The organism is Streptomyces sp. NPDC054866, from assembly GCF_053610745.1.
Genome location: NZ_JBSGZA010000002.1, coordinates 559,455 through 615,523, shown reverse-complemented (window position 1 = coordinate 615,523; position 56,069 = coordinate 559,455). Strand labels below are relative to the sequence as shown.

Here is a 56,069-nt window from a genome sequence, read left to right as displayed (position 1 = left end):
CGCGTACCGGCGCGGCCGTTGCGACCGTCCGCCCAGCATCGGAGTGCGCTGCCTTGGAAGCCTGCTCATGCGTTGCGTTCACCTTCCCCTTCCCGGGCCCGAACCCTACCGGGGCGAAGAAGAACGCGAGCGTCGGGATCAGGTACAGCAGCCACACCGTGACCTGGACAACCGTCGGATCGGGCTGGAAGTTGAAGATGCCCTTCAGGAGCGTGCCGTACCAGCTGTCCGGCGGGATCGTCGCGCTGATGTCGAACGCCTTGTTACGAAGGCCGCCGAGGAACTCCGCCTCTTGCAGGTCATGCACGCCGTACGCGAGCACGCCCGCCGCCACGACCACCAGCATGGCGCCGGTCCAGGTGAAGAACTTCGCCAGGTTGATGCGGACCGTGCCCTTGTAGAACAGCCAGCCGAGCGCGATCGCGGTGACAAGACCCAGGAGCACGCCGATCAGCGGACCGGGCGTCCCGTCGTTCGAAGCCCGCACCGAGGCCCACACGAACAGCGCGGTCTCCAGGCCCTCCCGGCCCACGGCGAGGAACGCGGTGGCGACCAGCGCGCCCGTGCCCATCTGCAGCGCCGCGTCCAGCCTGCCGTGCAGCTCGGCCTTCAGATGGCGGGCCGTACGCCGCATCCAGAAGACCATCCACGTCACCAGGGCGACGGCGACGATCGACAGCGAACCGCCCAGCGCCTCCTGCGCCTTGAACGTCAGCTCCTGCGAACCGAAGGTGAGCACGCAGCCGAAACCGAACGCGAGGCCGCACGCGACGCCGATGCCGATCCAGATGGGCTTGAGGGCGTCGCGCCGCTCCGTCTTCACCAGATAGGCGATGAGGATGCAGACGACGAGGCTGGCCTCAAGTCCCTCGCGCAGGCCGATCAGGTAATTACCGAACATGTCTGTCAGATCCCCTCAGCTGAACAGTGCCCGGCCCCACCAGTCGTCCTTGTCGCGGACGCCCGGCAGGATCGCGAAGACCGCTGAACCCACGTGCTGGATGTACTCGTTGAGAACGTCGGCGCGCGCCAGGCTGCGCTGCACCGGAATGAAGCCCGTACGGACGTCCCGCTGGTAGGCGAGGAAGAAGAGCCCCGCGTCCAGACGGCCCAGGCCGTCGGTGCCGTCCGTGAAGGAGTAGCCGCGGCGCAGGATCGTCGCGCCGTCGTTGGTGTCCGGGTGCGCGAGCCGGACGTGCGAGTCGGGCTTCATCGCCTTCAGGAACGGCTCGTCGTGCTCCTTGGCCTTGCCGACCGGAGCGCCCTCGCCCTTGTCGCGCCCGAAGATGTCCTCCTGCTCACCGAGCGGAGTCCGGTCCCAGGTCTCGACGTTCATACGGATGCGACGCGCGACGAGATACGAACCGCCCACCATCCAGTCCGGCCCGTCCTTCTCACCCACCCACACATGCTTGGCGAGCGCGGAGTCGTCCTCGCCCGACACATTGCGGGTCCCGTCCTTGAACCCGAAGAGGTTACGAGGCGTCTGCGCCCCCGGCGTGGTCGACGAGGTCTTCCCGAAGCCGAGCTGCGACCAGCGCACGGCGACCTTGCCGAAGCCGATGCGGGCGAGGTTGCGGATGGCGTGCACGGCGACCTGCGGGTCGTCCGCGCAGGCCTGCACGCAGAGGTCGCCGCCGCCGCGAGACTTGTCGAGATTGTCGCCGGGGAACTTGGGCAGATCGACGAGGGCTTCGGGCCGGTCGTCCTTGAGCCCGAACTTCTCGAAGAGGCTGGGCCCGAAGCCGATGGTGAGGGTGAGCCGCGACGGCTTGAGGCCGAGCGCCTCGCCGGTGTCGTCCGGCGGCGCCTCCACGAGCCCGCCGAAGGCACCCTCACCGACCTCGTGCCCCGCGGTCATCCGCGCGGCGGCCTTCGTCCAGTCCTTCAGGAGCTGCACGAACTGCTCGCGGTCGTCCGTCTTCACGTCGAACGCGGCGAAGTGCAGACGGTCCTGGACGGGTGTCGCGATGCCCGCCTGGTGCTTGCCGAGGAAGGCGACAGCGCCGCCCGCCGACGAGGCGGGCACGGCCTCTTCCCCTTCCCCGGACCGGGCCACCGCGACCGCGCCCCCGGTGACGGCGGCGCCGAGCGCGAGCCCGGCACCACCCCAGCCGAGGAGCGAACGCCGGGAAGGGGAACCGGAGCTGACCTCTTCCGGAGCGGTGTCGTTCGTGGTCTCAGTCATCGTTCAGGTTCCCCCTTGCCGCTACTTGGTCTTCGCGACGGCGGCGGCGAGCTTCGACAGCGGCTCCGCGAGCGCGTTGACGCCGTCCGACAGCTCCTTGCGGTCCGCCTGGCCGACCTTGTCGTACGACGTGAACGTGTACGAGTCCTTGCCGCCGCCCTTGCGGTACTTGCCGAGCAGCTTGTCCAGGGCCGCGAACTGCTTGTCGAGTTCCTTGGTGAGCGCGGGGTCGTTCTCGGACGCGACGGCCTTCAGCAGCCCGTACGCCTTGTCCGCGCCCTCGACGTTCGCCTTGAAGTCGACGAGGTCGGTGTGCGAGTAGCGCTCCTCCTCGCCGGTGACCTTGCCGGTGGCGACCTCGTCGAGGAGTTCCTTGGCGCCGTTGGCCATGGAGGTCGGGGTGATCTCGGCCTTGCCGACGCGGTTCTGCCAGTCCTTGAGGTCCTTGTCCAGCTGAGTGGCGAGCTCCTTGTCACGCTCGCCGAGCTTCTTGTCCTTCCACAGGGAGCGCTCCAGGCGGTGCCAGCCCGTCCAGTCCTTCTCCAGGTCCTGACCGTCCTCAAGGCCGTCCTCGCGCAGGTCGACCTTCGGGTCGATGTCACCGAAGGACTCGGCGACGGGCTCGGTGCGCTCCCAGCCGATGCGGGAGTTGGCGTACGCCTTCTTGGCGCCCTCGATGTCGCCCTTGCGGACGGCGTCGGTGAAGAGCTTCACCTTGGGGAGCGTCGCGTCGGCCTGCTCCTGCGCGTAGGCGCGGTAGTCGGCGACGGCCTTGTCCAGGCGCGGGTCGCGCTTGACGGCCTTGCCGCCGCTGACGGTGACCTTCTGGCGGATGCCGTCGCCCTTCATGCCGGGCTTGCAGGCGATCTGGTACGAACCGGACTTCACCTCGGCGGTGAGCTTCTGCTTCGTGCCGGGGCCGATGTTCTCGCGCTCGCTGACGATGCGGTCGTCGGGGAAGAGGAGGTAGACCTCGGTGACCTTGGAGCCCTTGTTCTCGATGGCAAGTTCGACGTGCCCGGCGGTGAGCTTGGTTTTGGAGACCTCGCACTTGTCGTCGGTGGCGGTCACCTCGACGGTGTTGCCGCCGCTCTTGGCGTCGCTCTTCTCGGTGCAGCCCGTGACGGCGGTGAGAGCTGCCGCTGCCGCGATGGCGGTGGCGGTGGTGAGGCGGGCGGGGTGCATGGGGGCTCCAAGAGGGGTCACGGACGATTCCGGCACGCTGGTGAGGCGGACCTAACTTAACTGACCCTTACCTGGTCGATACCCAGCTGTTCCGTGATTCAGCTCTCACCTTCTCTGCTGCTCACGAGGGCATCACGGTGAGGTGATAAGGGGCTCATGGGATCGCAAAGTCCGGGTCAAGGGGCGGGTTCTTTTCCCCAACCCCGCCCCTTCCCGAAAACCCGCTCTGGCGCGGGGGCCTTGGTGGGCCTCATCACCGGCTTCGCCGAGTTCGTCCTCAAACGCCGGACGGGCTGGAAGTTTCCGGCCGGGCTGGATAGTTCAGCCCGGCCGGCGTTTGAGGCCATCTTTTCGGGGGTCCAGGGGGCGGAGCCCCATGGTTTCGGGAAGGGGTGGGATTGGGGAATGCCCCGCAGGGACCGCCCCGCCTCAGCCCCGCACCGGCGCCACCAGCGGAGCCCCCGTCCGCGGATGCGGGAAGACCTCGACCGGCTGCCGGTAGACCTCGGAGAGCAACTCGCCGGTGAAGACCCCGCCCGGAGCCCCCTCCGCGGCGAGCCCCCCATCCCGCAACACCGCCACCCGATCCGCATACGCCGCCGCAAGCCCCAGGTCATGCAGCACCACTACCACCGCATCCCCCGCCCCCGCCCGCTCCCGGCAGATCCGCAGCACCAGCTCCTGGTGGCGCAGATCGAGCGCCGCGGTCGGCTCGTCGAGCAGCAGCAAGGGCGCCCGCTGAGCCAGCACCCGCGCCAGCGCGACCCGCGCCCGCTCACCCCCGCTCAGCGCCGAGAAGGAACGCGCGGCGAACTCACCGACCTCCGTCGCGGCCATCGCCTCCCGCACGACACGGTCGTCGTCCTCCTCCAGCGCCGTCCCAGCCCAGGGCGCACGCCCCATCCGTACGACGTCCTCGACCGCGAACGGGAAGGAGAGCGCCGCGGACTGCGGCAACACCGCCCGCCGCAGGGCGAGTTCACGGGCGGTCCATTCCGCGACAGGGCGGCCACAGACGCGTACGACCCCTTCGTGCGCCGGGAGATCCGCCGCCAGCGCGGCCAACAGGGTCGACTTTCCGGCCCCGTTCGGCCCGACAAGGGCAAGGACCTCACCCGCCCGCGCGGTGAGGGACACCCCCGCAAGCACCTCGCGCCCACCCAGCCGCACCCGCAGCCCCGCCGCCTCGGCGAGCACGTCGCCGGGAGCGAAGTCCCCCGGCAGGGAGCCCCGCCCGCCCCCGGAGGAGAACAGCCGCCGCGCAATCCGCCCAATCATGCCCAACCCCCTTGCCTACGCCGAGTCCTGCGCAGCAGCCAGAAGAAGAACGGGCTCCCGAAGAGCGCGGTGAGCACCCCCAGCGGCAGCTCCGCCGGAGCCGCCACCGTCCGCGCCGCGAGATCCGCGCCGACAAGCACGACCGCCCCGCCCAGCGCACTGCCCGGCACGAGGAAGCGGTGGCCGGGACCCGCCGCCATCCGCAGCAGATGCGGGACGAGCAGGCCGACGAACGTGATGATCCCGGCGACGGCCACGGCGGCGGCGGTCAGCAGCGCCACCACGAGGACCAGCACGAGCCGCAGCCGCTCGACGTCCACGCCCAGATGCCGCGCGGGCCGCTCGCCGAGCGCGAGCAGGTCCAACTTCCGTGCGTACAACGGCGCCACGGCAAGACCGGCCACCGCGCACGGCAGCACGGCGAGCACCTTCGGCCATGTCGCCCCCGCGAGCGAGCCGAGCTGCCAGAACGTGATCTGGGTGATCTGCGCGTTGTCCGCGAAGAAGATGCAGAGCCCGATCAGCGCCCCCGCGAACGCGTTCACGGCGATCCCGGTGAGGATGAGCGTGACGACCTCCGTACGCCCGCCGTCGCGCGAAAGGGCGTACACCAGAAGGACGGTGGCGAGCCCCGCGACGAACGCGCAGACCGTCACGGTCCAGTTGCCGAAGAAGCTGAGGCCGAGCGCGATCGACGCCACCGCGCCGACGGCCGCGCCCGCGGAGATCCCGATGACGCCGGGTTCGGCGAGCGGATTGCCGAACACCCCCTGCATGAGCGCCCCCGCGCAGCCGAGCGACCCGCCGACGAGCAGCGCGAGCGTCACGCGCGGCAGCCGCACGTTCCACAGGACGCTCTCACCGACGCGGTCGAGCGCGCTCCCGCCGAGCCCGATGCGGTGCCGCACGGAACTGAGGACGTCACCGAGCGGGATGTCGTACGCGCCGATGCCCGCGGAGAGGAGACAGAGGAGTACGAGGGCGGCGGTGAGACCGATGGTCAGGGTGGCGGCCGTGCCCCGCCGCCTTCGGTGGGCCGTGGGCTCCTCCGTGCCGGGACCGGCGTCCGCCGCCTTGGTCAGGACGGTCACTTCTGAGCGCCCCCGTACAACTGCTCCACCAGGGACTTCAGGACCTGGTCCGTGCGCGGCCCGTAGTTCAGGAGCACTCCGTCGTCGATCGAGACGACGCGGCGGTCGAGCCCGGCCGGGGTCTCGGCGACCCCCGGGATCTTGAGAAGACCGTCCACGCCGTCCACGGATTCGAGCCCCTTGGACATGACCAGGATCGCGTCGGGCGCCGCCTTGGCGAGGGCCTCGCTGGTGATCGCCGTGAAGTCCTTCTTCAGTCCCGATGCCTTGCCCGCGTCGACCGCGCCCGCCGCCTCCAGGAGCGAACCGGCGCCGGACTCGCGGCCGCCGAGCAGATAGACGGACGCGGAGCCGCGCAGATAGAGGAAGGCGACGCGAGGCTTCTCGGCGCGGGCGGACGCAGGGATGGCCTTCCGTACCTTCGCGATCCGTTCCTGCGTACGGGACTTGAGCTCGTCGCCGGACTTCTCGACCCCCAGTGCCTTGGCCACCGCGTCGATCCGGGGGCCGACGTCGTCGAGGCCCTTCGCCGGGTCGAACACGACCAGCGGGATGCCCGCGTCACGTATTTGGCCGATGGCTTCGGCGGGCCCGGTCGTGGTGTCCGCGAGGACGACCGTCGGCTTCAGGGAGAGGACGCTCTCCGCCGAGACGTCGTGCGCACGTGTCACCACCGGCAGTTTCTTCGCCTGCTCGAAGGTGGCGGTGATGTCGCGGGCCACGACGTTCTCGCCGAGGCCGAGCGTGAAGACGATCTCGTTCAGGCTGCCGGTGAGCGGCACGATCCGGCTGGTGTCCTCGACGGTGACCTTCTTGCCGTCGGCCGATGTGACGGTGGCGGGGAGCGCGGGGGAGGGGCGGGACTTCAGCGGTTCGACCCGGTCGGGCGCGGAGGCTGCCGCCTTCGTCTTCGGCGATGTCTCGCCACCGCCGTCCGACGATGATCCACAGCCCGTGAGGGCCAGGGCGAGGACGGCGGTCCACGCGCCGGCGATACGGAGTGAGCGCGGCCTACGCACCGAAGTCCACCGTCCTGTCGTGCTGTTGAGGGTCTGCTGTCGAAGGCGCTGTGAGGTACCTGGTGCCCGGGTGGCCGGGATGGGGGTTCCAGCCCGAGTGATCGTAGTTTAGGTTAGCCTTACCTCATTAGCCACACCCGGAGGGGTCCCATGTCGTCGTCAAGACAGGCGCGAGCCATCGCCCGCGCCGGAGCCGTGGCCGTGCTCACCGCACTCGTCGGAGCACTGCTCCCCACGGCCGCCGCGCACGCCGATGACCGCACGGTCCAGGGCGGACGGCTCGACTGGGGCATCAAATCCTCCTTCCAGAGCTACGTCACCGGGCCCATCGCCCAGGGGAGTTCGACCCTCCAGGGCGGCGCCGCCACGGTCGGCGGCAGCCAGTTCCGCTTCCACTCGGCGAAGGGCTCGTATGACCCGGCCAGCGGGGCCTTCAGCGCCGGGTTCTCCGGAGGGGTGCACTTCCTCGGGCACAAGAAGGGCGGCTCGTACGAGCTCGACCTCACCATCAGCCGCCCCACGGTCAAGATCTCCGGCGGCTCCGGCACGCTCTACGCCGACATGGTCAGCAAGGAGAAGGGCACGGGCAAGGTCACGTCCACCGCCCAGGTGCCCCTTGCGACCCTCGGCATGTCCGGCATCAACATGAAGGGCGGATCGGGACCGATCGCGCTCAACAACCTCCCCGCGACGCTCACTTCCCAGGGAGCGAAGGCCTTCGCCGGGTACTACACGGCGGGCACCGAGCTCGACCGGGTGAGCCTGTCCACGGACCTCGCGGCGAAGTCCGGCTCCGACAAGCCGTCGAAGAAGCCCGCGCCGAAGCCCTCGAACTCAGGGAAGAAGGCGGAGGCGAAGAACGGCCGGATCGAGGACGCCGCCGTCGACTGGGGCGTGCGCCGCACCTTCCGCGAGTACGTCACAGGATCCATCGCCAAGGGTGAATGGAAACTGTCCGCCGGGGCCCAGGACGGCGGCGCGCTCTTCCGCTTCCCCCAGGGCGAGGGGACGTACGACAAGAAGAAGCAGACCCTCGACGCGGACTTCGCGGGCGCGGTGCGCTTCACCGGCGAACACGGCCTCGACCTCGCCCTGAGCAAGGTCGCCGTCGAGGTGAAGGACGGCAAGGGCACGCTCTCGGCGGACGTGCACAGCAAGGGCGACAAGGGCGTCACGCTGAAGAATGCGCCGCTGGTCACCTTCGCGGCCGAGGAGCTGAAGCCGAAGGACGGGCTCGTCTCCCTCACCGAAGTGCCGTCGAAGCTCACCGCCGACGGTGCCAAGGCGTTCGGCGGCATGTACAAGGCGGGCTCCGAGATGGACCCCCTCTCGCTCGCCGTCGCCCTCGACGCCGACGCGAAGCTGCCCGCGCTGCCGGACCTCGGCTCGTCCGCGAGCCCGACGCCGCGGGCGAAGAAGCCCGCCGAGCCGAAGACCGAGAACGCCGCCGACTCGTCCGACTCCTCGTCGCCCGCCGTGCCGATCGGCGTCGGGGCGGGCGTGGCGGTGCTGCTCGCAGCGGCGGTCACGTTCGGAGTCGTACGCAAACGGCGCGGCGCGGACAAGACCTGACGCCGCAGCACAGCACTACTGCACTGCACTCCACAGCACTGCACAGCACTTCACTTCGCCTCAGTTCAAGGAGACCACTGACCATGGCAGCCATTCGCCGCCCGATAGCCCTCGCCGCAGCAGCCGCCACCGCTGTGGCGCTCGGCGCCACCGTCCTGGCGGCCGTCCCCGCGTCCGCGGCCGAAGTGCCGCTGAAGGACTACCGGCTGACGTGGGGCGTCAAGGAGAGCTACCGCAGCTATGTGACCGGCATGGCGGCGGGGAAGATCACCGTCGCCGGCGGCGCCGAACAGGCCGCCGGGAACGGGCCGTTGAGCTTCGTCGACGGAGCGGGGACCTACGACTCCGAGAAGCACACCGTCGACCTGGCCTTCAAGGGCAGCGTGAACTTCACCTCCGAGCTGCACCGCTTCGACGTCAAGCTCACGGACGTCCGCTTCGACAGCGCCAAGGCGAAGATCACGGCCGACGTCACCAGAGAAGGAGGTACGCCCAAGGACGACGTGCCCCTCGCCGACGTCACCGTCACACGCACCATGGCCGACATGAAGACCAAGCTGACGAAGGAGGCGGACGAGGCGCTCGGCGGCGGTGGCCGGTACACGGGCGCGGAGGGCGACCCGCTGACCGTCGCGCCGAAGGCGCCTCCGACGGGCACCCCGACCCCGACGCCCACGCCGACACCCACGGGCAAGCCGACCTCGACGCCGAAGCCGACGGCCACCCCCACACCGACCGGCTCGACGACGGCCTCGCCCACTCCCGCCCCCACGTCGTCCACCTCGAAGCCCGCGCCTTCGGAGGAGTCGGGGAACGCGGGGGAGGCGGGGGAGGTTCACGACGGCTCGCTCGCCTGGGGTGTGAAGGAGAGCTTCCGCCGCTACATCGAGTCCGGCGGCGACGCCACGCTCTCCGGCGGCGCGGAGAAGAACGACAACGGCTACGACTTCCCGTACGCCAAGGGCGACGTGGACAGCGACGCGAAGAAGCTGAACGCGTCCTTCGGCGGCGCCGTCCGCTTCCAGTACAAGGCGCACGGCATCGACATGAAGTTCAGCGACATCAAGGTGGCGGCGGACGGCGCCAAGGGCACGCTGACCGTGGACGTCACCACGCCCAAGGGCACCAACAACGACGTGAAGTTCGCGACGCTCGACCTCTCCAAGGCGTCGTACGCGGCGAAGGACGACGTCGTCGTGCTCGACAAGGTGCCGGCGGCGTTCACCGCGGCGGGCGCGAAGCAGTTCGAGAGCGAGGACGCGCCGTCCGGCTACAAGGAGGGCGACGCGATCGACCCCGTGACGGTGGCGCTCTCGGTCGCCGAGGGCGCGGAGCTGCCGGGTGGCAGTGGCGGCTCTGGTTCCACCGGCGGTAGCACCGGAGGTGGAACCGGCGGGGCTTCGTCCGACCTCGGCGGAGGCGGCTCGGTCGGCGGGGGCACGGGCGGCTCCATGGCGTCCACGGGTGCGTCGGTGCCGACGGGCGCGCTGCTCGGAACGGCGGGCGCGATCGTTGCCGCGGGTGCGGGGGCGGTCTTCGTGGCTCGGCGCCGCACTTCCTGAGGATGCTTGAATGCCCGGGTGACAGAACTACTTGACGGACCGGACGTATTGGACGTCCTGCGAGTCTTCTGCGGGCCCGACGGCCGGTACGGCAATGAGCTGGGTGTCGTGCGGGACGGGGCCCGCGTGCCCGGGCGGGACGAGCGGCAGGCGGTTGCCGCGAAGCTCGGCTTCAGCGAGACGGTGTTCGTCGATGACCCCGAGCGCGGGGTCATCGACATCTACACCCCTACGCTGCGGCTGCCCTTCGCCGGGCACCCCTGCGTAGGTACGTCCTGGCTCCTCGACGTCCCTGAACTGGTTACGCCCGCGGGGGTCGTGGAGGCCCGCCAGGATGGGGAGTTCAGCTGGATCGCTGCGCGGGCGGAGTGGGCGCCGGGGCGGACGCTGCGTGCTTACGGCACCCCGGCCGAGGTGGACGCCCTCGCGGTGCCCCCGCCGGGGGAGTGGGTGTACGCGTGGGCGTGGGAGGACGAGGCGGCGGGGCGGGTCCGTGCGCGGGGCTTTCCTGGGCGGGATGACGGCATCCGGGAGGACGAGGCCACGGGGGCGGCGGCGCTTCTCCTGACGGAGCGTCTTGGCCGTGCGCTCAACATCACGCAGGGGCGCGGCTCACAGATCCTTACGGCGCCGGCGCCGGGTGGGGTGATTGAGGTGGGGGGACGGGTTCGGCTGGGTGGGGGTTGAGGTTTTGCCTCCGGCGGTTCTGTTCCCCGATCCCGCCCCTTCCCGAAACTGGGGCTCCGCCCCAGACCCCGGTCCTCAAACGCCGGACGGGCTGGATTTCCAGCCCGTCCGGCGTTTGAGGACGAACTCGGCGGAGCCGGTGATCGACGGTGCGCCTAAGCGGAGAGCGGGAACTCCTCCCCCAGCTCACGGAAAACCCGCGTATTCAAAGCGAAAGCGCGCTTGCACTCGTCCACGATCCGCTGCCGCTCCAGCTCATCGGGAACGACCTCCCCCAGCCCGTCCAGCAGCTCCCGATAGCCCCGCTTGAAAGCAGCGGGGTTGGCGATGCCTTCGAAGACGTAGAAACGGACCCCGTCGCCCTTCCGGGCGAACCCCCACGTCTGCTCCGCCTTGCCGCGGATGATCTGGCCGCCGGAGAGATCGCCGAGGTAGCGGGTGTAGTGGTGGGCCACATAACCGCCGGGCCACTCCCGCGCGCACTCCGCGACCCGCGCCGCGTACGCCGTCGTGGCGGGCAGCGGGGTGGCGGAAGACTTCCAGCCCGCGCCCCGCAGATGCGCGAGGTCCCGCTCCAGTTCCGCCACGCGCAGCAGCTCGGGCTGTATGAACGGTCCCGCGACCGGATCGCCCTTCAGGGCCTCCGCGCCCTCCTCCAGGGCGCGGTACACGAACCACAGCTGTTCCGTGTAGCGCGCGTACGCGTCGACGCCGAGCCTGCCGCCGAGCAGGTCGCTCATGAACGTCGAGGTCTCCGCCTCCGTGTGCTGCTCGTGCGACGCGGTGCGGATGACCGTCGAGAACGGTTCCATGAGGGACCTCCGAAGCCGAAGAAAGCGAGGAACGCCGAAGAAGCGCAGGAACCAGTGACGAACCGGTGACCTCCACCGATCATCCAAGTTAGGCTTACCTAAGTCAACTGGTTCCCGACGTCCTGTCGGTAAAACGCTACCCGCTCAGAGCTCAGGGAAGCGTAAGGATCTCCGCCCCGCTGTCCGTCACCACGAGCGTGTGCTCGAACTGCGCGGTCCGCTTGCGGTCCTTCGTCACCACGGTCCAGCCGTCCTCCCACATGTCGTACTCGTACGTGCCGAGGGTCAGCATCGGCTCGATCGTGAACGTCATGCCGGGCTGAATCACCGTCGTCGCGTGCGGGCTGTCGTAGTGCGGGACGATCAGGCCGGAGTGGAAGGACGTGTTGATGCCGTGGCCGGTGAAGTCGCGCACGACGCCGTAGCCGAAGCGCTTGGCGTACGACTCGATGACGCGGCCGATGATGTTGATCTGGCGGCCGGGCTTGACCGCCTTGATGGCGCGGTCGAGTGACTCCCGGGTCCGCTCCACGAGCAGGGTGGACTCCTCGTCGACGTCCCCGACCAGGTACGTGGCGTTGTTGTCGCCGTGCACCCCGCCGATGTACGCGGTCACGTCGAGGTTGATGATGTCGCCGTCGTTGAGGACGGTGGAGTCCGGGATGCCGTGGCAGATGACCTCGTTGACGGAGGTGCACAGCGACTTCTTGAAGCCGCGGTAGCCGAGCGTGGAGGGGTAGGCGCCGTGGTCGCACATGTACTCGTGGGCGACGCGGTCCAGCTCGTCGGTGGTCACCCCGGGCGCGATGTGCTTGGCGGCCTCGGCCATCGCGCGGGCGGCGATACGGCCCGCGGTGCGCATCAGCTCGATGGTCTCGGGGGTCTGCACCTCGGGCCCCGTGTACGGGGTGGGCGCGGGTTTCCCCACGTACTCCGGGCGCCTGATGTTTCCCGGAACGGGGCGGATGGGAGAGAGCTCCCCTGGTACGAGCAGTGACTGGCCAGACATGCAAGCGAGTCTAACCAGCGGTGGTGGGGCAGCATGGCGGGAGAGAGAGGAGCAGACCATGCCACTGTTCAAGAAGCGGACCGTCGGTAAACCGGGCGAGTGGTTCTACTGCCTGGAGCACAAGAAGGTCGAGGAGGGCCCCGACTGCCCGGGCAAGGACCGCTTCGGGCCGTACGCCTCCCGCGAGGAGGCCCAGCGGGCGATGGAGACCGCCGCCGAGCGGAACCTGGAGTGGGAGACCGACCCGAAGTGGCATGACAAGGAGGCCCGGGGCGAGGGGGGCAACGCCTGAGCCCGCCGCCGGGACGGTCCGTCAGCCCCGTCAAGCCGCTGCGGACACCTCCCGGCGCCGGACCGCGTCCTCGTCCGTGCTCGCGTCGTAACTGAGCAGCTTCGGCAGTACCGCCGTCAGAACGGCGACCGAGGCCACGCAGGCGATGCCGCCCGACCAGATGGCGCTGCGCGTGCCCGTCCAGCCGGCCGCCGCCCCCGCAGCTCGTCCGGGATGGTCTGGTTCCAGATGGTGGAGCGGCCGAGCCCGCTGACCATGTCGCCCGCGCCCGCGAGCGCCAGGCACACAAGAACCAGCCAGACGTTGCCGAACCACCCGGCCGCCGTGATTGAGCAGCAGCGAGCCGACCGCCCCGGCCGCGTACGCCCCCACTGCCTTAAGGGCGTGGGGGGACCCCCGGGCCCAGCGACCACTCCGCGTCAAGATCCTCCGCGAGGCCCCGCAAGGACGGCTCGTCCGCGTCGTGCGCGGGAGGCGCGGGGGCGATGCGGGTGCACAGGGCCACGGAGACGACGAAGGAGACCGGCAGCGGTCTCTGGCGGGGGCGCCTTCTGCTGGGAACTGGACCGCCGCTGCGCGGCGAATGTCTCCCTCCCACCCACCCGTTTGCCCTGCGGGGTAATCGGGTGGGTGGGCGGGAAAGATCCGCCGCGCAGCGGCGGCTCAGTTCCCAGCAGAAGGCGCCCCCGCCAGAGACCTCACCACCGCGCAGGCGGCGGCGCCGTCAGCTGGTCGGCCAGGCGGGACAAACGGTCGCGGAGCCGTCGGCGACCCCGCGCCGCCGGGAGCGAGTTCTCGCCCGCCGCCGCGCTCACCAGGTGCTGGACCATGTCCAGGTCGATGTCGGGCGACTCCGGCACCGGCAGGGCCTCGTGAGCCATGGCCCGCAGATCACCGTGCCCCGGACCCAGGGACAGTACCGTCGCGCCCGCCGCGCGGGCGTCGTGGACCCGCTCGAGCAGGTCCGCCCCCGGCGGCGGAGCAGGCGTGTCCGGCGCCACCACCAGCAGAGTCTCTCCCCGCCTCGCCGCCTCGATCCGGCCGAGCCCGGTCGAAAGGTGCGCGGGATCGCCGTCCCGCACCCGGTGGCGTACGAGCGTCGGTGTCAGTTCCGGCGTCCCGGACCACGCCGCCTCGTCCACGAGATGCGCGGCCAGATGCCACGGCTCGTACTCCTGGGTGCCCACCAGCAGGAGCCCCCCGCCGTGCGGCACGACGGAGGAACGCAGCGTCCCCGCGAAGCGGCGCGTGGCGCCCACCCACTCGGTTCCCGCGAGCACTTCGCGCAGCAGCGCGACCCGTACGGCGTCCATGGGGTCGCATCCTGCCTCAACGGACGAGTCGTCAGGCGGAGTTCACCGGGAATTCGTCCGGGGTGGGGACTGACCGGGGATGGCTGATGAGACATCTGTTCCCTTCCGGGCCGGACGCGAGGGCTACGCGAGCTTCCGGATCCCCGCTGTCGTGCGCACCAACTCCGCCACCCTGCTGGCCTTCTGCGAGGGGAGGGTCGGCTCGCAGGAGGACTTCGGCAACATCGACGTCGTACTGAAGCGGTCCAGCGACGGCGGCCGCACCTGGGGCCCGCTCCAGGTCGTCGTCCAGAACGGCGCCGACCTCGCGGGCAACCCCGCCCCCGTCGTCCTCACCACCGGACGGATCCTCCTCGTCCACGTCCGCAACGCCGCCGCCGCGACCGAGGACGCCATCCGCCGCGGCAAGGTGTCCGCCGCGAACGGGCGGCGGATCTGGGTGCGGCACAGCGACGACGACGGGCTGACCTGGTCGGCCGGCCGGGAGATCACCTCGCAGGTGAAGAAGGCGAGTTGGCGGTGGTACGCCACCACCCCCGGGCACGCCGTGCAGACCGCCTCGGGCCGGGTCGTCGTACCCGCCAACCACTCCCTGCCGCCCACCGGGACGGACAACGGCACCGAGGGCAAGTACAACGGCGGCCACTGCCTGCTCAGCGACGACCTCGGCCAGACCTGGCGCATCGGCTACGTCGACGACAACACCAACGGCTACGTGAACGTGAACGAGACCACCGCGGCCGAACTCCCCGACGGGCGGCTCTACTTCAACACTCGCAACGACTCCCCGGCCCCCGGCACCCGCGCCGACGCCCACTCCCTCGACGGCGGCCGGAGTCTCGTCAAGCCCTTCCGCCCGCAGGCCGGGCTCGTCGGCCCCGTCGTCGAGTGCAGCGTGCTCCAGCTGCGTACGCCGGACGTGCTGCTGTTCTCCGGGCCCGCCGACCCCGGCTTCCGTGCCCTGATGACGGTGCGCCGCAGCCGCGACGGAGGCACCACGTGGCAGGACGCGTACACCGTGGACGGGCTGCCCGCCGCGTACTCCGACCTCGTACGCGTCGACGACGAGACCGTCGGACTCCTCTACGAGACGGGAGACTTCAGCGCGTACGAGACCATCACGTTCCGGCGGATACCGGTGGCCGCGCTGGCCTGACTCGGGCGCGGGACGGGCGGTGAGTAAGGTCGGCCGCATGACCTCTAACGACAGTGTGCAGAAGGCTCCCGCCAAGGATCCCTGGGAGCTGCCCGACGTCTCCGGGCTCGTCGTCGGCGTGCTCGGCGGCACCGGTGACCAGGGCCGCGGCCTCGCCTACCGCCTGGCCCGCGCCGGCCAGAAGGTGATCATCGGCTCCCGCGCGGCCGAGCGCGCGCAGACCGCGGCCGACGAGCTCGGCCTCGGCGTCGAGGGCGCCGAGAACGCGGAGTGCGCGCGGCGCAGCGACATCGTGATCGTCGCCGTGCCGTGGGACGGGCACGGCAAGACCCTGGAAGCGCTGCGCGAGGAACTGAGCGGCAAGCTCGTCATCGACTGCGTGAACCCGCTCGGCTTCGACAAGAAGGGCGCCTACGCCCTGAAGCCCGAGGAGGGCAGCGCCGCCGAGCAGGCCGCCGCCCTGCTTCCGGACTCCCGGGTCACGGCCGCCTTCCACCACCTGTCGGCGGTCCTGCTCCAGGACCCGGCCGTCGAGGAGATCGACACCGACGTGATGGTCCTCGGCGAGGTCCGCGCCGACACGGACCTCGTCCAGGCGCTCGCCGCGCGGATCCCCGGTATGCGGGGCGTCTTCGCGGGGCGGCTTCGGGGCGCGCACCAGGTCGAGTCCCTCGTGGCCAACCTGATCTCCGTGAACCGGCGCTACAAGGCGCACGCGGGACTGCGCGTGACCGACGTCTAGGACGTAGCGGGCATGGGGGACACTGGGTGCGGGCGCCGTTTCGTACGGCGGCCCGCCCAGCATCCGGACCGACCTACGAACCACCCGGACCGACCCCCGACAGGAGCCGACCCCCATGCCCCGCCTCGCTCTCTACGCCCTCACGGTCTGCGCCCTCGCCGTCGTCGCGGCCGTGGTCTCCTTCGTCCAGGGCTACTGGATCGGCGTCATCTGGGTGCTGCTGGCCGGGCTCTCCTCGAACATGGCGTGGTACTACCTGCGTCGCGCGAAGACCGAGCGGGACGCCGGGCGCACCGCTACGGGCTGAGCGTGCAGTACTGGCTCGTGTCGCCGTCCCAGAAGCGGTAGAAGTCCCGGCCGCAGTACGTCTCCAGATCGGTGACGCCGAGGCCGCGCAGGATCGCGTCGATCGCGTCGAAGAAGGCGCCGTTGACCTCGGGGATCCACAGGATGCCGAAGACGGCGATCAGGCCGAACGGCGCGAACGGCTCCACCTGGCGGCGGATCTTGTGCGACAGCCAGGGCTCGATGACGCCGTACCCGTCCAGGCCCGGGATGGGCAGCGAGTTCAGGATCGCGGCCGTCACCTGGAGCAGGGCGAGGAACGCGAGCGCGAACCGGAACGTGTCCGGGACGCCGGAGAGCGCGTCCAGCCAGAAGGGCGCGGTGCACACGACGGCGAACGCCACGTTCGTGAGCGGTCCCGCGGCCGAGATCAGACTGTGCTTCCACTTGCCCCTGATGCGGCCCCGCTCGATGAAGACCGCGCCGCCGGGCAGGCCGATGCCGCCCATGATCACGAAGAGCACCGGAAGCACGATGCTGAGCAGCGCGTGCGTGTACTTCAGCGGATTGAGGGTCAGATAGCCCTTCGCTCCGACGGAGATGTCGCCGCTGTGCAGGGCGGTGCGCGCGTGCGCGTACTCGTGCAGACAGAGCGAGACGATCCAGGCCGCCGTCACGAAGAGGAAGACCGCCAGCCCCGGATTGTCCGCGAATCCGGTCCATGCGGCCCAGCCGGAGACCGCGGTGACGGCGGCGATCCCGAGGAAGACGGGGCTGACACGCCGGTCGCTGCGTCGGGTGGGAGCGGTGGTCATGGGGCGGGGCTCCTGGAGGTGGCGGGCCGGTTGTCGTACGGGACCGTACCCCGGCGTACGGAGAAAACGTCTCGCACTCCGTGGGGAGTTCCGGGGAGGGTGGGGGCATGGCGCTGTGGAACGTGATGTACGAGGACTGGCAGATGGAGTGCTGCGGGACACCGTTCTCCGTGGGGGACGAGGTGGCGTGGCAGTTGGAGGGTGGGCCACCGCTGTACTCCGTGGAGCGGCACGGCGAGGAAGGGCCGGACACCGTGGGGCGGGTGCGGTCGATCCAGATGGTGACGTGGGGCTTCGCGCGGCCGGCCGGCACGGACACCTTCGAGCCGGTGGAGGGCGAGGAGTGGCTCCGCCCGGTGGAGAGCTGCCCGAAGTGGTTCGTGGACCTGGCGGAAGGGAGCCGGGAGCAGGGGTACTTCCGGCGGGAGGTGGGGGTGCTGGTTTCGCTCGACGTACCGGATGATGCCGAGTGACCGGCGTCTTTCCTGATCCGCGGACCGGGAGGACAGCGGCCTGCCCAGCGATCGAAGCCGGGACCGGCGGTGTGTCACACCGGAACGCAGCCCGATGACGCCGAAGAGCGCCCCCGGCACCGGACGGTGATCGAGGTGCGCCTGCCCAGGGCAGCGCCCTGCACCGCTCCTCACCGCCACCAGAGACAATGGACCCCGTGCGCTACCGCATTCTCGGCACCACCCAGGCAGTCCACGCCGACGGCACCCCCATCGCCGTCGGCGGCCCAAGGCTGCGCGCCCTCCTGACGATCCTCGCCCTCCGCGTCCCCCGGACCGTCCCGGCCCAGGCGCTCGTCGACGAGGTGTGGCACGGCGATCCGCCCGCCGACGCGACCGGCGCGCTACAGGCCCTGGTGGGCCGCCTGCGCCGGGCCATCGGCTCCGGGGCGATCACCTCCACCGACGGCGGCTACCGGCTGTGCGCCGCGCCGGACGACATCGACCTCTACCGCTTCGACCGCCTCGCGGCCGAGGGTACGGACGCGCTCGGCGACGGCGACGCAGCCAAGGCGGCGGGGATCCTGGACGACGCGCTGGCCCTCTGGCAGGGCCCCGCGCTCGCCGACCTGCCGGACCGCACGGCGGAGGCGGCCCGGTGGGAGTCCCGCCGCCTCGAAGCCCACCGCGCCAGGCTGGCCGCGTCCCTCGCGCTCGGCCGGGCCGAGCAGGTGCTGCCCGAGCTCGCCGCCCTGTGCGAAAGCCACCCCCTCGACGAGCCGCTCCAGGCCCTGCGGCTGCGGGCGCTGCGCGACGCGGGCCGCCCGGCGCAGGCACTCGACGAGTACGACGGAGTACGCCGCCTCATCGCGGACCGCATCGGCGCCGACCCCGGACCCGAACTCCGCGCCCTCCACGAGGAGTTGCTGCACGCCGACGCCCCGAAGGCGCCTCCCGCGAGGACCCGCGCGGCGGAGAGACCGCAGGGCAACCTGCGGGCCAGGCTCACCTCCTTCGTCGGCCGCGAGGGCGACATCGAGGCCATCCGGGGCGACCTGGCGCGGGCCCGCCTCGTCACGCTGCTCGGGCCCGGCGGCGCCGGCAAGACGCGGCTCTCGCAGGAGGCCGCCGAGGCCCACGCCGATGGCGTGCCCGACGGCGTATGGCTGGCCGAACTCGCGCCGGTCGAGGACCCGGACGCGGTGCCCGAGGCGGTCCTCACCGCGCTCGGCGCCCGCGAGACGGTGCTGCGCGGCGCGGGCGCCGAAGAGCTGCGGGCGGTCTCGGAATGGCACGGCGACGACCCCGTCGTCCGGCTCACCGAGCACTGCGCGCCACGCCGCATGCTCCTGATCCTCGACAACTGCGAGCACGTCATCGACGCCGCGGCCCGCCTCGCGGACCGGCTGCTCGCGCACTGCCCCGGCCTCACGGTCCTCGCCACGAGCCGTGAACCCCTGGGCGTACCGGGGGAGTTGCTGCGCCCCGTGGAGCCGTTGCCGGAGCCGATCGCGCTGCGCCTGCTCGCGGACCGCGGCGCGGCGGCCCGGCCGGACTTCCGCGTCGAGGACGACCGGGCCGCGGCAGCGGAGATCTGCCGCCGCCTCGACGGCCTTCCGCTGGCCATCGAACTGGCCGCGGCCCGCCTGCGCATGCTCACCCCCCGGCAGATCGCCGACCGCCTCGACGACCGCTTCCGCCTCCTGACGAACGGCGCCCGCACGGTCCTGCCACGCCAGCAGACCCTGCGCGCGGTCGTCGACTGGTCCTGGGACCTCCTCGACACCCCCGAACGCACCGTCCTGCGCCGCCTCTCCGTCTTCGCGGGCGGCTGCGACCTGGCCGCCGCCGAAGCGGTGTGCGGGGCGCCCGCCGAGTCGCCCGACGTCGCCGACGTGCTCGGCTCCCTCGTCGACAAGTCCCTTGTCGTCGCCGCCCCTTCGCCGCAGGGCGTCATGCGCTACCGACAGCTCGAGACCGTCGGCGAGTACGCGAGGGAGCGGCTCGACGAGGCCGGTGACCGCGCCGCCGCCGAGCGGGCCCACCTGGTGTACTTCCGTGAGCTGGCCCGGCTGACCGAACCACGGCTGCGGGGCGGCGGACAGCGGGAGGCCGTCGAACGGCTCGAGGTCGAGTACGAGAATCTGCGCACCGCCCTGCGGCACGCCGTCGCCGCAGGGGAGGAGCAGGAGGCGCTCTGCCTCGTCCTCTCGCTCTCCTGGTTCTGGACGATCCGTGACCTGCGCATCGAGATCCGCAACTGGTCGCGCGATGTCGTCGCCCTCGGCCCCGACCCGTTCGCGCGCCCCGTCACCCCGGTGGAACCGCTCTACGAACGCTGCACGGACAACCCGCCGCCCATGCGCCCCGAGGTGCTGGCGGAGGCGCGGCGCGGTGTCCACCTCATCCAGCTCTCCTGCATGGACATGAACCTGGAGGCCTGGCAGACACCCGAGGCCGCCGAGAAACTCGCGGGCATCAGGGAGGCCTACCGGCCGGGTCTTCCGCAGACCTGCTGGTCGCCAGGGAGTTTGTGGTTCTTCGCTGTGCTGCTCGACGGGGACATCGACAAGCTGCACGTCATCATCGACGCGACCATCGCCACCTGCCGCGAGCGGGGATACGACTGGGAGCTCGCCGCGTCCTTGCAGCAGCGCGCCAACATCCTCGCCAACCGCGCCGACTGGGCGGGCGACGCCCGCCGTGACGCCGACGAGTCCCTGGAGATCTTCACCCGGCTCGGCGATGTGTGGGGCATGGCCGAGGCGCTCTCCTCGCGCGGCGAGGCCCATGAGCGGCGCGGCCGGTTCACCCTGGCCGCCGAGGACTTCGGCGCCGCCATCGAGCACGCGGAGCGGCTCGGCGCCCCCGCGCAGGTGAGCGTGCTCACGGCGCGGCTCGGCTCGGTGCTCGCCGAGGCGGGCGAACTTGCCCGGGGCGAGGAACTGCTCTGGTCGGTCCTGGAGCGCGACGGCAAGGCCGCCGCGAACTCCAGCGAGTCGCTGCCCGCCGCCCGCTTCTTCCTCGTCGACCTGCTGGCCCGCACCGGCCGCACCGCCGAGGCGCGCGAACAACTCCGGCTGCTCCGGGAGGAGTTCAAGGCCGTCGACTTCGTCATCTTCGAGGGCTTCATGCTGGGCGCGGAGGCCTGGATCAACGCCGTGGAGGGGCGTCACGCGGAGGCTCTCGCCACGTCGCGCGCCGCGCTCGACAAATCCCTCGACCCGCTCAGCAAGATGATGGCCCCGCAGATGACCTCCATCCACCTCACCACCGCCGCCCGCGCCCTGGCCGCCCTCGACGGCGGCCGGTACGCCCACGACGCGGCGCGGCTGATCGCCGCCGCCGACCGTGAGCTGCCGCCCGGCCACTTCGCGCCCGCCGCCGAGCGTGAGATCCACACGGCCGCCGAGGAGTCGGCACGCGGGGCACTGGGCGATGCCGCGTACGAGGCCGCGTACGCGGAAGGCGGCAGCCTCTCCGTGGAGGAGGCCGCCGCCCTCTGCGACACGTACATCGGCTGACGCGTCCGCGCTCAGCTCTTCGTGCGGAACTTGTGGATCGCGATCGGCGCCATCACCAGGGTGAGCACCGCCGACCAGCCGACCGTCACCCAGACGTCGTGTGCGGCCGGGCCGCCCACCATCAGGCCGCGCGCGGAGTCCGCGAGCGCCGACAGCGGGTTGTAGTCGGTGAAGCCCTGCAGCCAGCCCGGCATGGACTGGGTGGGTGCGAAGATCGACGAGCCGAACTGCAGCGGCATCAGGACCAGGAAGCCCATCGCCTGTACGGACTGGGCGCTCTTCATCGTGACGCCGAGTACGAGGAAGATCCACATGATCGACGAGCCGAAGAGCGCGGTGAGGCCGACGGCGGCGAGCAGTCCGCCCCAGTTCGTGATGTCGAAGCCCACCAGGACACCGACGATCATCATGATCGTCGTCGCGATGAGCATCCGCATCAGCTCCACCACGATCTTGGCGAAGAGCACCGAGCCCTGGCCGATCGGCAGGGTGCGGAAGCGGTCCATGATGCCGTTCTGGAAGTCCTGGTTGAAGCCCGTGCCGACGGCCATGGCGATGTTCATGCTCATCATCGCCATCATGCCCGGCACCACGTACTGCACGTAGGCGTCCTGACCGCCGCCGAGCGCCTGCCCGATGGAGCCGCCGAAGACGTACACGAACAGGAGCGTGAAGACGATCGGCATCAGGACCGCGTCGAACATCGACTCCGGGTCCTGCCGGATCCACAGCAGATTGCGGCGGACCAGGGCGCTGGTGTGGCGCACGTGGTCGCGAAGACCGATACGGGCGTCGGCCTCTCCCTGGTGGAGGGGCGGCGTGAGTGTGGTGGCGCTCATACGGCAACCTCCTCGAGTTCGGGGCGGGCGTCCTGCGGGGCGCTGGCCTTGTGGCCGGTGATGGAGAGGAACACCTCGTCCAGGCTGGGCAGTTCGGTGGCTATCGAGCCGATCGTGATGCCGCGCGCGGTGACCGCGCCGACCACGGCGGTGAGCTGCTCGTCGCTGAGGATCGGCACGAGGACCGTGCCGGACTCGACGTCCACGGTGGAGGTGGCGAGGCCGGTCAGGCCCATGTCGTCGAGCGCGCCGGCCAGCGGGCGCAGCTCCAGCGGGTCGGCCGGGCGGATGCGCAGGGTGCGGCCGCCGACCTTCGCCTTCAGCTCGTCGATGCCGCCGTTGGCGATGACCTTGCCGCGGTCGATGACGGTCAGCTCGGATGCGAGCTGCTCGGCCTCCTCCATGTACTGCGTGGTGAGCAGCACGGTGACGCCGTCGGTGACCATCCGCTTGACCTCGGCCCACACCTCGTTGCGGGTGCGGGGGTCGAGGCCGGTGGTCGGCTCGTCCAGGTAGAGGACCGAGGGGCTGCCGATCATCGACGCCGCGAGGTCGAGGCGGCGGCGCATGCCGCCGGAGTACGTCTTGGCGGGGCGGTTCGCCGCCTCGGTGAGGGAGAACCGCTCCAGCAGGGCGTCGGCCCTCGACCTGGCCTCCTTGCGGGAGAGGTCGAGGAGCCGCCCGATCATGTAGAGGTTCTCGCGCCCGGAGAGCTTCTCGTCCACGGAGGCGTACTGGCCGGTGAGGCCTATGACCCGGCGGAGCTGGCGGGGCTGCTTCACGACGTCGTACCCGGCCACGAAGGCGGAGCCCGAGTCCGGGACGACGAGGGTGGAGAGGCAGCGTACGAGGGTGGTCTTGCCGGCGCCGTTCGGGCCGAGCACGCCGAGGACGGTGCCTTCGCGTACGTCGAGGTCCACGCCGTCCAGTGCTTTGGTCTCGCCGTAGTGCTTGACCAGTCCCCTCACGGTGACGGCGCTTCCGGCGCCGCCGGGGGTGTTGTTGATTCGCGTCATGCCGGAAGAATGACACCCCCCACCGACAAACCACCGACATCCCACCTACACCTGGCCGGGGGGCCTGCAGCGGATTCCTGTCCCGCCGCTCCGCGGCGGATCTCCCGGGTGGGGGCTTGTCCGATCGCTCCCGCCGAGGTCGCCTCTGTCCCGCCGCTTCGCGCCGGATCTTCCCCACCCACCCACCCGATTGCCCCGGGGTCGCCCCGTGCCGGGTGGGGGTTTATCCGATCGCTCTCGCCGCGGCCGCTTCTGTCCCGCCGCTTCGCGACGGATCTTCCCCACCCACCCACCCGATTACCCCGGGGCAATCGGGTGGGTGGGCGGGAAACATCGCCGCGAAGCGGCGGACGAAAAGACCCGCACCCGTGCCCTCGGTAAAACGCCCCCCGGCGAGGAAAAAGCGGACAGCCCGTCGACGGGGGAAGTTCGACGGGCTGCCGGTGGTGCCGCTATGGCTCATAAGGCGGTGAGGAACCGCCCAGCGGTACTAGTGGACCGCATGCTCCCCGGAGGGAAACGCGCCGCCCACCACATCCTCCGCGAACGCCTTGGCCGCGCCACTCATCACGCCCCGCAGATCCGCGTACTGCTTCACGAAGCGCGGCATCTTGCCGCCGGTCAGGCCCAGCATGTCCGTCCAGACCAGGACCTGCGCGTCGCACGCCGCGCCCGCTCCGATCCCGACCGTCGGGATGTGCAGGGAGCGGGTGACCTCGGCCGCCAGCTCCGCGGGAACCAGTTCGAGGACCACCGCGAACGCGCCCGCGTCCTGCGCGGCCTTGGCATCGCTCAGAAGCCGGTGCGCCGCCTCGTCGCCGCGGCCCTGGACGCGGTAGCCCATGGTGTTCACGGACTGCGGCGTGAGGCCGAGGTGGGACATGACGGGGATGCCGGAGGAGACGAGCAGCTCGGTCTGGGGGAGCGAGCGCTCGCCGCCCTCCAGCTTCACCGCGCCGACCCCGGCCTCCTTCACCAGGCGCGTCGCCGAGCGAAGGGCCTGGACCGGGCCTTCCTGGTACGACCCGAAGGGCAGGTCGCCGACGATCAGGGCACGCGACGTGCCCCGTACGACGGCCGCGGAGAGCATGGTCATCTCGTCGAGGGTGACGGGCACGGTCGTCTCGTACCCGAGGTGGCAGTTGCCCGCCGAGTCGCCGACCAGCATCACGGGGATGCCGGCCTCGTCGAAGACGGACGCGGTCATGGCGTCGTACGCGGTGAGCATGGGCCACTTCTCGCCCCGCTCCTTGGCGGCGGCGATGTCCCGCACGGTGATGCGGCGGGTGCTCTTGCCTCCGTACAGCGCCTTGCTGCTGTCGGTGGACTGGCTCGCGGGCCCCGCAGGCTGGTTCTGGGCAGCCGAAAGTTGCGTCATCGCAACGGCTCCTTCTCTCATCTCGAGGCGCCCTGACGGCGTCCCCGGATCACTTCCATGGTGGCACCGCGCGCCGCCCGTCGGCTAGTGGGCCCCTCGGTAAAGTCTTTACAATACGAGACGGTGTCGTATCGAAATGCCTTTAGTGTGGGAGCCATGTCTACTCCCGCCGTCTCCACCCCACGCATTCCGGAAGCCGTCCACCGGCGCCGGTGGGCGATCCTCGGCGTCCTGATGCTGAGCCTGCTGATCGTGGTGCTCGACAACTCGATCCTGAACGTCGCCATCAAGACCATCTCGACCCCGGAGCCCACGGGCCTCGGCGCCACCCAGGGCGACCTGGAGTGGGCCATCAACTCCTACACCCTGGTCTTCGCCGGGCTGCTCTTCACGGCGGGCCTGCTCGGCGACCGGCTGGGCCGCAAGAAGATACTGATCGCGGGCCTCGCCGTCTTCGGCATCGGCTCCGCGCTCGCCGCCGAGTCCGGCTCACCCGTCCAACTCATCCTGTTCCGCGCGGTGATGGGCCTCGGCGCCGCCTTCGTGATGCCCGCCACCCTCGCCGTCCTGATGAACGTCTTCGAGCGCGACGAACAGCCCAAGGCCATCGGCATCTGGGCGGGCGGCGTCGGCCTCGCCATCGCGATCGGGCCCATCACCGGCGGCGTACTCCTCGACCACTTCTGGTGGGGCTCGGTCTTCCTGGTGAACGTGCCGATCGTGATCGTCGCGATCGGCCTGATGATCTGGCTCGTGCCCGAATCCCGCGACCCGAAGCCGGGCCGGATCGACCTGGTGGGCGTGGCCCTGTCCGTCGTCGGCCTCGTCCTGCTCGTCTACGGCATCATCAAGGGCGGCCAGCTGGCCGACTTCACCGACCCCGCCGTCATCGGGACCGTCGTCGCGGGCCTCGCCGTACTCGTCGGCTTCGTGCTGTACGAGAAGCGCAGCGACCATCCGTCCATCGACATCTCGTACTTCAAGAACCGCGTCTTCTCGGCGGCCATCAGCTCCCTCGCGCTCGTCTTCTTCGCGCTGATGGGCGTGACGTTCTTCGCGGTCTTCTACACGCAGAGCGTGCGCGGCTACTCACCGCTGCAGACCGGCCTGTTGATGCTGCCGCTCGCCGCGGCGCAGCTCATCTTCGCGCCGCGGGCCCGTCTCGTCGTGGACCGTTTCGGCGTCCGCGCCGTGTGCACGGGCGGGCTGCTGCTCCTGGCCGCGATGCTCGCCGCGTTCACGACGCTCGAAGCCGATACGCCGATCTGGATCCTGGAGGTCATCTTCTTCCTGATGGGCACCGGCATGGCGCACATCATGACGCCCGCCAGTGTCGTCATCATGCAGGCGCTGCCCCGCGAGAAGGCGGGCTCCGCATCCGCCCTGAGCAACACCTTCCGGCAGGTCGGCGGCGCCCTGGGCATCGCGGTGCTCGGCTCCGTCCTCTCCGCGGCCTACCGCAGCGGCGTCGAGGACAAGCTCACGCTCCTGCCCGCCGACGCGCGGCACGCGGCGGGCGAGTCCATCGAGGCCACCCTCGGCGTCGCGGCCAAGCTCGGCCCGCGCGGTGAACCGCTGGTGACCGCGGCCCACGACTCCTTCCTGCACGCCATGCACATCACGGCACTCTGCGGCGCGGGCGTCGCCCTGATCGGCGTCGTGGTCGTCGCCTTGTTCCTGCCGGGCCGCGCGCCCCAGGAGCCGGAGGCGGAGCGCCCGGAGGCCGACCCCGTGGGCGCGGGGCGCTGACCGGGGCAGGGGAGAATCGCCACGGCAGAGCGCCGGACGACGAGAGACGGAGTTGATGTGGCCAGCATCACCAAAGGCGTCCGGGGGCGCCCCCGCAGCGAGGCCGTGGAGCGGTCGATCGTCGAGGGTGTCCTGAAGATGATCGAGGACGGTGTGCCCCTCACCGATCTCTCCATCGAGCGGATCGCCCGCACGGCGGGCGTGGGCAAGGCCACCATCTACCGCCGCTGGAGCGGCAAGGAGGAACTCTTCGTCGACGTCATGCGCAGCCTGGACGAGCCGCCGCCCGAGCTGGCCGGGGAATCCATGCGCGGCGACCTCACCACCCTCCTCGACCACGTGCGCAGACGCGGCGTGAACCTGCGGTCGTCCGCGCTGCTGCACAACGTCTTCGCGCAGGCGAAGAGCCTGCCGAAGCTGTGGGACGCCTACCAGCAGACCGTCATCGAGCCGCAGCGCCGCGTCATGCTCGACGTGCTGCGCCGGGGCGTCGAGAACGGCGAACTGCGCGCCGACGTCGACCTGCTGCTGGCCAACGACCTCATCGTCGGACCCATGCTCGCGCGCACCGTCCTGCGCTCCGACGCGCCGCTCGACGACGACCTCGCCGAGCGGATCGTGGACACCGTGCTCGCGGGGCTGCGGCCCCCGCTGCGGCCCACGGGGTGAATGTGCGCGTTTCGTCACAGCGGCCCGTTGTGCGGGGAGATGCGGAACCCGCCGCGCCGCCCCGCTCGTCCTCGTCCCGTACGGCCGTCACGGACGGCGGGGAGACACCGGATCATCGCCTAGGGTTTCAGGGGCGAGGACGGTTGCACGGCACCAGTGAGGCGACGAGCGTATGGCGCAGGCGTATGTGACGGAGACGGGCAGCGGCGGCTCGGAACCTGACCGCCAGGGGTCTCGGTTCCGGCGCCTGGTCGACGGATGGCGGGGCGACCGGGGCATCTGGAGGCGCGGGCTCGTCACGGCCGGTGTCGCGGTGCTGCTCGCCCTGGTGATGCTCTTCCACGCGCAGATCCCGAACGGTGTCGGCAACCTCGGCAGCCTCATCGAGACGTTCCTGCCCTGGCTCGGCGTCCTGATCCCGGTGCTGCTCGTCGTCGGCTTCGTCCGCAAGTCCGCCACGGCGCTGGTCGCCGTGCTGCTGCCCTCGGTCATCTGGGTCAGCTCCTTCGGCGGCCTGATCACCGGCAAGTCCGGCACCGGCGGCGATCTGACGGTCGCCACCCACAACGTGAACGCGGAGAACGCCGACCCGGCGGGCACCGCCCGTGACGTCGCCGCTTCCGGCGCCGAGGTCGTGGCCCTGGAGGAGCTCACGGCGGACGCCGTCCCGACGTACGAGAAGGCCCTGGCCGGCACGTACAAGTACCACTCGGTGCAGGGCACGGTCGGCTTGTGGAGCAAGTACCCCCTGACCGGCACCAAGCCCGTCGACATCAAGCTGGGCTGGACGCGCGCGATGCGCACCACGGTCAACAGCCCCAAGGGCGAGGTCGCCGTCTACGTCGCCCACCTGCCGTCGGTGCGGGTCAAGCTGGACGCCGGCTTCACCGCCAACCAGCGTGACGCGAGCGCGGACGCGCTGGGCGAGGCGATCGCCGACGAGCAGGTCTCCAAGGTCGTGCTGCTCGGGGACCTGAACGGCACGATGAACGACCGGGCCCTGAACGCGGTCACCTCACAGATGCGCTCCACGCAGGGCGCGGCGGGCGACGGCTTCGGCTTCAGCTGGCCCGCTTCGTTCCCGATGGCGCGGATCGACCAGATCATGGTGAAGGGCGTCGAGCCGCTGTCGTCGTGGACGCTCCCGGAGACGGGCAGCGATCACCTGCCGATCGCGGCGCGCGTCGAGCTGTAGCCCCCGGGCAGCGTCCCGGACATCTGCTTTCAACCTTGCGGAATACTGAGCCCGAGAGACTTTGTTCCGTACGTAAACTTACGGAACACCCCTCCCTCATGCGCTCCCCCGGAAGGTTCTTCATGCCCCTGGCCCTGCTCGCCCTCGCCGTGGGCGCCTTCGGCATCGGCACGACCGAGTTCGTGATGATGGGCCTGCTGCCCAACGTCGCGGACGACCTGCACATATCCATCCCCACCGCGGGACACCTGGTCTCGGCGTACGCCCTGGGCGTCGTCATCGGCGCCCCACTGCTCGCCGCGGTCACCGCGCGCATGCCGCGCCGCCGCGTCCTCATCGGCCTGATGGTGCTCTTCGTCGCGGGCAACGCGCTCTCGGCCGCGGCCCCCGACTACCACTGGCTGATGGCGGCCCGCTTCCTGAGCGGCCTCCCGCACGGCGCGTTCTTCGGCGTCGGCGCGGTCGTCGCCACCGGACTGGTCGCACCCGAGCGCAAGGCGCGCTCCGTCTCGCTCATGTTCCTCGGCCTGACCGTCGCCAACATCGTGGGCGTGCCCGTCGCCACGGCGATGGGACAGCAGCTCGGCTGGCGCGCGACGTTCCTCGCGGTCAGCGCGATCGGCATCGCGGCGATCGCCGCGCTCGCCTTCCTCGTCCCCGCCGACCACGGCCACGGGGAGAGCGGCGGTCTGCGCGGGGAGCTCCGGGCCCTGCGCAGCGTTCCGGTCTGGCTCGCGCTCGGCACGACCGTGGCGGGCTTCGGGGCGCTGTTCTCCGCGTACAGCTATGTGACACCGATGCTGACCGACGCCGCGGGCTACGCCGAATCCAGCGTTACGTTGCTGCTCGCGCTGTTCGGTGTCGGTGCCACGGCGGGCAACCTTCTCGGCGGTCGTCTCGCCGACCACTCCCTGCGGGGCACACTCTTCGGCGGACTCACGGCCCTCGTCGTGGTCCTCGCCCTGTTCCCGGTCCTGATGGGGACGGCGTGGAGCGCGGCGCTCGCGGTGACGCTGCTCGGCATGGCCGCGTTCACGACGGGGTCGCCCCTGCAGCTGATGGTCATGGAGAAGGCGTCGGCGGCGCCGTCCCTTGCCTCCTCCGCCAACCAGGCCGCGTTCAACCTCGCCAACGCGGGAGGCGCGTGGGTCGGCGGTCTCGCGCTCGCCGCGGGCTTCGGGGTCACGTCTCCGGCGGTGGTGGGCGCGGGTCTTGCCGTGCTCGGCCTCGGGGTGGCGGGGGTGGCGTATCTGGTGGACCTGCGGTCGCCCGCGGTTGGCAGTGAGCGGCTCGTGGCTTCGGGCGAGCCGCTTCGAGAGACGTCTCACGCCGGGTAATCAGGTGGGTGGGCGGGAAAGATCCGCCGCGAAGCGGCAGTACAGGATCAGCCCGCCCACCCCGGGGGTCAGACAGACTCCCGCCACCGATTGGTGATCGGAAGGCGACGGTCCTTGCCGAACCCCTTCGCGGAGATCTTCGTGCCCGGCGGGTACTGCCGCCGCTTGTACTCGGCGGTGTCGACCATCCGCAGCGTCTTCACGACAAGCTCCCGGTCGTACCCGGCGGCGACGATCGCGTCCGCGCCCTGGTCGCGGTCGACGTAGAGCGCCAGGATCCCGTCGAGCACCGGATAGTCCGGCAGCGAGTCCGTGTCCACCTGGTCGGGACGCAGCTCCGCGCTCGGCGGCTTGCTGATGGAGTTCTCGGGGATCGGCGGCGTCTGGCCGCGGTCGAGCGCCGCGCGGTTGCGCCACTCGGCGAGCCGGAAGATCAGGGACTTGTAGACGTCCTTGATCGGCCCGTACGCCCCGACCGAGTCGCCGTAGAGCGTCGAATACCCCACCGCGAGCTCGGACTTGTTGCCCGGCGCGAGGACGATGTGGCCCTCCTGGTTGGAGATGGCCATCAGCATCGTGCCGCGCAGCCGCGACTGGAGGTTCTCCTCGGCGAGCCCCGTGAGGCCAAGGGAGCCCATGTACGCGTCGAACATCGGGGCGATCGGCACGGTACGGAAGTTCAGCCCCGTACGCCGGGCCAGCTCCTCCGCGTCACTGATGGAGTGGTCCGAGGAGTAGCGCGACGGCATGGCGACGCCGTACACGTTCTGCGCACCGAGCGCATCGCAGGCGATCGCGGCCGTGATGGCGGAGTCGATGCCTCCGGAGAGGCCGATCAGGACGCTGCTGAATCCGTTCTTCGCGGCGTACGCACGCAGCCCCACGACCAGCGCCGAGTACACCTCTTCGTCGTCGTCGAGCCGCTCGGCGTACCCGCCGGTGAGTTCCGGCTCGTACGCGGCCAGGGGCTCCTCGGAGACGGTGACGTGCTCGATGCGCAGCCCGTCGTCCACGATGCCTGACGGCGGCTGGGGGGCGGCGGCCGGCAGATCCAGGTCGAGGACCACGCAGCCCTCGGCGAACTGCGGGGCCCGCGCGATGACTTCGCCGTCCCGGTCCACGACGACCGAGTCACCGTCGAAGACGATCTCGTCCTGGCCGCCGATCATGGCGAGGTAGGCGGTGGTGCAGCCGGCCTCCTGCGCCCGCTTGCGTACGAGCTCAAGCCGTACGTCGTCCTTGTTCTGCTCGTACGGCGAGGCGTTGATGGAGAGCAGAAGGCCCGCGCCCGCGGTGCGCGTGGCGGGGACGCGGCCGCCGTCCTGCCAGAGGTCCTCGCAGATGGCGAGCGCGACGTCGACGCCGTGCACGCGCAGGATCGGCAGGGTCTCGCCCGGCACGAAGTAGCGGAACTCGTCGAAGACGCCGTAGTTCGGCAGGTGGTGCTTGGAGTACGTCAGGACGGCCTCGCCGCGGTGCAGCACGGCGGCGGCGTCACGCGGGGCGCCCGCGGGCTGGCCGTACTTCGGCTTGGCCTCCTCCGTGCGGTCGAGATAGCCGACGACGACCGGCAGCTCGCCGTACCCCTCGTCGTTCAGCCGCACGGCCAGCGCGCGCAGCGCCTCCCGCGAGGCGTCGACGAAGGACGACCGCAGAGCGAGGTCCTCGACGGGATAGCCGGTCAGCGCCATCTCGGGGAACGCGACGAGGTGCGCTCCCTGCTCGGCGGAGTGCCGGGTCCAATGGACGATCGCCTCGACGTTCCCGGCGAGATCGCCGACGGTCGAGTCGATCTGATTCAGGGCGAGGCGTAGTTGAGGCACGGAGCACAGTGTAATCGTCAGAGCGACGCGATGCCCTGCGGGGAGGGTGTGGGGCGCCCCACTGGGACGCCCCACACCCGCCTGGGGCCGCCGGTCAGCCGCGACGGCTGGGGGCGGTCAGCTGCGGTAGCCGAGGACCGTCATCATTCCTGCCTCCGAGTGGTACACGTTGTGGCAGTGGATCATCCACAGGCCCGGGTTGTCGGCTTCGAAGTCCACCGTCAGGGTGCCGTTCGGCAAGATGATCGCGGTGTCCTTGCGGGGGCCGTTCGGTGTGTTCGCCAGGGTGAACGTGTGGCCGTGCAGATGGATCGGGTGCCACATCGTCGTCGAGTTGGCGAAGACCAGGCGGACCCGTTCGCCCGCGCGGACCGGGTGGCGGCGGTCGGGGGAGTACGACTTCTTGTCGAAGGCCCAGTCGTACTTCGCCATTCCGCCGGTCAGCCGGAGCCTGATCGTGCGGTCCGGCTTACGGGACGGGAGCGCCACCGAGCGTGCCGCCCGCAGCTTGTCCGCCGTCAGGAGGCGCCCCTTCAGCTCCCGGGGGCGGGTCGAGGGAGCGGGGGCCGCGCCGCCGCCCGTGCGGAGGACTGCCAGGGCTGCCGCCTTCTTGCCCTCGGCCGCCGCCGTCAGTGGGAACGCGCCGTCCTTGGCGGTGACCAGGACGTCATAGCGCTCGCCCATGCCGAGCAGCAGCGCGTCCGTCTTCGCGTGCTCCACCGGGAAGCCGTCCGTGTGCGTCACCGTCATCTCGTGGCCGCCGAGCGCCACCCGGAAGGCCGTGTCGCCGCCCGCGTTGATGATGCGCAGGCGGATGCGGTCGCCGGGGCGGGCCTTGAAGGAGGAAGGGGCGTCCGGTGTACGGCCGTTGATCAAGTAGTGCGGGTAGGCGACGTCGCCCGCGTCGCCGCCCAGCAGGTCGCTCTTGGCGCCCATCATCATGCGGGAGGGGCCGGAGGAGCCCGGGGTGGGCTTCGGCTTGGGGGACGCGTCGGTGCGCAGCGACATGTTCGACATGGAGTGGCCGCTGTGGTCCATGCCGCCGCTCATGTCATGGCCGCTCATGCCTTTGCCGAGCTCCGCGAGCACGGCGTCCGGTGTCGAGCCGTCCACGCCGTCGACCCAGTCGTCCAGGACGACGACCCACTCCTTGTCGTACTTCAAGGGCTCCTTGGGGTCCTCGACGATCAGTGGCGCGTACAGACCGCGGTCCTGCTGTGTGCCCGAGTGGGGATGGAACCAGTACGTCCCCGGGTGCGGCACCGCGAAGCGGTACGTGAAGTCGGCGCCCGGCCTGATGCTCTTCTGGGTGAGGCCGGGGACGCCGTCCATGTCGTTGCGCAGGGCCAGGCCGTGCCAGTGCAGGGACGTGGCCTGGGGGAGGTGGTTGGCGAGCGTGAGGGCGAGGGTGTCGCCCGCGGTGACGCGGACTTCCTTGCCGGGCAGCCGGTCGCCGTACGCCCAGGTGTTGACCGTGCGGCCGCCGAGGTCGAGCTTGGCCTTCATGGCCATGAGCTTCACCTCACGGACCGTGCCGCCACCGGCTCGCTTCTTCTCCGCGGCGGCGACTTCCTCGCCTGCGGGATCGACATAGCCCTCGGGCTTGCCCTTGGGCGCGGAGCCGCTGCCGTGTCCGGCGTGGCCGGAGTCCGACCCGGAGCCGGAGCCGGAACAGGCCGTCAGGATTCCCGAACCGGCGACGGCGGTCGCGGCGCCGAGCAGGGCGCGGCGTGAAGGGGTGCGCAGGGGTTGATTGCGCATGGCTTAGTACACCTCGTCGTAGTGGTGCGTGCAGATGGGCGCATCTGCTGCTTCTGGTACACCGCTCGACGCCCGGAGGTTCCCATCAAGGGCCCACCAGGACGCGGGCAGCGTGAAGCAGCCGGTGCGTCGGCCTAGATGCGCAGCACTGAGAGGTGGGAGAGGAGTATGCGAGGCGGCGGCGGATTGGGCCGCAGCCCGTCGAGCAGCCGGGCGAGCGCACGGGCGGGGACGGCGAAGCCGCCGGGCCGCAGCAGGCCCGCCTTCAGCAGCAGTACGAGGGTGAGTGCGGCGAGGACGGCCAGGCAGACGGACAGCGGGTCCATCCCGTCCATGCCGACGCCTTCGCCCACGGCTGTCACCACGCGCGCGTGGCCGGTGACTTCGGGCATCTCCGGCGGCTCCGCGTCGCCCGCGCTCATCTCATGCCGGGCGGCGGCCTGTTCGGGCCCGCTCGGGTGGCTCGGCACGTAGCTCGACGAGTGGGCCGTAGCGGGGCCGGAGGAGTGACCCGTCGCGGGGCCCGAGGAGTGGCCTGCCGCGGGGCTCGCCGAGTGACCCGCCGAGTGACCCGTCGCGGGGCTCGACGAGTGGCTGGTCGGATGGCCCAGCGTATGCATCGTCACGATGCCGAAGAGCAGCGCCGCGAGCAGCAGGAGCTGCCTGCCGCCGTTCGCTGATCTCTTCAGGGCCGCCATGGGCGAAACCTTACCCCCGGCGGGTATTCCGCGACATGCGGGCCCCCGGTACTCCGCTGATCATGAGCTCATGACGAATACGCACAAACCGGTGCAGACCACACCATCTGTCGGAGGCCTGCGTCCCTCGCCGGGGAACACGCGTGCTGCCGCCGACTAGCGCCACCCTCCCAGCCGTGCCCACCGCCGCGCCCACCGCACCGACGGAGCCCCGCCCCGCCCGCGCCATCGCCGTCTCGGCGCTCCTGGCACTCGGCGCTGTCGCCTACAGCACGTGGATCCTCGAAGCCTTCCTCGGCACGGGACTCTCGCCGCTGAGTTCGTACGTCAGTGAACTCGCCGCCCAGGACCAGCCGCACGGCACGCTGTTCCGCACGGCCGACCTGACCGCCGGGCTGCTGGTCCTCGCGGGCGCGGTGGGCGCGCTGCTGTGGCTGTCGCGACGGTGGAGCACGGTCGTGGGGTGGGCGGGGCTCGCCCTGTTCGGGGCGGCCACCGCGGTGGACTCCCGGCTGCCGCTGAGCTGCGCGCCGACCGCCGACGCGGCCTGCGTGGCCAGGGAGGGCGCGGGGCTCGTGCCCGCGGCGCACGAGGCGCACGCGGTGAGCAGCAGTGTCGCGGTGACGGGAGCGCTGGTGGGGATGGTGACGCTGACGCTCGCGGCGCGGAGGCGCGGATTCCCGCCCTCCATCGCGGGCTCCCTGGCCCTCCTCCTCGTAATCCTCGAACTGGCCGCCACCGCCTGGACGTTGGCCGCTGTCACCGCCTTCGACGCGGGGCACGGCACGTGGGGTCTCGGGGTGGGGCAGCGGCTCCAGGTGCTGCTGATCGCGGTCTGGCTCGGGCTGCTCGCGCGCGCGGTGGTGCGGCGCGCGTGAGTTTCGTACGGATCGGGGGAGTGCCGCACCACGTGCGAGTGACGGGGAGCGGGCCGGTGTGCGTGCTGAGCGCGGGGCTCGGGCTCGCGTGGTTCGACTGGGACGCGGTGGTGGAGCGCATCGCCCCCTGGCGGACCGTCGTCTGCTTCGACCGGCCGGGGGCGGGCCTGAGCGGGCACGCGCGCGTGGCGCCCACGCTTGCGGGCGAGGCCGAGCGGATCGCGCGCGTCCTGGACGCCCTTGGCCTCGGCGGGCGCCCCGCCACGGTGGTCGGGCACTCGCTCGCGGGCTTCCACTGCGAGGCGTTCGCCCGCCTTTTCCCCGCGCGTACGGCGGGCCTCGTCCTGGCCGACTCCAGCGTCGAGGAGAACCCCAGGGTGCGGGTGCCGCGCGGGGTGCGGGTGGGGACGGCGCGGGTGTGCGGGGCGGTGCTGAGCGGGGCGGGGGTGCCGAGGGCTGTGGGGCCTGTCCTGCGGAGGGTGGCGGTGCGGGGTGACGGGGCGTCGGCGGGGGCGGTGAGGCAGGTCTACGGGGCGAGTCGTGTGCTGCGGGGTTCGCTCCTGGAGTACGCGACGTACGGCGACGTGGCGACCGAACTCACCGCTCTCCGCCGGGAGTTCCCCCTCCCGGGGCGGCTTCCGGTCACGGTGCTTGCCGCGTATGGGGGAGGCGCGGCGGGGTGGCTCGCCCGGCAGCGGACCCTAGCCACCACGCTGGACGCGACCTTCCGCGTAGCGGAACCATCGGGCCACTTGGTGATGCGGGACGCCCCGGGGGGCGTGGCGGGGGCGGTGCTTGATACGGGGTTCGCCGGCGGGGCGCCCGGCGGTATCCCCTGATCCGCCGCTGCGCGGCGAATCTTTCCCGCCCACCCACCCGATGACCCGGCGGTGCCGTGGTGCAGGTAGATCACGTGGGTGGGTGGCTTGGGTTTTCCGGCGTGTAGCGGCGGTTTGAGGTGGGCGCAAGGCTGCGGGAAGCCACCGCGCATCGCTTTGGGGCAGCCGGGCAGCCGGGCAGCCGGGCGGCCACGCGGTGGAGCGGCCATGAAGCAGAGCGCCTGCGCCCGCCTCGCGGCGAGGCAATTGGGCGGCCAGGGGGACGAAACGCCTCCCCGACTCGCCGCGGGGCAATCGGGCGGGTGGGTGGGAGACACCCGCCGCGGAGCGGCGGTTCAGGGGATACCGCCGGGTCACCCCGAAAGCGCCCCCCCGAAGCCCTCGGCCCGCGAGGGATACCGCAGGGCCACTAAGAAGTGGCCCCCCGGCTCCCCCGGAGCCCCCGCACACTCTCCCGGATCACGATGTGCGTCCCCAGCAGATGCCTCTCCTGGCCCGCCCGGGGTGCCCCCGCCAGAGCGAGGCGGACCGCCGTCCGGCCCATCTCCTCCGCGGGGATGTGCACCGTCGTCAGGCCGGGGGTGATGTCCGCCGCCACGGGGTCGTCGTTGTAGCCGACCACCGAGATGTCCTCCGGCACCCGCAGCCCGTGCTCCCGCAGCGCGATCACCGTGGCCGCCGCCACCCTGTCGTCGCCCGCGAACACCGCCGTGAAGTCCGGCCTGCCGTCTGCCTTCTTGAGAAGGTCCATGATCGCCTCGTACCCGTGGTTCTGCCCGAAGCCGATGCCGTGCAGGATCGCCTGCTCGCGCGGCACCCCGTGGTCGGCCAGCGCCCGCAGGTAACCGGCGACACGGTCCTCGCCCGTCGTGTGGCCGGGTTGGTAGCCGATCAGGGCTATCTTGCGGTGGCCCGCGCCCAGCAGGTGGCTCGTGATCGCGTACGCGCCCGCCTCGTTGTCGTACTCGACGACCAGCGCGGGGACATCCGGCGCCGGCGCGGGACGCCCGCACAGCACAAGCCGGGAGCCCGCCGCGGCGAGGGCCTCCGCGTACCGCGCCATCCGCTCGCGGTACTCGTCGTCCTCGATGACACCGCCCACCAACACCACGGCTTCGGCGGCCTGTTCGCGCATCATCTGCACCAGGGCGAGCTCGCGGGCCGGATCACTGCCCGTCGACGAGACCAGGGTCAGCCTGCCCCGCTGGGCGGCCTCCATCTCCACGCCCTGTGCGACGTTCGCGTAGAAGGAGCTCACCACGTCGAACATGAGCACCGCGATCGTCTTGCGGCCCGCGCCCGCCAACGCGCGCGCGTGCGCGTTGGCGACGTAGTCGAGGTCCTTGACGGCCCTCAGGACCTTCGCCCGCGACGCCGTCGACGTCGGGTAGTTGCCCGCGAGCACCCGCGAGACGGTCGCGACCGAGACGCCCGCCCGCGCCGCCACATCGCGGATGGTGACCCGCTCACCCACTGTGTCTCCCTCAAGTAGCAGAATCCGGGGCGGCGTTGCCCCACATGGCAGCCCGCGCTCCACGGCAGCCCGCCCCGGACCATCATCCCGCGCCCCCCGCCGGATCAGTGCGCGGCTTCGTACTCCTTCGCGAACTCCTCGCGCGCCTTCTCGCCGCCCTGCGTCTGCCACTTCTTGTAGACGGCGTCCCAGTCGGACAGCTTCTTGCGGCCCGAGACGATCGCCGTGACACCGTCCTCGATGACCTGCTGCATGGACGCGCCCTGCCGGTTGTACGTGTCCGACATCAGCCCCCAGTGGTCGTCACGGACGAGGTTCGGCACGACCGCCTTCTCCCACGTGTGCAGCCGCTTGGTGAGATCGGCGAACCCCGGGAAGTACAGCGGCTGCGGCGCGTCCATGAGGTACGCGAAGGGGAGGTTCGTCCGGTTCTCCACCAGGCCGAGCGAGGTGGGGATCGGGTCGCCGCTCTTGTCGTACTCGAAGTGCGTGCCCTCGACGCCCGAGTGCATCAGCTCGTACTCCTTGGAGCCGAACGGCGACGCCAGCCAGTCCAGGACCCGCAGCATCAGCTTGACGCGGTCCTTGGAGGCCTTCTTGATGACGGTGTAGCCGAAACAGCCGCGGTTCTGCTGGTAGACGGGCGTCACGCCGTCGACCACGTACGGCACGGCGGCGTCCAGCGTGAACTCGTCCTTGATGCCCTGCGCGTTGGAGATGGCCGCGCCCCAGCCGTCCGTCATCGAGCGGACCGTGCCGTTGTAGAACTGCGTCTTGAGGTCGACCTGGGAGATCGAGGTGGCGTCGGAGTTGTACGAGCCCGCCTTGCGCATCTTGGACATGTACTCCAGGGCGGCCCTGAACTCGTCGGTCCCGTACATGTCGGTGACCTTGCCGTTCTTGATCTGCCACTGGTTCGGCGCCCCGTGCCACATCGCGTGGTAGAGGTAACCGAAGAAGCCGACCGACGACGCGCCGAGCGCGGACTTCTTGTTCCGCGAGGCCTCCCTGGCCATCGTCTGGAAGTCGGCCGCCGCCATGCCCGGCTTGTAGCCCGCCTTGTCGAAGGCCTCGCGGTTGATGAACATCGCGCCCTGCACCTTGGCGCGCTCGACGGGGAGGCCGTAGATGCGGCCGGCGACGCGGCCCATGCCCTCCCAGGCGTACGTGGGGATGTTGGCGAGGTTCGGGTAGTCCTTGACCGCGTCCCCGGACAGGTGCTCCGAGAGGTCCGCGCACCGCGACTTCACGAACTGCGACTCGCGCGGCAGGACGTAGCCGCCACCGAAGTTGATCATGTCGGGCAGGTCGTCGCCGGACATCAGGGTGGACATCTTGGAGCGGAAGTCCGCGTCGGGCACCACGGAGAACTCGACCTCGACACCGAGGGCCTCGTTCATCGCCTGCCAGTACTTGTTCGATCCGACCGGCTTCGGCGGGGTGCCGTAGGTGATGGTCATGACCTTGATCTTCTGCTTGCCGGTGCCCGGCTTCTCGGCCGTCGCGGCGACCAGCTTCTCCGGGTACTTGGTGAACCCGGGCTGTACGCCATCGGTGCTGGGCGCGAGGTCGGGTGTCGGGCCCTTGGCCGGCGTGTACGTCGGCCAGGGCGCCGCCTTCTTGTTGGCGTTGCTGACCGAACCGCCGCCGCCCGAGCCGGTGGAGCAGGCGGTGAGCAGGGAGGGGGCCGCGACCGCGGCGCCGCCGACGGCTATGGAGCGCAGCAGCGTACGGCGCGACATCGAGGAACCGGACACAGTGTCAACCTTTCGAAAGATACGGGGGAGTTGGCTCAGCTCTTGATGGCGCCCGTGAGCACGCCCTTGGTGAAGTACTTCTGAAGGAAGGGGTAGACGATCAGGATCGGCACGGTGGCGATCACCAGGACGGCCATCTGCATCGTCTGCGGGGCCGAGACGTTCGCCGCGTCGCTCAGGCCGGTGTCCGCGATCTGCGAGCCGCCCATCACGTACGTACGCAGGACCTGCTGGAGCGGCCAGTGGTCGGACTCCAGGTAGATCGAGGCATGGAACCAGGCGTTCCAGTAGCTCACCGCATAGAAGAGGCCGACCACCGCGAGGGCCGCCTTGGAGAGCGGAAGGACGACCCGCCACAGGATCTGCCAGTCGTTCGCGCCGTCGAGCCGCGCCGCCTCGTACAGCTCCTCGGGTACGCCCTGGAAGAAGCCGCGCAGGACGACCAGATTGAAGACGTTGATGAGGACCGGGACGATCAGGGCGCTGTAACTCTCCAGCATCCCCATGCCCTTGACCAGCAGGAACGCGGGGATCATGCCGGGCGGGAAGAGGAACGTGAACAGGATGATCAGCAGGATCGGCTTCCCGCCGTACACCTTGGGGCGGCTCAGTGCGTACGCGAGGAACGTGGTGCACGCGAGCGAGGCGAGGGTGCCGATGACGGTGATGCCGGCGCTGACGCCGAGCGCCTTGGTGACGATGCCGCCCGCGAAGACCTGCTCGTAGGCGCGCAGGGTCGGGTGCGTCGGCCACAGGACCCAGCCGCCGTTGGCGATGACCTCGCGGTTGGAGGCGAACGACGTCGAGACGATGACCAGGAACGGCACGAAGACCATGACCAGGATGGTGACGATGGCGAGGGCCTTGGCCACCTGGGTGACGGGCTTCGGCTTCTCCATCCAGGAGGGGCGCGGGGGGCGTACGGGGCGTGCGCGACGCGCGGGCCGTCCGGGGCGTATCGCGGCGGTTTTCGTGCTCACTTGTAGACCCCCTGCTCGCCGAGGCGATGGGCGGCCTTGTTGGCCGCGTAGACGAGAATCGCGCCGACCACGCCCTTGAACAGGCCCGCCGCCGCGGCGTATCCGGTGTCGCCGCCGACGATGCCCTGCCAGAAGACGAAGGTGTCGAGCACCTCACCGGCCTCGGGTCCCACCGACTGCCGTTGCAGCAGCATCTGTTCGAAGCCGACGGAGAGGATGTCGCCGAGCCGCATGATCAGGAGCAGGATGACGACCGGCCGGATCGATGGCAGCGTCACGTGCCAGAAGCGGCGCCAGGGGCCGGCCCCGTCGATGGCGGCGGCCTCGTACTGCTGCTCGTCCACCTGCATCAGCGCGGCGAGGAAGATGATCGTGCCCCAGCCCGCGTCCTTCCAGACGACCTGCGCGACGACGAGCGCCGGGTAGGCGTCCGGGTTGCCGATGATGTCGACGGAGTGCAGACCCGCCTGCCCCAGCACGGAGTTGAGAAGCCCGGTGTCGGCGAGCACCTGCTGGAACAGGGCGACGACGATGACCCACGACAGGAAGTGCGGAAGATAGACCACCGACTGCACGAAGCGCCGCGTCAGGTCCGAGGTCAGGCTGTGCAGGAGCAGGGCGAGGCCGAGCGGGACCGGGAAGAAGAAGACCAGCTGGAGCACCGCGAGGAAGAGCGTGTTCCAGGTCGCGTGCCAGAAGTCCGGGTCGCCGAACATCCGGTCGAAGTTCTCGAAGCCGACCCAGGGGCTGGCCCAGAGGCCGTCGAAGGGGACGTACTCCTTGAAGGCGACGGCGTTCCCGATGAACGCGCCGTAGTGGAACACCAGGAAGTACGCGACTCCCGGGACCATGAGCAGCAACAGGACTCGCGAGGAGCGAAACCGTTTCCATCGCTCATCACGCTTGGGTTTGTTGCCATTTGGCCGATTGCTGCGCTTGCCGGGCGGCTTCACCGCCTCGGTTTCCGTCCGGTCCTTCGTCACCGCTGACACGGCAGCCCCTCCGTTGTCGGAACAAGGTGACCGGAATCTAAAGCGGTTACTAACCCCGGTCAACCCCCTTGACCCCGCGATCTCTTGACCGCCGTCCCGACTTCGGCCTAGCCTCCAGGCGCTGTTGGGTAACCGGTTACTACGAGGGATGGTCACGCGTGGCAGACCAGGCAGAGTTGAAAGGCCGACTGAACGCGGTGCTCGCCATGAGCGCGGATGTGGCGGACCGGGTGTTCGCCCCCGACATCCGCGAACGGCTCGCCCGCAGCGTGGAGTTGGCGCCCGCCCTGCTCGCCGGGTCGCTCACCGGGACCGAGGCGCTCGCGGTGCTCGCCGACGCGGAGATCCTGGTCACCGGCTGGAACTGCCCGCCCATCACGGCAGATGTCCTCGCGGGCGCCCCTCGGCTCCGGGCCCTCGTGCACGCCGCCGGATCCGTGAAACCCGTGGTGACGGACGCGCTGTGGGACCGGGGCGTGGTGGTCTCATCGGCGGCCGACGCCAACGCGGGGCCCGTCGTCGCCTACACGCTCGCCGCGATCACCTTCGCGGCGAAGGGCGCGCTGCCGACCGCGGCGGGCTACGCCGCCGGGTGGCCGTCGTTCACCGAGCGGGCGGGCGCCGATGCCCGCACCGTCGGCATCATCGGCGCGTCCCGAATCGGGCGGGGTGTGATCGCGGCGCTGCGCGCGTCCGACGTGGGCTGGCGCGTACTGCTGACCGACCCCTACGTCACGGGGGAGGAGGCCGCCGGGCTCGGCGTGGAGCTGGTCGACCTCTCGGAGCTGTGCCGGCGCAGCTCGATCGTCAGCGTCCACGCGCCCCAACTGCCCGAGACACGGGGCATGGTGAGCGAGGAGATGCTCAAGCTGATCCCCGACGGGGGCACCGTCATCAACACGGCGCGGGGCTCACTTGTCGACACGGAGGCGCTGGCCAGGGAGTGCGGGGCGGGGCGCCTGGACGCGTTCCTGGACGTGACGGACCCGGAGCCGCTGCCGGCCGGTCACCCCCTGCTGGTGCTTTCGAACGTGCTCGTCACCCCGCATGTCGCGGGGGCGCAGGGGAGTGAGGTGCGGAGGCTGGGGGAGTACGCGGTGGGGGAGGTGGAGAGGTTCGTGCGGGGGGAGGAGCTGCGGGGGCGGTTGCTTAGGGAGGAGTTGCTGCGGGTGGCGTAGGCGGATTCTTTCCCCAACCCCACCCCTTCCCGAAAACCCGCTCGGCGCGGGGGCCTTGCTCGCCGTCCATCACCGGCTCCGCCGAGTTCGTCCTCAAACGCCGGACGGGCTGAGAACCACGCGGCCGGGACCATAGCGTGCAAGCCCCCTGCGGCCGACCGCCGCCAGGTCACGGCTTTGCTCCCCGAGCCTTCAGCAAGTCCGCCATCAGTTCCATCTCCGACTCCTGCGACTCCACCATCCCCCGCGCGAGCCGCACCTCCGCCCCCACCTCGCACCGGTCCACACACCCCTGGGCCATATGGACCCCGCCCTTGTGGTGCTTGGTCATCAGCTGCAGGTACCGCACCTCAGCAGCCCGCCCACTCAGCTTCCCGAGCTCCTTGAGCTCGGCGTTCGTCGCCATCCCCGGCATCAGCGCGCCGTCCTTGCCCGGCGGCATGTCCCCCATCCCCATCCACTCCATCGGCCCCCGCTCGGGCACCTTCGGCAGCTCCCACAGGTCGAGCCAGCCCAGCAGCATGCCCCGCTGGTTCGCCTGCGTCTGGGCGATGTCGTACGCGAGGCGACGGATCTCCCCGTCCTTCGTGCGGTCACGCACGATGTACGACATCTCCACGGCCTGCTGGTGATGCGTCGCCATGTCCCGGGCGAAGCCCGCGTCGGCCGACTCCGTGGCGGGGGACGACGTGCCGGACGAGCCGTCCGACGAGGCGACCGCGACGGTGATCCCGCCGCCGGCCACCGCCACCGCCGCGAGGGCCCCGACCACCCAGCAGGTGCGCCGCCTCACTGGGACTTGCCACCCGTGCAGGCGGCCCCCGGCTCAGGAGTCTGCTTGCCCTGCACGTACGTGGAGAAGAAGGAGGCGACCTTCGGGTCGGACGCGCCGGTCACCGTGCGCTGGTGGCCCCAGGCCGTCAGCATGACCGGGTCCTTCTGGTCCTTGACGGGACTCATCAGCGAGTACGGCGTCTGCTTGACCTTCTGCTCCAGCTTCTTCAGGTCCGCGGCCTTCGCCTTGTCGTTGTACGTCACCCAGACGGCCCCGTGCTCCAGGGAGTGCACGGCGTGGCGCTCCGGGAGCTCGTCCTTGTAGACGTCGCCGTTGCAGTTCATCCACGCCTGGTCGTGGTCGCCGCCCACCGGCGGGGTCATCGAGTAGCTGACGTCCTTGGTGACGTGCGTACGGCCCAGCTTCTTCGCGTCCCAGACCTTCTCGCCGTCCGCGGTCGTCTTGAACTTCGGCGCGGAGTCCCCGTCGGCGACCGTGCCGGAGTCGTCGTCGGCCTTCTGGAAGAGGACGACACCGCCCACGGCGAGCGCGGCGACCACCACCGCGCTGAGAGTGATCGTGATGACGCGGCCACGGCGGTCGCGTGCGCGCTCTGCCCGGCGCATCTCCTCTATCCGGGCCTTGCGGGAAGCGGCGCTCGTGTTCTTGGCGGAACCCATGATGTGTCCTTCGGCGATACGGCGATACGACGGAAAGGGCGGGACGCGCTGGCGGAACATGGTGGTGCGGTTCGCTGATCGTAATGGGCGAGCGTCGCGGGCTGTAGGGGCAGTCTGAGCCGCCCGCTGTTACGGGCGCGCCGATCAGCAGGCACTATGGGCACAGGGCGGCACATGGCCCGCAACGCGCCCGAAACGGTGTGGTGGGATGCTCATGTGCCCCGATGCGTCCCCAGACGAGGAGACTGCTCGAACACGGCGCGGACGCAGGCGGCCTGACCAGCAATGATGGGTGGAAGCGGAAGATGGACAAGCAGCAGGAATTCGTGCTCCGGACACTGGAGGAGCGCGACATCCGGTTCGTACGCCTGTGGTTCACGGATGTCCTCGGCTTCCTGAAATCGGTCGCGGTGGCTCCCGCCGAGCTGGAGCAGGCCTTCGACGAGGGCATCGGTTTCGACGGCTCGGCGATCGAGGGATTCGCCCGGGTGTACGAGTCGGACATGATCGCCAAGCCGGACCCGTCGACGTTCCAGGTCCTGCCCTGGCGCGCGGAGGCCCCCGGCACCGCCCGCATGTTCTGCGACATCCTCATGCCGGACGGCTCCCCGTCCTTCGCCGACCCGCGCTACGTCCTGAAGCGGGCCCTGGCGAAGACCTCCGACCTCGGGTTCACCTTCTACACCCACCCCGAGATCGAGTTCTTCCTCCTGAAGGACAAGCCGCTGGACGGCTCGCGGCCCACCCCCGCCGACAACTCCGGCTACTTCGACCACACCCCGCAGAACGTCGGCATGGACTTCCGCCGCCAGGCCATCACGATGCTCGAATCCATGGGCATCTCGGTCGAGTTCAGCCACCACGAGGGCGCGCCCGGCCAGCAGGAGATCGACCTCCGTTACGCGGACGCGCTCTCCACGGCCGACAACATCATGACGTTCCGCCTGGTCATGAAGCAGGTCGCGCTGGAGCAGGGGGTCAACGCGACCTTCATGCCGAAGCCCTTCTCCGAGCACCCGGGCTCGGGCATGCACACGCACCTCTCCCTCTTCGAGGGCGACCGCAACGCCTTCTACGAGTCCGGCTCCGAGTACCAGCTCTCCAAGGTCGGCCGCTCCTTCATCGCGGGCCTCCTGAAGCACGCCGCCGAGATCTCCGCGGTCACCAACCAGTGGGTGAACTCCTACAAGCGCATCTGGGGCGGCTCGGAGCGCACGGCGGGCGCGGGCGGCGAAGCCCCCTCGTACATCTGCTGGGGCCACAACAACCGCTCGGCGCTGATCCGCGTCCCGATGTACAAGCCCGGCAAGACCGGCTCGGCACGGGTGGAGGTCCGCTCGATCGACTCGGGCGCGAACCCGTACCTGACGTACGCGGTGCTGCTCGCCGCGGGCCTCAAGGGCATCGAGGAGGGCTACGAGCTCCCGCCGGGCGCCGACGACGACGTGTGGGCCCTGAGCGACGCCGAACGCCGCGCGATGGGCATCGAGCCGCTGCCGCAGAACCTGGGCGAGGCGATTGCTCTGATGGAGCGGTCGGAACTGGTCGCGGAGACGCTCGGCGAGCACGTGTACGACTTCTTCCTCCGGAACAAGAAGCAGGAGTGGGAGGAGTACAGGTCAGAGGTGACGGCCTTTGAGCTGAGGAAGAACCTGCCGGTGCTGTAGCAGCGCCCCGTAAGGGGCGCGGGGAACTGCGCGAGCAACCACAGAAAAGCCGCAGTCGCGTCTGCGCGGTATTCGCCAGACGCGACTGCGGCTTTTCGCGCGCTGAGCGCGCAGTTCCTCGCGCCCCTTACGGGGCGCTGACAATCGCATCCCGCAGAGGCGTCGACGCCCGCACCCGGTACTCCTGGATGGCCCAGCCGTTGCCGTCCGGGTCCTTGAAGTACATGAACGTGCCGCCGTCCTGCGGCGCGTGAGCCACCGGCTCGCTGATGTCCAACCCGCGCGCCGTCAGCTCGGCATGCGCCGCCTTCGCGTCGGCGACGCACAGCTGGAGGCCCTGGTAGGAACCGGGAGCGGGGGTCGAGCCGGCCATGGTCTCCCAGAGGGTGTCTGCGAGGGCGATGGAACAGCCGGACCCCGGCGGGGTCAGCTGGACGATGCGCATGCCCGGCATGACCTCCTGGTCGATGTCCACGTGGAAGCCGAGCTTGTCGCGGTAGAACTCCTTGGCCCGGTCGATGTCGCTGACGGGGAGCGGGATCACCTCGAGTGTGTATTCCATGCGCCGAGTACATCAGGGCGCGATGGCCCTGTCAGCGCGACGGCCGCACCCCGTTTCACCGCTCCGAAAGCGGACTCGGAGCCTCCTGCACCGACCAGCCGTTGCCGTCCGGATCCTTGAAGAAACAGAAGCCGTTCCACGTCCCGCCCGTCCCCTCGGCCCAGCCGTCCGGGCCCACGTGCAGGACCGGCGTGACGTCCACGCCGCGCTCCGCGAGCTCGGCCCGCGCGGCCACGATGTCCGTGACGCACAGCTGCAGGCCGTGCAGCGAGCCCGGCGTCATCTCCGAGACGCCGGGAGCGGGCGGCATGCCGGTCATCATGGCGAACGAGCAGCGCGAGCCGGGCGGGGTGAACTGCATGACGCGCACGCCCGGGGCGATCGCGCTGTCCAGGTCCGCCTTGAAGCCGCACTTGTGCTCGTAGAAGTCCTTGGCGCGGTCCATGTCGGCGACAGGGACCATCACCACTTCGAGTGTCCAGTCCATCAGGTGGTCTCCTTGGGTGGCTGCGTACGTTTCTTCTCGTGCGTCACGTGAAGCGCCAGCGCGTCTGGCTGAACGGCTCCCCCTTGCCGAAGCCGAACGCGGTGCGAGGGGCCACCTCGAAGACGTACGCGTGGCCGGCCCCGTGGTGGAAGCAGCCGTCCCGCACCTCGTAGTGCCAGAAGCTGCCGTACTTCTCCTCCCATGCCGCCGCGAGGCGCCGCAGCCTGTCCTCGTCGGTGATCCGGACCGCGGAGCCCTCGACGACCAGATCGTGGCCCTTGTCCCAGAGGTTGACGCCCGTGGTCAGCACGACCTCGGGGTTGGCCGCCACGTTCCGCGCCTTGCGTTCATCGGGGCCCGTGCAGAAGTGCAGCGCCCCGTCCAGCCAGACCGCGGGCAGCGGTGTGACGTGCGGGCGCCCGTCGGGGCGTACGGACGAGATCCAGAAGAGCTCGGCGGCCTTCAGCTGCCGCACGGCGTCGGCCCACGGGGTCGCCACCGCTCCCGTGCTGCTGTACCGGGAATCCAGTTCCGTACGAGGTTCCTTGCTCGGCATGGTCCGCCTCCTGAACGCCGACACCAATGCTCCCGTTCAAGGATGGACTCCGCACGCGGGCAGAACTCATCGGTCAGGCCGTAGGCTCGGGCCAGGAATGATCGAACGGAGGCGCGAGGATGACGGTGCCGCAAGGGCGCAGAAGCAGTACGTTCACGCGGCTGCTGCGGCACGGCTTCACCGATCCGTCCGCCGCCGAGCGGCTGCTCGGCGCTCCCGAGCTGTCCGCGGTGCGCACCGATCCGGTGCTCCTCGACGCCCTCGGCGCCGCCGCCGACCCGGACCTGGCGCTCCTGGGCCTCGTACGCCTGGTCGAGGGGCAGCCCGACGACACCAGCCGCCGGGAGCTGCTCGACACCCTGGTCAGCGCCAAGCCGCTGCGTGACCGGCTGCTTGGTGTGCTCGGCGCGTCCGAGGCCCTCGCCGACCACCTGGCCCGGCATCCCCGCGACTGGCGCGCCCTGGTCACGTACGAACTCGCCGACCTGCACCCCGGCGTCGAGGAGTTCGAGCGCGGCCTCGCCGACGCCACCGACCCCATCTCGCTGCGCGTCTCCTACCGCCGCTGCCTCCTTGCCATAGCGGCCCGTGACGTCTGCGGCACGACGGACCTGGCCGAGGCGGCCGCCGAGCTCGCGGACCTGGCGACGGCGACCCTGCGCGCCGCGCTCACCATGGCCGAGCAGGCGGCCCCCGCGGACGCCGCGCAGTGCAGGCTCGCCGTCATCGCGATGGGCAAGTGCGGTGGCCACGAGCTGAATTACGTGTCGGACGTCGACGTCATCTTCGTCGGCGAGGCCGTCGAGAGCACGGACGGCGCCGAGGAGGGCAAGGCGCTGCAGGCCGCCACCCGGCTCGCCTCGCACATGATGCGGATCTGCTCGGAGACCACGGTCGAGGGGACGATCTGGCCGGTCGACGCCAACCTCCGCCCCGAGGGCCGCAACGGCCCCCTCGTGCGCACCCTCAGCAGCCACCTCGCCTACTACCAGCGCTGGGCCAAGACCTGGGAGTTCCAGGCGCTGCTCAAGGCCCGTCCGGTGGCCGGTGACCTGGAGCTCGGCAAGGAGTACGTCGACACCCTCGCGCCCCTCGTCTGGCACGCGGCCGAGCGCGACAACTTCGTGCCCGACGTGCAGAAGATGCGCCGCCGGGTCGTGGAGAACATCCCGGCGGGTGAGGTCGAACGCGAGCTGAAGCTGGGCCCCGGCGGTCTGCGGGACGTCGAATTCGCCGTACAGCTTCTGCAGTTGGTGCACGGCCGCGGCGACACCTCGATCCGCAGCGGCTCGACCCTCGCGGCCCTGGAGGCGCTCGCGGCCGGCGGCTATGTGGGACGCGTGGACGCGGTCCAGCTCGACGACGCCTACCGCTTCCTGCGCTCCCTGGAGCACCGCATCCAGCTCTTCAAGCTGCGGCGCACCCACCTGATCCCCGAGGACGACGCGGACCTGCGGCGCATCGGCCGCTCCCTGGGCATGCGCACGGAGCCGATCACCGAGCTGAACCGCGCGTGGAAGCGGCACACCTCGGTCGTGCGCCGCCTGCACGAGAAGCTCTTCTACCGCCCGCTCCTGGACGCCGTGGCCCAACTCGCCCCCGTAGAGACCCGGTTGAGCACCGAAGCCGCCCGCGAACGCCTGGTCGCCCTCGGCTACCACGACCCCGCGGCCGCCCTGCGCCACCTGGAGGCCCTCGCCTCCGGCGTCACCCGCAAGGCGGCCATCCAGCGCACCCTGCTCCCCGTGCTCCTCGGCTGGTTCGCCGACTCGGCGGACCCCGACGCGGGCCTCCTGAACTTCCGCAAGGTGTCGGACGCCCTTGGCAAGACCCCCTGGTATCTGAGGCTCCTGCGCGACGAGGGCGCCGCGGCCGAGAACCTCGCCCGCGTCCTGTCCGCCGGGCGCCTGGCCCCCGACCTCCTCCTGCGCGCCCCCGAAGCGGTGGCCCTGCTCGGCGACCAGCGCGGCCTCGAACCCCGCGACCACGCCCACCTGGAGCAGGAGGTCCTGGCCGCGGTGGGCCGCGCTGACGGCGCCGAACAGGCGGTGACGGCGGCGCGGGGCGTCCGCCGCCGCGAGCTGTTCCGCACGACGGCGGCGGACATCATCGGCTCGTACGGCACGGAGGAGAGCCCCGTGGCGGCCGACCCCGGGGCGCTGCTCGACCGGGTGGGCGACGCGGTCTCCGACCTCACGGCGGCCACGATCGCGGGGACGCTGCGCGCGGTGGTCCGCGAAGGCTGGGGCGACACGCTGCCGGTGCGGTTCGCCGTGATCGGCATGGGCCGCTTCGGCGGCCACGAACTGGGCTACGGCTCGGACGCGGACGTCCTCTTCGTCCACGAGCCGCGCGAGGGCGTCGGCGACCACGAGGCGGCGAAGGCGGCCTCGCAGGTGGTCTCCGAGATGGGCAGGCTCCTCCAACTCCCCAGCTCCGACCCGCCGTTGCTGATCGACACGGACCTGCGCCCGGAGGGCAAGAGTGGCCCGCTGGTGCGCACTCTCGGCTCGTACGAGGCCTACTACCGCCGCTGGTCACTCGTCTGGGAGTCCCAGGCGCTGCTGAGGGCCGAACCGGTCGCGGGCGACGCCGAGTTGGGCCGCGCCTTCATCGACCTCATCGACCCGTTGCGTTACCCGGCGGAGGGCCTCGGCGACGACGCCGTCCGCGAGATCCGCCGCCTGAAGGCCCGCATGGAGGCGGAACGCATGCCGCGCGGCGCCGACCCCACCCTGCACACCAAGCTGGGCCGCGGCGGTCTCTCGGACGTCGAATGGACCGTCCAGCTCATGCAGTTGACCCACGGCTGGGTCGAGCCGGGCCTGCGCACGACCCGCACCCGAGAGGCCCTCGCCGCGGCCTGCGCTGCCGAGCTGATCCCGACCGAGGAGGCTGCGATCCTGGACGAGGCGTGGGTCCTTGCCGCCAGGGTGCGCAACGCGGTGATGCTGGTACGCGGCAGGGCAGGGGACACCTTCCCCTCGGACGGCCGTGAACTCGCCGCGGTGGGACGGTACTTGGGCTACGACCCCGGGCACGTGGGGGACATGCTGGACGACTACCGGCGGACCACGCGCAGGGCACGGGCCGTGATGGAGGAGAGGTTCTACGGGGCGTAAGGGCTCTCCTGGGTCCAACAGCAGGGTCGGCAGCTCCCACAGGGCCTCCGGCGCCGCCAGGTCGAGCGCAGAGCCGAGCTCCAGGTTCTCCAGGGCGATGATCACCGGCATGACATCGGCGAGGGCGAACCCGGCGTCGATCAGGAGCGTCACCGCGCATTCGTACTGATCGAGCACGCGCGGCGCGCGCACCGGTGAGGTCATGACGAGCGGGATGACCCTGGGGTGGGCGGCGAAGGCGCCGCGGTAGGAGCGGGGCCCAGGCGGACAGGGACGCGTCCCAGGGGCGTCGCGGGTCGAGGGTGCCGGTGTCGATCGCCTCGCACACCCGCTCGCGCAGCAGCTCCACGATGCCGTCGCGGCCGTCCACGTGGTGGTGGACCGAGCCGGTCTGCGCGCCGAGGCGCTTGGCGATCTGCGGGACGCTGAAGTCGCCCTTCTCGTCGATGAGGGCGAGCGCGGTCGTCGTGATGCGGTCCCTGTCGAGCAGCGGCCACTCCCCACCGCCGCGAACCCTGCCCCCGCCTGCCCCGTCTGCCGCAGAAGGGCTTCTCCTCCGCATGTCCGTGACCACCCCGACCCCACCCGCCGAACCCGAGCCCTGCCGGGTGTCGACAAGGAAGGCCTGGCCGAGCTGATCGCCCTGCAGTCGCGTGCGGGCAGGCAGTGGCGCGTCGGCGGGGTCAAGTTCTTCATGGACGGCACCGTCGAGGACGGCACCGCCTGGCTGGAGCACGCGGACTGTCACGGGCAGGGCACCGACGCCTTCTGGCCGGACCCGGAGGCCTACGTCGCCGCCGTACGGCACCTGCACGCGGCCGGAGTGCGCACGGCGACCCACGCCATCGGGGGACGCCGCCGTGTGCCACGTGCTCGACACCGTCGCGTCGCTGGGCCCCGGCGGGCGCCTCGCGCACCGCATCGAGCACATCGGGACCGTCCCGGACGACACCTTCCCGCGCTTCGGCGGAGCTGGGGGTGGTCGCCTCGATGCAGCCGCCGCACACCGCGTACACGCGCGCCGACCACACCGACGCGTGGTCCAGGCGTCTTGGAGAGGAGCGGGCCGCGCGGGCCTGGCGTATCCGGGATCTGCGGGACGCCGGGGCCGTCGTGGCGCTTGGCTCGGACTGGCCCATCGCTCACTACGACGCCCGTGAGGTCCTGGCCACCGCGCGAGCGCCCCGTGGAGCCGCGGGGCACGCTCAAGGGCTTACCGGGCTCCAGGCCCTGGAGGGCTGCACCTCGCACGCCGCGATCGCCGCCGGAGAAGCGGACGTCGCGGGGCGGATCGCCCCGGGGTTCCGGGCGGACCTCACGGCCTTCGGAATCGACCCCGTGGAGGCGCCCGCCGACGAGGTGGCGCAGGCGCCGGTCCGGCTCACCGTGTCCGGCGGCCACATCACCCACCGTCACCCGTGACAGCGGGGGGCGGGGCTCCGCTCAGGCCTTGAACCTGGCCCTGACCTTGGCCGGAAGGAGCGGAGCCCGGTCCTCACGCAGCGCCACCTCGCGCGGCAGTGCGTAAGGCATCGCCCCGTACCACGCCCGGGCCACCGCGAAGCCGAACGCCAGGCAGATCATGCCGCCCACCGCGTCGAGCCAGAAGTGGTTGGCGGTGGCCACGATCACGATCAGGGTCGCCGTGGGGTAGAGCAGGCCGAGCACCTTCGCCCACGGCACCGAGGCCAGGGCGAAGATCGTCAGGCCGCACCACAGGGACCAGCCGATGTGCATCGACGGCATCGCCGCGTACTGGTTCGACATGTGCTTGAGGTCGCCGGAGGCCATGGAGCCCCAGGTCTGGTGGACCAGGACCGTGTCGATGAAGTCGTGGCCGTTCATCAGGCGCGGGGGAGCCAGCGGATACAGGTAGTAGCCGAGCAGGGCCACCGCCGTCGTCGCGAAGAGAACCATGCGCGTGGCCGCATAACGTCCCGGATGCCACCGGAACAGCCAGACCAGGACACCGAGCGTCACCACGAAGTGCAGCGTCGCGTAGTAGTAGTTCATGCCGACGATGAGCCATGTCACCGAGTTCACCGCGTGGTTGACGCTCTGTTCCACGGCGATCCCGAGGTGCTGCTCCGCCTGCCAGATCCAGTCGGCGTTGCGCAGTGCCTGGGACTTCTGTTCCGGTACGGCGTTGCGGATCAGGGAGTACGTCCAGTAACTCACCGCGATCAGCAGGATCTCGAACCAGAGCCGAGGGCGGCGGGGCGTGCGCAGGCGGCGCAGGAATGTCCGCCCATTGCGGTCTTCTCGCTCGCCCGCGATGGGTGATGTGGTGGGCCGCTGCTGGCCTTCCAGTGTCGTCACAGTCATCTCACCCATAGGCACAGAGTCTGCCAGATACCGACCCTACGACCGATCATCCCAAGGTCTGGTTCGGGGCGCATTCTCTACGCCCTACGGACGAGTGCTTCCCCCAGTTCGCCCCCGAGGGGCAGAAGCGGTTGAACCCCGAACGACCAGTTCCGGCATGAAGACGAACTCGCTGTGCGGGGCGGGAGTGCCACCGATCTCCTCGAGGAGTGTACGCACCGCCGCCTGCCCCATCGACGGCACGGGCTTACGCACCGTGGTCAGGGGCGGATCGGTGAACGCGATCAGCGGGGAATCGTCGAATCCCACCACCGAGATGTCGTCCGGGACCTCGAATCCGCGCTGCCGCGCCGTCCGTATCGCCCCCAGCGCCATCATGTCGCTCGCGCACACCACGGCCGTGCAGCCGCGGTCGAGCAGTGCGGACGCCGCGGCCTGCCCGCCCTCCAGCGTGTACAGCGAGTGCTGGACCAGCTCCGACTCGATCTCCTGCGGGGACAGTGCGAGCAGGTCCTGCACCGTGCGTACGAAGCCCTCGATCTTCCGCTGTACGGGCACGAACCGCTTGGGGCCCAGGGCCAGTCCGATCCGTGTATGACCCAGGGAGACGAGATGGGTGACCGCGAGGCGCATCGCGGCCCGGTCGTCCGGCGAGATGAAGGGCGCCTGCACCTTGGGGGAGAAGCCGTCGACGAGCACGAACGGCACGCCCTGCGCGCGCAGCTGGTCGTAGCGCTGCATGTCGGCGGAGGTGTCCGCGTGCAGGCCCGAGACGAAGATGATGCCGGAGACGCCGCGGTCCACGAGCATCTCCGTCAGCTCGTCCTCCGTGGAGCCGCCCGGCGTCTGGGTGGCGAGGACCGGCGTATAGCCCTGCCGGGTCAGGGCCTGGCCGATGACCTGGGCGAGCGCGGGGAAGATCGGGTTCTCCAGCTCCGGCGTGATCAGCCCGATCAGGCCCGCGCTGCGCTGGCGCAGCCGCACCGGGCGTTCGTAGCCGAGCACGTCGAGTGCGGCAAGCACTGACTGACGGGTGGCCCCGGCGACGCCGGGCTTGCCGTTGAGCACCCGGCTGACCGTCGCCTCGCTGACCCCCGCCTGCGCTGCGATGTCGGCCAGTCGCGCGGTCACAGGATTGGACTGTACCGGTCACATCTCAGGCTGCCCACCAGACCGTTGAATCCGCGGGGACGACCGTCCCGTCCGCGCCCGGCGTCGTCCCGGCACTCGACAGGAGCACGGTGCCGGGGGTGGAGACCGTGACAGGACCGGCGGTGAGGTTCACCGTGCAGACCATCGAACCTCGCGGCGTCGTACGGCGGAAGGACAGGACGCCCTCGGGGGAGTCGAGCCACTCCACGTCGCGGCCCGCGCCGAGCGCCGGGTGTTCGCGGCGCACGGCGAGCGCCCCGCGGTAGAACTCCAGGGTCGACGCGGGGTCGCCCTCCTGTGCCTCGACCGTGAGGTCCTTCCACCCGGCGGGCTGCGGCAGCCAGCTCGGGCCGCCCTCGTCGGGGCCGAAGCCGAACGGCGCCCGCTCCCCGGACCACGGCAGCGGAACCCGGCACCCGTCCCGCGTCCCGTCCTGCCCCGTGCTGCGGAAGAACGCCGGGTCCTGGCGCACCTCGTCCGGCAGTTCGGTCACCTCGGGCAGGCCGAGCTCCTCGCCCTGGTAGATGTACGCCGAGCCGGGCAGCGCCAGCATCAGCAGCGTGGCGGCCTTCGCCCGGCGCAGGCCGCGTGCCGGGTCGCCGTCGGCGAATCGGGTGGAGTGGCGCACGACGTCGTGGTTGGAGAGCACCCAGGTGGCGGGCGCCCCCACGGCGTTCATCGCGTCCAGGGAACGGTCGATGACGGCGCGCAGCGCGGGCGCGTCCCAATCGGTCGTCAGATACTCGAAGTTGAAGGCCTGGTGCAGCTCGCCCGGACGCAGGTATCGCGCGCTGCGTTCCACCGTCGGCGTCCACGCCTCGGCGACGGCGATGCGGTCGCCCGCGTACTCGTCGAGGATCCGCCGCCAGTCGCGGTAGATCTCGTGCACCCCGTCCTGGTCGAAGTAGGGGACGGCCTGCTTGCCGAGCAGCTTCACCTGCTCCTCGTGGCCGATGTCGGGCAGGCCCGCCGCCTTGACCAGGCCGTGGGCCACGTCGATGCGGAAACCGTCGATGCCGAGGTCGAGCCAGTAGCGCAGGATGGAGCGGAACTCGTCGTGCACCGCCGGGTGGTCCCAGTTGAAGTCGGGCTGCTCGGGCGCGAAGAGGTGGAGGTACCACTCGCCGTCCGCGACGCGCGTCCAGGCGGGCCCGCCGAAGACGGACTCCCAGTCGTTGGGCGGCAGTTGACCCTCATCACCCTTTCCGGGCCGGAAGTGGAAGCGTTCGCGCGCCGACGAGCCCTTGCCCTCGCGCAGCGCCTGCCTGAACCACTCGTGCTGGTCCGAGCAGTGGTTGGGCACCACGTCGACGATCACCCGAAGGCCGAGCGCGTGCGCTTCCCGTACGAGGTCGTCGGCGTCCGGCAGGGTGCCGAACATGGGGTCGACCGCGCGGTAGTCGGCCACGTCGTACCCGGCGTCGGCCTGCGGGGACGCGTAGAAGGGGGAGAGCCAGACGGCGTCCACGCCGAGCCGCTTCAGATGGGGGAGGCGGGCCGTGACGCCCGGCAGATCGCCCATGCCGTCGCCGTTTCCGTCGGCGAAGCTGCGCGGATACACCTGGTAGATGACGGCGTCGCGCCACCACTCGTGGTGCGCGGAGCCGTCGTCCGGTGCGTCTGCGGGAAGGGCGGCGGTCACGTGCTGGGTCATGAAGTCCCTCAGGAGTACGGGGGCGGGCGGCACTCCGTTGAACGTCCCGCGGAAGGCGAAGGTCACGAGGGTGTCCTCCTCGCCGGTTTCCCCAAACAGGCCGAAGTCGAAAATTCTACTGTCAGGCACGTCGCACATGAGGCGAGTTCGATGACCTCCACCGTTCCGGGTCGTGCTGGCGCCGTCTTTCCCCGAGGAGGGCGGCGGCGCGCTAACTTGATGAGGCAGGCACGAGTCGGCCTGCCCCGTTCCGCGCCGAGGGGCTGTCCCGCGTGAGCGTCAAGGGCAAGGCAGTGAGCACAGCCAGTACGGTCCTGGTGGTCGACGACGCGCCCGCCAGCAGGTACGCGCTGAGCGCCGTCCTGCGCAGGGCCGGCCATCGCGTGCTGCTCGCCGCGAGCGCGAGCGAGGCCCTGATCGAACTCGACGTGCGGATGCGGGCGGGGGACCTGCCGGACGTGGCGCTGGTCGACGTCGGCCTGCCGGACATGAGCGGCTATGAACTCTGCCGCCGCATGAAGCAGCTGCCGCCCATCGCCAGCCTGCCCGTCGTCCACTTCTCGGCAGCGGCCCGCCCGCCCGCCGACCGGTGCCGCGGCCTCGACGCGGGCGGCGAGTCCTATCTGACGGTGCCCGCCGAACCCGAGGAGATCCAGGCGGTCGTACGGGCCGCCGCGCGCGGGGCCCGCACCCGCTGCGACGCCCAACTCCGGGCCGGGCGCCTCGCGTTGCTCGCCGGGACGATCCTGACCGTGCAGTCCGCGCGCTGCCTCGGCGAGCTCGCGGACGCGGCGGCCACCGGCACGGAGCGGCTGACCGACTGCCCCGCGACGGTGTTCGTGCTCGGCGCGGACGGGGAGATCCACCGGGGTCTCTCCCGGCGCAGAGCCGCCGCTTCGCTGCCGGACCCCGGGGCGCACGAGGCGGTGGCCCGGCTGATGCGGCGCGTCATGTCAGGGCGTACGGGCGTGCGCCGCACGGTCGTGCCCGCCCCGCTGTGGCCCGCGGGGTTCTTCCGCTCGGTGGGAGGCGCCGGGCAGTGGTGCGACGGGACGCCGGAGGAGGCCGACCTCGTCCTGGCCCGCCTGCGCGAAGGGCGCACACTCGTGTGCCTCGCGACACCCGCGTACCGGGAGGGTCTCCCCGACGAGACGGGTCACCTCGTCGAGCGGCTCGCCCACGCGACCGCGCTGGCCGCGGAACCGCTGCTGATGTACGAGGAGGAGCGCCACGTCGCGCTGACCCTGCAACGCAGCTTCCTGCCGTCGAAGTTGCCGGAACTGCCCGGCACGGACGTCGTCGTCCGCTACGAACCCGCGTCGCGCCAGACGGAGATCGGCGGCGACTTCTACGCGGCGCTTCCGGTGCCCGGCGGCGTCCTGACCGGTATCGGTGACGTCGTCGGGCACTCGCTGGAGGCGGCCACCGTGATGGTCGAGATCCGGCACGCGCTGCGCGCGTACTGCGTCGAGGACCCCGACCCCGGCGCGCTCGCCCGGCGCCTCGACCGGATGCTGCAGCACTACCACCCGGGCGTGACGGCC

47 protein-coding genes and 3 pseudogenes (2 of these 50 cut by a window edge) are annotated in these 56,069 nt (G+C 70.8%); 20 read left to right on the top strand and 30 right to left on the bottom strand.

Annotated features, from left to right (window positions below):
• The 6 genes from efeU to ACWGI2_RS11465 all read right to left on the bottom strand — a co-directional run.
• On the bottom strand, positions 1-901 hold the 5' portion of the coding sequence (efeU, locus tag ACWGI2_RS11490; protein WP_453695021.1) for an iron uptake transporter permease EfeU. Its footprint begins 98 nt before the window's first position; the window shows 901 of its 999 coding nt (coding positions 1-901); its start codon is at positions 899-901; its stop codon lies beyond the left edge, outside the window.
• A gap of 15 nt (positions 902-916) precedes the next feature.
• Positions 917-2,188, bottom strand: coding sequence for an iron uptake transporter deferrochelatase/peroxidase subunit (gene efeB / locus ACWGI2_RS11485; RefSeq protein WP_453695020.1), 1,272 nt, complete (start codon positions 2,186-2,188; stop codon positions 917-919).
• A 21-nt stretch (positions 2,189-2,209) separates the two neighbouring features.
• Positions 2,210-3,373, bottom strand: a complete 1,164-nt coding sequence (gene efeO, locus ACWGI2_RS11480) for an iron uptake system protein EfeO (RefSeq protein WP_453395245.1) — start codon at positions 3,371-3,373, stop codon at positions 2,210-2,212.
• A 429-nt stretch (positions 3,374-3,802) separates the two neighbouring features.
• On the bottom strand, positions 3,803-4,651 hold the full coding sequence (locus ACWGI2_RS11475) for a heme ABC transporter ATP-binding protein (protein ID WP_453695019.1): 849 nt from the start codon (positions 4,649-4,651) through the stop codon (positions 3,803-3,805).
• A complete protein-coding gene (locus tag ACWGI2_RS11470) occupies positions 4,648-5,733 on the bottom strand; it encodes a FecCD family ABC transporter permease (protein WP_453695728.1) in 1,086 nt (361 codons plus the stop codon). Before ACWGI2_RS11470 ends, ACWGI2_RS11475 begins: the two co-directional genes overlap by 4 nt.
• Positions 5,734-5,738: 5 nt before the next feature.
• Positions 5,739-6,761, bottom strand: a complete 1,023-nt coding sequence (locus tag ACWGI2_RS11465; protein WP_453695018.1) for a heme/hemin ABC transporter substrate-binding protein — start codon at positions 6,759-6,761, stop codon at positions 5,739-5,741.
• A 150-nt stretch (positions 6,762-6,911) separates the two neighbouring features.
• Here ACWGI2_RS11465 and ACWGI2_RS11460 point away from each other — a divergent pair, with 150 nt between their 5' ends.
• The 3 genes from ACWGI2_RS11460 to ACWGI2_RS11450 all read left to right on the top strand — a co-directional run bounded on the left by ACWGI2_RS11460 (position 6,912) and on the right by ACWGI2_RS11450 (position 10,582).
• On the top strand, positions 6,912-8,333 hold the full coding sequence (locus ACWGI2_RS11460; protein ID WP_453695017.1) for an HtaA domain-containing protein: 1,422 nt from the start codon (positions 6,912-6,914) through the stop codon (positions 8,331-8,333).
• Between the two features lie 83 nt (positions 8,334-8,416).
• On the top strand, positions 8,417-9,895 hold the full coding sequence (locus ACWGI2_RS11455) for an HtaA domain-containing protein (protein ID WP_453695016.1): 1,479 nt from the start codon (positions 8,417-8,419) through the stop codon (positions 9,893-9,895).
• Between the two features lie 18 nt (positions 9,896-9,913).
• Entirely contained in the window at positions 9,914-10,582 is a 669-nt protein-coding gene (locus ACWGI2_RS11450) for a PhzF family phenazine biosynthesis protein (protein WP_453695015.1), read from the top strand.
• A gap of 155 nt (positions 10,583-10,737) precedes the next feature.
• On the opposite strand, the gene ACWGI2_RS11445 is transcribed toward ACWGI2_RS11450, so the two are convergent.
• Positions 10,738-11,394 (bottom strand): biliverdin-producing heme oxygenase, encoded by a 657-nt coding sequence (locus ACWGI2_RS11445; protein WP_453695014.1) that lies wholly within the window; start codon positions 11,392-11,394, stop codon positions 10,738-10,740.
• Positions 11,395-11,545: 151 nt separating this feature from the next.
• A complete protein-coding gene (gene map, locus ACWGI2_RS11440; protein ID WP_453695013.1) occupies positions 11,546-12,403 on the bottom strand; it encodes a type I methionyl aminopeptidase in 858 nt (285 codons plus the stop codon).
• 58 nt (positions 12,404-12,461) lie between these two features.
• Between map and ACWGI2_RS11435 the strand changes: the two genes are divergently transcribed.
• Positions 12,462-12,695, top strand: a complete 234-nt coding sequence (locus ACWGI2_RS11435) for a hypothetical protein (RefSeq protein ID WP_453695012.1) — start codon at positions 12,462-12,464, stop codon at positions 12,693-12,695.
• Positions 12,696-12,725: 30 nt separating this feature from the next.
• On the opposite strand, the pseudogene ACWGI2_RS11430 reads toward ACWGI2_RS11435, so the two are convergent.
• Both ACWGI2_RS11430 and ACWGI2_RS11425 read right to left on the bottom strand, forming a co-directional pair.
• Positions 12,726-13,215: pseudogene (locus ACWGI2_RS11430) on the bottom strand (MFS transporter); the annotation flags it as partial.
• Between the two features lie 178 nt (positions 13,216-13,393).
• Positions 13,394-14,008: a hypothetical protein gene (locus ACWGI2_RS11425; protein WP_453395236.1), complete on the bottom strand. Its 615-nt coding sequence runs from the start codon at positions 14,006-14,008 to the stop codon at positions 13,394-13,396.
• Between the two features lie 79 nt (positions 14,009-14,087).
• On the opposite strand from ACWGI2_RS11425, the gene ACWGI2_RS11420 reads away from it, so the two are divergent.
• From ACWGI2_RS11420 to ACWGI2_RS11410, 3 genes are all read left to right on the top strand, one after another.
• Positions 14,088-15,164 carry a sialidase family protein gene (locus ACWGI2_RS11420; protein WP_453695011.1) on the top strand — a complete coding sequence of 359 codons (1,077 nt, stop codon included), beginning with the start codon at positions 14,088-14,090 and terminating at the stop codon, positions 15,162-15,164.
• Positions 15,165-15,201: 37 nt separating this feature from the next.
• Positions 15,202-15,906, top strand: a complete 705-nt coding sequence (gene npdG, locus ACWGI2_RS11415; RefSeq protein ID WP_453695010.1) for an NADPH-dependent F420 reductase — start codon at positions 15,202-15,204, stop codon at positions 15,904-15,906.
• Positions 15,907-16,021: 115 nt separating this feature from the next.
• A complete protein-coding gene (locus tag ACWGI2_RS11410) occupies positions 16,022-16,213 on the top strand; it encodes a hypothetical protein (RefSeq protein ID WP_453395233.1) in 192 nt (63 codons plus the stop codon).
• Here ACWGI2_RS11410 and ACWGI2_RS11405 read toward each other — a convergent pair.
• Entirely contained in the window at positions 16,203-17,006 is an 804-nt protein-coding gene (locus ACWGI2_RS11405) for a site-2 protease family protein (RefSeq protein ID WP_453395232.1), read from the bottom strand. The genes ACWGI2_RS11410 and ACWGI2_RS11405 overlap by 11 nt on opposite strands.
• A gap of 107 nt (positions 17,007-17,113) precedes the next feature.
• Here ACWGI2_RS11405 and ACWGI2_RS11400 point away from each other — a divergent pair, with 107 nt between their 5' ends.
• Together ACWGI2_RS11400 and ACWGI2_RS11395 are read left to right on the top strand one after the other, a co-directional pair.
• Complete coding sequence (locus ACWGI2_RS11400; RefSeq protein ID WP_453695009.1) at positions 17,114-17,479, top strand: DUF6578 domain-containing protein; 366 nt, start codon at positions 17,114-17,116, stop codon at positions 17,477-17,479.
• Between the two features lie 188 nt (positions 17,480-17,667).
• Positions 17,668-20,982, top strand: a complete 3,315-nt coding sequence (locus ACWGI2_RS11395; protein WP_453695008.1) for a BTAD domain-containing putative transcriptional regulator — start codon at positions 17,668-17,670, stop codon at positions 20,980-20,982.
• A gap of 11 nt (positions 20,983-20,993) precedes the next feature.
• On the opposite strand, the gene ACWGI2_RS11390 is transcribed toward ACWGI2_RS11395, so the two are convergent.
• The 3 genes from ACWGI2_RS11390 to panB all read right to left on the bottom strand — a co-directional run bounded on the left by ACWGI2_RS11390 (position 20,994) and on the right by panB (position 24,215).
• Complete coding sequence (locus tag ACWGI2_RS11390) at positions 20,994-21,821, bottom strand: ABC transporter permease (RefSeq protein ID WP_453395229.1); 828 nt, start codon at positions 21,819-21,821, stop codon at positions 20,994-20,996.
• Positions 21,818-22,837 (bottom strand): ATP-binding cassette domain-containing protein, encoded by a 1,020-nt coding sequence (locus tag ACWGI2_RS11385; RefSeq protein ID WP_453395228.1) that lies wholly within the window; start codon positions 22,835-22,837, stop codon positions 21,818-21,820. The genes ACWGI2_RS11390 and ACWGI2_RS11385 overlap by 4 nt, the downstream gene beginning before the upstream one ends.
• Positions 22,838-23,327: 490 nt before the next feature.
• Entirely contained in the window at positions 23,328-24,215 is an 888-nt protein-coding gene (panB, locus tag ACWGI2_RS11380) for a 3-methyl-2-oxobutanoate hydroxymethyltransferase (protein ID WP_453395227.1), read from the bottom strand.
• Between the two features lie 156 nt (positions 24,216-24,371).
• Between panB and ACWGI2_RS11375 the strand changes: the two genes are divergently transcribed.
• From ACWGI2_RS11375 to ACWGI2_RS11360, 4 genes are all read left to right on the top strand, one after another.
• The gene (locus ACWGI2_RS11375; RefSeq protein WP_453395226.1) at positions 24,372-25,964 is read left to right on the top strand and encodes an MFS transporter; all 1,593 of its coding nucleotides are present in this window, start codon (positions 24,372-24,374) and stop codon (positions 25,962-25,964) included.
• 138 nt (positions 25,965-26,102) lie between these two features.
• Positions 26,103-26,633 carry a TetR/AcrR family transcriptional regulator gene (locus tag ACWGI2_RS11370; RefSeq protein WP_453695726.1) on the top strand — a complete coding sequence of 177 codons (531 nt, stop codon included), beginning with the start codon at positions 26,103-26,105 and terminating at the stop codon, positions 26,631-26,633.
• Between the two features lie 172 nt (positions 26,634-26,805).
• A complete protein-coding gene (locus ACWGI2_RS11365; protein WP_453695007.1) occupies positions 26,806-27,828 on the top strand; it encodes an endonuclease/exonuclease/phosphatase family protein in 1,023 nt (340 codons plus the stop codon).
• Positions 27,829-27,950: 122 nt separating this feature from the next.
• Entirely contained in the window at positions 27,951-29,165 is a 1,215-nt protein-coding gene (locus ACWGI2_RS11360) for an MFS transporter (protein ID WP_453695725.1), read from the top strand.
• 68 nt (positions 29,166-29,233) lie between these two features.
• Here the strand turns inward: ACWGI2_RS11360 and ACWGI2_RS11355 are convergent, their stop codons facing one another.
• From ACWGI2_RS11355 to ACWGI2_RS11345, 3 genes are all read right to left on the bottom strand, one after another.
• Complete coding sequence (locus ACWGI2_RS11355) at positions 29,234-30,988, bottom strand: NAD+ synthase (RefSeq protein WP_453395223.1); 1,755 nt, start codon at positions 30,986-30,988, stop codon at positions 29,234-29,236.
• Between the two features lie 117 nt (positions 30,989-31,105).
• On the bottom strand, positions 31,106-32,749 hold the full coding sequence (locus ACWGI2_RS11350) for a multicopper oxidase family protein (RefSeq protein WP_453695006.1): 1,644 nt from the start codon (positions 32,747-32,749) through the stop codon (positions 31,106-31,108).
• A gap of 134 nt (positions 32,750-32,883) precedes the next feature.
• Positions 32,884-33,447 carry a hypothetical protein gene (locus ACWGI2_RS11345; RefSeq protein ID WP_453695005.1) on the bottom strand — a complete coding sequence of 188 codons (564 nt, stop codon included), beginning with the start codon at positions 33,445-33,447 and terminating at the stop codon, positions 32,884-32,886.
• Positions 33,448-33,623: 176 nt separating this feature from the next.
• Between ACWGI2_RS11345 and ACWGI2_RS11340 the strand changes: the two genes are divergently transcribed.
• Positions 33,624-34,325 (top strand): DUF998 domain-containing protein, encoded by a 702-nt coding sequence (locus ACWGI2_RS11340; protein ID WP_453695004.1) that lies wholly within the window; start codon positions 33,624-33,626, stop codon positions 34,323-34,325.
• Complete coding sequence (locus tag ACWGI2_RS11335; RefSeq protein ID WP_453695003.1) at positions 34,322-35,164, top strand: alpha/beta fold hydrolase; 843 nt, start codon at positions 34,322-34,324, stop codon at positions 35,162-35,164. Before ACWGI2_RS11340 ends, ACWGI2_RS11335 begins: the two co-directional genes overlap by 4 nt.
• A gap of 409 nt (positions 35,165-35,573) precedes the next feature.
• Here ACWGI2_RS11335 and ACWGI2_RS11330 read toward each other — a convergent pair whose 3' ends face one another.
• The 4 genes from ACWGI2_RS11330 to ACWGI2_RS11315 all read right to left on the bottom strand — a co-directional run bounded on the left by ACWGI2_RS11330 (position 35,574) and on the right by ACWGI2_RS11315 (position 40,226).
• Complete coding sequence (locus ACWGI2_RS11330; RefSeq protein ID WP_453695002.1) at positions 35,574-36,638, bottom strand: LacI family DNA-binding transcriptional regulator; 1,065 nt, start codon at positions 36,636-36,638, stop codon at positions 35,574-35,576.
• Positions 36,639-36,742: 104 nt separating this feature from the next.
• Complete coding sequence (locus tag ACWGI2_RS11325; RefSeq protein WP_453695001.1) at positions 36,743-38,380, bottom strand: extracellular solute-binding protein; 1,638 nt, start codon at positions 38,378-38,380, stop codon at positions 36,743-36,745.
• A 50-nt stretch (positions 38,381-38,430) separates the two neighbouring features.
• Complete coding sequence (locus ACWGI2_RS11320) at positions 38,431-39,294, bottom strand: carbohydrate ABC transporter permease (RefSeq protein ID WP_453395882.1); 864 nt, start codon at positions 39,292-39,294, stop codon at positions 38,431-38,433.
• A gap of 77 nt (positions 39,295-39,371) precedes the next feature.
• On the bottom strand, positions 39,372-40,226 hold the full coding sequence (locus ACWGI2_RS11315) for an ABC transporter permease (protein ID WP_453395216.1): 855 nt from the start codon (positions 40,224-40,226) through the stop codon (positions 39,372-39,374).
• 347 nt (positions 40,227-40,573) lie between these two features.
• Between ACWGI2_RS11315 and ACWGI2_RS11310 the strand changes: the two genes are divergently transcribed.
• Entirely contained in the window at positions 40,574-41,545 is a 972-nt protein-coding gene (locus ACWGI2_RS11310; protein WP_453695723.1) for a hydroxyacid dehydrogenase, read from the top strand.
• 169 nt (positions 41,546-41,714) lie between these two features.
• On the opposite strand, the gene ACWGI2_RS11305 is transcribed toward ACWGI2_RS11310, so the two are convergent.
• Positions 41,715-42,338: a DUF305 domain-containing protein gene (locus ACWGI2_RS11305; RefSeq protein ID WP_453695000.1), complete on the bottom strand. Its 624-nt coding sequence runs from the start codon at positions 42,336-42,338 to the stop codon at positions 41,715-41,717.
• Positions 42,335-43,000 (bottom strand): DUF3105 domain-containing protein, encoded by a 666-nt coding sequence (locus ACWGI2_RS11300; RefSeq protein ID WP_453694999.1) that lies wholly within the window; start codon positions 42,998-43,000, stop codon positions 42,335-42,337. The genes ACWGI2_RS11305 and ACWGI2_RS11300 overlap by 4 nt, the downstream gene beginning before the upstream one ends.
• Before the next feature lie 305 nt (positions 43,001-43,305).
• On the opposite strand from ACWGI2_RS11300, the gene ACWGI2_RS11295 reads away from it, so the two are divergent.
• Complete coding sequence (locus tag ACWGI2_RS11295) at positions 43,306-44,667, top strand: glutamine synthetase family protein (RefSeq protein WP_160504710.1); 1,362 nt, start codon at positions 43,306-43,308, stop codon at positions 44,665-44,667.
• A gap of 127 nt (positions 44,668-44,794) precedes the next feature.
• On the opposite strand, the gene ACWGI2_RS11290 is transcribed toward ACWGI2_RS11295, so the two are convergent.
• From ACWGI2_RS11290 to ACWGI2_RS11280, 3 genes are read right to left on the bottom strand one after another with little or no spacing between them, the layout of a single operon-like run.
• Positions 44,795-45,229, bottom strand: a complete 435-nt coding sequence (locus ACWGI2_RS11290) for a VOC family protein (RefSeq protein WP_453694998.1) — start codon at positions 45,227-45,229, stop codon at positions 44,795-44,797.
• A 55-nt stretch (positions 45,230-45,284) separates the two neighbouring features.
• Entirely contained in the window at positions 45,285-45,716 is a 432-nt protein-coding gene (locus ACWGI2_RS11285) for a VOC family protein (protein ID WP_453694997.1), read from the bottom strand.
• Between the two features lie 43 nt (positions 45,717-45,759).
• Positions 45,760-46,272, bottom strand: a complete 513-nt coding sequence (locus ACWGI2_RS11280; RefSeq protein WP_160504707.1) for a pyridoxamine 5'-phosphate oxidase family protein — start codon at positions 46,270-46,272, stop codon at positions 45,760-45,762.
• A gap of 119 nt (positions 46,273-46,391) precedes the next feature.
• Between ACWGI2_RS11280 and ACWGI2_RS11275 the strand changes: the two genes are divergently transcribed.
• On the top strand, positions 46,392-49,394 hold the full coding sequence (locus tag ACWGI2_RS11275) for a bifunctional [glutamine synthetase] adenylyltransferase/[glutamine synthetase]-adenylyl-L-tyrosine phosphorylase (RefSeq protein ID WP_453694996.1): 3,003 nt from the start codon (positions 46,392-46,394) through the stop codon (positions 49,392-49,394).
• A 30-nt stretch (positions 49,395-49,424) separates the two neighbouring features.
• Here ACWGI2_RS11275 and ACWGI2_RS11270 read toward each other — a convergent pair.
• Positions 49,425-49,956 (bottom strand): annotated as a pseudogene (locus tag ACWGI2_RS11270) (TetR/AcrR family transcriptional regulator); the annotation flags it as partial.
• Between the two features lie 60 nt (positions 49,957-50,016).
• Here ACWGI2_RS11270 and ACWGI2_RS11265 point away from each other — a divergent pair.
• A pseudogene (locus ACWGI2_RS11265) lies at positions 50,017-50,816 on the top strand (amidohydrolase family protein); the annotation flags it as partial.
• A 21-nt stretch (positions 50,817-50,837) separates the two neighbouring features.
• On the opposite strand, the gene ACWGI2_RS11260 reads toward ACWGI2_RS11265, so the two are convergent.
• The 3 genes from ACWGI2_RS11260 to ACWGI2_RS11250 form a co-directional block, all read right to left on the bottom strand.
• Positions 50,838-51,728 carry a phosphatase PAP2 family protein gene (locus ACWGI2_RS11260; protein ID WP_453395184.1) on the bottom strand — a complete coding sequence of 297 codons (891 nt, stop codon included), beginning with the start codon at positions 51,726-51,728 and terminating at the stop codon, positions 50,838-50,840.
• A gap of 75 nt (positions 51,729-51,803) precedes the next feature.
• The gene (locus ACWGI2_RS11255; RefSeq protein ID WP_453694995.1) at positions 51,804-52,850 is read right to left on the bottom strand and encodes a LacI family DNA-binding transcriptional regulator; all 1,047 of its coding nucleotides are present in this window, start codon (positions 52,848-52,850) and stop codon (positions 51,804-51,806) included.
• A gap of 25 nt (positions 52,851-52,875) precedes the next feature.
• On the bottom strand, positions 52,876-54,525 hold the full coding sequence (locus ACWGI2_RS11250; RefSeq protein WP_453695721.1) for a glycoside hydrolase family 13 protein: 1,650 nt from the start codon (positions 54,523-54,525) through the stop codon (positions 52,876-52,878).
• A gap of 293 nt (positions 54,526-54,818) precedes the next feature.
• Here ACWGI2_RS11250 and ACWGI2_RS11245 point away from each other — a divergent pair, with 293 nt between their 5' ends.
• On the top strand, positions 54,819-56,069 hold the 5' portion of the coding sequence (locus ACWGI2_RS11245; protein WP_453694994.1) for a SpoIIE family protein phosphatase. It continues 375 nt past the right edge of the window; the window shows 1,251 of its 1,626 coding nt (coding positions 1-1,251); its start codon is at positions 54,819-54,821; its stop codon lies off the right edge, out of view.

What these genes read in the sequence shown, in the direction of transcription:
- efeB (WP_453695020.1), bottom strand. Translation starts at nt 2,188, where the DNA reads ATGACTGAGACCACGAACGACACCGCTCCGGAAGAGGTCAGCTCCGGT.
- efeO (WP_453395245.1), bottom strand. Translation starts at nt 3,373, where the DNA reads ATGCACCCCGCCCGCCTCACCACCGCCACCGCCATCGCGGCAGCGGCA.
- ACWGI2_RS11475 (WP_453695019.1), bottom strand. Translation starts at nt 4,651, where the DNA reads ATGATTGGGCGGATTGCGCGGCGGCTGTTCTCCTCCGGGGGCGGGCGG.
- ACWGI2_RS11460 (WP_453695017.1), top strand. Translation starts at nt 6,912, where the DNA reads ATGTCGTCGTCAAGACAGGCGCGAGCCATCGCCCGCGCCGGAGCCGTG.
- ACWGI2_RS11455 (WP_453695016.1), top strand. Translation starts at nt 8,417, where the DNA reads ATGGCAGCCATTCGCCGCCCGATAGCCCTCGCCGCAGCAGCCGCCACC.
- ACWGI2_RS11445 (WP_453695014.1), bottom strand. Translation starts at nt 11,394, where the DNA reads ATGGAACCGTTCTCGACGGTCATCCGCACCGCGTCGCACGAGCAGCAC.
- map (WP_453695013.1), bottom strand. Translation starts at nt 12,403, where the DNA reads ATGTCTGGCCAGTCACTGCTCGTACCAGGGGAGCTCTCTCCCATCCGC.
- ACWGI2_RS11435 (WP_453695012.1), top strand. Translation starts at nt 12,462, where the DNA reads ATGCCACTGTTCAAGAAGCGGACCGTCGGTAAACCGGGCGAGTGGTTC.
- ACWGI2_RS11425 (WP_453395236.1), bottom strand. Translation starts at nt 14,008, where the DNA reads ATGGACGCCGTACGGGTCGCGCTGCTGCGCGAAGTGCTCGCGGGAACC.
- ACWGI2_RS11420 (WP_453695011.1), top strand. Translation starts at nt 14,088, where the DNA reads ATGGCTGATGAGACATCTGTTCCCTTCCGGGCCGGACGCGAGGGCTAC.
- npdG (WP_453695010.1), top strand. Translation starts at nt 15,202, where the DNA reads ATGACCTCTAACGACAGTGTGCAGAAGGCTCCCGCCAAGGATCCCTGG.
- ACWGI2_RS11410 (WP_453395233.1), top strand. Translation starts at nt 16,022, where the DNA reads ATGCCCCGCCTCGCTCTCTACGCCCTCACGGTCTGCGCCCTCGCCGTC.
- ACWGI2_RS11405 (WP_453395232.1), bottom strand. Translation starts at nt 17,006, where the DNA reads ATGACCACCGCTCCCACCCGACGCAGCGACCGGCGTGTCAGCCCCGTC.
- ACWGI2_RS11400 (WP_453695009.1), top strand. Translation starts at nt 17,114, where the DNA reads ATGGCGCTGTGGAACGTGATGTACGAGGACTGGCAGATGGAGTGCTGC.
- ACWGI2_RS11395 (WP_453695008.1), top strand. Translation starts at nt 17,668, where the DNA reads ATGGACCCCGTGCGCTACCGCATTCTCGGCACCACCCAGGCAGTCCAC.
- ACWGI2_RS11390 (WP_453395229.1), bottom strand. Translation starts at nt 21,821, where the DNA reads ATGAGCGCCACCACACTCACGCCGCCCCTCCACCAGGGAGAGGCCGAC.
- ACWGI2_RS11385 (WP_453395228.1), bottom strand. Translation starts at nt 22,837, where the DNA reads ATGACGCGAATCAACAACACCCCCGGCGGCGCCGGAAGCGCCGTCACC.
- panB (WP_453395227.1), bottom strand. Translation starts at nt 24,215, where the DNA reads ATGACGCAACTTTCGGCTGCCCAGAACCAGCCTGCGGGGCCCGCGAGC.
- ACWGI2_RS11375 (WP_453395226.1), top strand. Translation starts at nt 24,372, where the DNA reads ATGTCTACTCCCGCCGTCTCCACCCCACGCATTCCGGAAGCCGTCCAC.
- ACWGI2_RS11370 (WP_453695726.1), top strand. Translation starts at nt 26,103, where the DNA reads ATGATCGAGGACGGTGTGCCCCTCACCGATCTCTCCATCGAGCGGATC.
- ACWGI2_RS11365 (WP_453695007.1), top strand. Translation starts at nt 26,806, where the DNA reads ATGGCGCAGGCGTATGTGACGGAGACGGGCAGCGGCGGCTCGGAACCT.
- ACWGI2_RS11360 (WP_453695725.1), top strand. Translation starts at nt 27,951, where the DNA reads ATGCCCCTGGCCCTGCTCGCCCTCGCCGTGGGCGCCTTCGGCATCGGC.
- ACWGI2_RS11350 (WP_453695006.1), bottom strand. Translation starts at nt 32,749, where the DNA reads ATGCGCAATCAACCCCTGCGCACCCCTTCACGCCGCGCCCTGCTCGGC.
- ACWGI2_RS11345 (WP_453695005.1), bottom strand. Translation starts at nt 33,447, where the DNA reads ATGGCGGCCCTGAAGAGATCAGCGAACGGCGGCAGGCAGCTCCTGCTG.
- ACWGI2_RS11325 (WP_453695001.1), bottom strand. Translation starts at nt 38,380, where the DNA reads ATGTCGCGCCGTACGCTGCTGCGCTCCATAGCCGTCGGCGGCGCCGCG.
- ACWGI2_RS11320 (WP_453395882.1), bottom strand. Translation starts at nt 39,294, where the DNA reads ATGGAGAAGCCGAAGCCCGTCACCCAGGTGGCCAAGGCCCTCGCCATC.
- ACWGI2_RS11315 (WP_453395216.1), bottom strand. Translation starts at nt 40,226, where the DNA reads ATGGTCCCGGGAGTCGCGTACTTCCTGGTGTTCCACTACGGCGCGTTC.
- ACWGI2_RS11310 (WP_453695723.1), top strand. Translation starts at nt 40,574, where the DNA reads ATGAGCGCGGATGTGGCGGACCGGGTGTTCGCCCCCGACATCCGCGAA.
- ACWGI2_RS11300 (WP_453694999.1), bottom strand. Translation starts at nt 43,000, where the DNA reads ATGGGTTCCGCCAAGAACACGAGCGCCGCTTCCCGCAAGGCCCGGATA.
- ACWGI2_RS11295 (WP_160504710.1), top strand. Translation starts at nt 43,306, where the DNA reads ATGGACAAGCAGCAGGAATTCGTGCTCCGGACACTGGAGGAGCGCGAC.
- ACWGI2_RS11290 (WP_453694998.1), bottom strand. Translation starts at nt 45,229, where the DNA reads ATGGAATACACACTCGAGGTGATCCCGCTCCCCGTCAGCGACATCGAC.
- ACWGI2_RS11285 (WP_453694997.1), bottom strand. Translation starts at nt 45,716, where the DNA reads ATGGACTGGACACTCGAAGTGGTGATGGTCCCTGTCGCCGACATGGAC.
- ACWGI2_RS11280 (WP_160504707.1), bottom strand. Translation starts at nt 46,272, where the DNA reads ATGCCGAGCAAGGAACCTCGTACGGAACTGGATTCCCGGTACAGCAGC.
- ACWGI2_RS11275 (WP_453694996.1), top strand. Translation starts at nt 46,392, where the DNA reads ATGACGGTGCCGCAAGGGCGCAGAAGCAGTACGTTCACGCGGCTGCTG.
- ACWGI2_RS11260 (WP_453395184.1), bottom strand. Translation starts at nt 51,728, where the DNA reads ATGGGTGAGATGACTGTGACGACACTGGAAGGCCAGCAGCGGCCCACC.
- ACWGI2_RS11250 (WP_453695721.1), bottom strand. Translation starts at nt 54,525, where the DNA reads ATGACCCAGCACGTGACCGCCGCCCTTCCCGCAGACGCACCGGACGAC.